The following is a 56,748-nucleotide window of genomic DNA, read 5'->3' as shown; positions in this document are numbered from 1 at the left end:
TCTTCGCAGTCGCAATCAGTGAGACAACGAACGTCATCATGATTGAGAGAATGAAAGGCATCACGATGGATGCATAACGCGCTGGCAGTTTTCTGCGGCGGGTGCCTTCAAACTGAGACATGTGTATTCCTGAATATTTTGCGGGGAACGCGCAACGAAACATCAATTCTAAGAAGCCGTTCCCGGCCAGTTTGATGCGTTGCCTAACGTAAGACGCTTACGGTCATGAAGATGACAGAAAAAACGTGTAGCTCAGCATTGTGCATCATTCAATAGGTAAGAGCGGCGATTTGTCCGTGCCATAACGCATGTGATTGCACGGTCTTTTTTGCTTTTGCGTCTTACCCGGCGCAAAACTGCTACGTACTTTTGTTGGAAATGCTCTATATGCAGCGTCATGGATAAGAAACCCTTCTGGCAAACCAAATCTCTTGAACAGATGAACCGACAAGAATGGGAAAGTCTGTGCGACGGCTGTGGTCAGTGCTGCCTGCATAAGTTGCTGGATGACGATACCGATCAGGTCTACTGGACAACGGTTGCCTGTACGCTGCTGGATGCCGATAGCTGCAAATGCAGCGACTATCCAAACCGTCGCAAGAGTGTGCCGGATTGCGTATTTCTCACGCCGGAGATTGTCTATGAGGTCAATTGGCTTCCGGCCACCTGCGCTTATCGTCTGGTTGCAGAAGGCTCAGACTTGTATTGGTGGCATCCGTTAGTCTCGGGGTCGACAGAGACCATTTACGAAGCGGGCGTGTCCGTACGTGGACGGGTGACAGCTTTCGATCACGAGCTGGCGGATGAAGACGAATATCTTGAGCACATGGTGCCACTGGATTAGGTCCCTTCTTCTGCCTGGTAACAGCTGGGTTCATATTAATTAAGTTTAATGTGGCGAGCGTGTCGGGTCAGACGTATGTGATCAATTTTGTAGTGATTTGAAAATGCTTATCTTTTTGAAAGAGATTAAAAAATCCCGCTCATTTTGTTTACCAAGCTGAATGCCATATGAACGAGAACTTGGCTTTGTGTTCATATTGGATAGACTAATTATCGGATGTCTCAGGCGCAGATCGTCTGACAAAAGTTTGAAAGGGTTTCAAGATGTCCGCAGTTTCGCTCAAGTCGTTCGTTGTCACTGCTGCAATTGGTTTTGCTGCTGTCTTCACTGTCGGTGCTTCAGCAAATGCTGCATCGCCTGTATCCGTTCCCGCGGTCAGCACTGCAGCGCATTCGCCTGTGGTCAATATTGATTATCGTGGAAACCGCCATCAGGCCCGTCCACAGCGTCGTGGCCCAGCCTGTTCGGTTGAAGGTGCAAAGATGAAGGCGCATCGCATGGGTATCCGCAATGCGCGCGTTGTATACCGCGGTAAATCGGTTCAGGTTCGTGGCTTCCGCAATGGTCGCCCAACCGGCGTCGTCTTCGCAAATGTACGCGGTTGCCCGATCATCCGCTAATCCCACTACCATTAGAACGCCGATCTGATTCAATCAGGTCGGCGTTCTAATCATTTGTTTTACCTGCATCTTATCCGAAGCCCGTTTACACGTTTCGGGATGCGCCATGAACAAAAAGCCAGCCTGATTTGATCAGGCTGGCTTTTTATTGTGCCACACAGGCAAAAAGAAAGGGGCGAATGATCGCCCCTTTTTGATGTCGTTATTCCTTGATTTCGAACACGACGTTGACCGAGATATTATAGCTGTTTTCACCGGCTGCAACTGGAACTGAATCCTCGGGTGCAGCAGCTGCCATCATCTTGGCCTGACGTGCGATTGGCATCGGCATAGGTGGGCGGCTCTGTTCGTTGATTTCAACGACGCGACCGAGACCAACGCCTGCTGCATCGGCAAGAGTCTTAGCCTTGGCAATCGCGTCTGCTACGGCGCGCTTGCGCGCTTCGTTGATTGTGGCCGCAGGATTGTCGTTGACGAAGGTAAGATCGCCGCCCTGATTGACGCCAAGCGTTACGGATTCATCAAGAACATTGCCAACCTTGGCCAGATCACGCACGCGGACAGTCACACTGTTTGAAACGCTGTAACCACTGATCTTTGGCTCTTTCAGACCGTTCTTGTCGTCCGGATAGACGTAGCGCGGCTGAATGTTGACACCGCTCGTCTGGAGATCACGCTCCTCAACGCCAGCCTTCTTCATCGCATCCAGTACTTTGGCCATCGCTTCATTGTTGGCCGTCATCGCCTCGCGTGCAGTTTCTGCATCGCGCAACACTGTGAGGTTGAGAATAGCCATGTCCGGGGCAGAGTTCATCTTGCCTTCACCGGTCACCGCAATACGCGCGGTCTGCTTCGTCATCTGATTCTCCTGCGCTGCGGCTGGCAGTGAAAGTGCGCCTGCGAGCATGATTGCCGAAAATGAGGTGGCAAGAAGGGTAGTAGCGCGGTTCTTCATAAAATCTCCTGTAGAGAATGTTGAGGTAGCTTGTGCAAAGCAGTCTCCAAGAGAGGCCATTTCTGCTTTGTCGTTAATGTATTTAAGTTCCCTCTAAAGCAAAACGCCACGCTATCTGACTTGAAACGCAGTTAAATTGCAACCTAACGCTTCAAGTTCGATGAATCGTGTCTTGAGTTGCATGCATGACAATCGAATATGTGCGCATTAGGGCAACTGGTGTAATTGACAGCTTGTGTCCCGTCTTTCTTTAGGGTAGGTGCTGTATTGCGTGGGGCCTGTAGCTCAATTGGTTAGAGCCGGCGGCTCATAACCGCTTGGTTGGGGGTTCGAGTCCCTCCGGGCCCACCATTTTACTACAAGTGCGATGTTCTGTTTGCAGCGGTTTGCTGCAATTCAGCTCATCTCACTTTTAGGTGGTTTCAGAGAAACAGTTTTCTATCTCCCCAGTCATTATTGAGTATGGCTCCAGTTTAAGTGTTGATTAACACCTATATTGGCGTGACGCATTGTATTTCCATAATTAGAAATTCCTATGTGAACTATAAAAACAGATGGGAATCACAGTGGGTTATAAAATGGGACAGCGGTCTGGCATGCGTCAGTCCGCAGGAATTATTGCGTCTGATTGCAAACAATTGAAATGAGCTTCGGTATTTACCGGTGTTGCAGGTGCTTTAGCCGTTGCTGCGGGGATTGCTGGCGTATCATTTTCCAGTGATGCTGTTGCTTATGATTACGGGCAATATGCCAGTCAGACGGTCGATAAACTAATTCATGATTATCCGGGACGATATCGCGGAACTGCCAACTTTGAAGCGGCTACCGCTTGGATGCAGGCACGGCTCGGTATTAGATATGACACATCTATCCAGAACTTTACTTGGACTGCTGGTGCACGCATCGCTGATCTGGGCAATGTCGATAAGGATTTTGGTCGTGCGCAGTTGGGTGCCCAGCTCGCCGTCACTGAACAGGTCGGTTTGTTCAGCGAAATCAACGCACGCTTTGGGCATGATGATGGAAATCAGATTGGATACGCTCTGGGTCTTCAGTTCCGGTTCTAGTGGTCTCATTCCGGCATTTGCATCCCCCGGTTACAGGCGTCTTTGATCTGATTGAACCAGAGTGACGCTCCCAGATGTATCAAGGTTGCAGCCCGTCTGGTTTAATCGCCAGGCGGGTTTTTCATGTTTTTAATTCACGTATCCGCGACCATTTTTCCTGTTCAACAAGTTTTTAGGAGTCTGTTAAGGAAATAGTAACGCAATGAAACAATTTTTTATGCCACGTGATTGGTGACATTATGGAGGTTTCAGGCAATGACTAAAAAGACAACCACTGTTGCGTTGGCGCTTGCAGGGTTGGTGGCGAGTTCTCTCGCGGCTTCGGCTAAAACAAGTCATATTGGTGAGTTCAGGGATTGGGGTGTTTACCAGAACACCCAGCTACCCGGAAACAAGTGCTATGCTTTGACTGTGCCGTCGAGTTTCCTTCCGGCAGGTGTTCAGCATGGTGATAACTTCATTATTATCTCCAAGTCTGGTGCGAGCTACAGCCCCCAGCTTGTTATGGGATATAACCTGAAAGCGGACAGCGCCGTAAAGGTCATGATTGATGGCGCGCAATTTCCGTTCTTCAGCGAGGGCAACAGAGCATGGGCGCAGAATGTCGGCGACGAGGCGCGTATCGTAAGTGCCATGCGGTCAGGCCGCACGGTGAATGTGCAGGCTACATCGGTGCGCGGTACGCAAACACGCTACACATTTTCGCTGATGGGATTGTCTGCATCACTTCAGCGCGTTGACCGCTGCTGAACGTGAGAGGCATATAAAAGAATGAAGCCCTGCTACGGAGCAGGGCTTCATTCGGCATGTCAAATTACAGCGCTTCGTTAGGAAAGCCACTTCTGGTGTTTATACCAGTCATCGATGTCGGACTTTGCGCGGTCCTTTTCGATGCCGTAGCGTTCCTGAATCTTGCCTTCCAACTGCTCGCGGCGACCATTGATCTGGTCCAGATCGTCGTCAGTGAGCTTGCCCCACTGTTCCTTGATCTTACCCTTAGTCTGCTTCCAATTGCCTTCTACGCGATTCCAGTCCATTGGATTTCCTCCGTTCTGGTTGTTGTGATTAGTTAACGCGCCGGATGCAGATTGGTTTCAGATTTTATTGAACGATTGTCAGAGCCCCAGGAATTTGAAGGGCGCTGCGTCTTTGAAATCCTTGTTCACAACACCGGAAAAAATATTGCGCTGATCCGGACCAAGGTCGAGTTTCTGCACTTTTCCCTTGTCGGCCGAGAAGTCTATCGCTTTCAGATCGACCCAGAAAATATTCGGCGTCAGAGCGGATTCAAAGAAATAGAGTTTACGCTTCTGGTCTGAAACTGTGCGCCAGCGTGTGGAGGAGATGTTTGGCTCATTCGGTGTCGTGATGCCGAATGGCACTGATGCGTTACGAATGACGCCGAAAACGCTCGCAAGAGCCTCCACAGGCTCCTCGGATTTAGGTATAGCGTTTATATAGAATGCAGCACGTGTGAAGCGGTCCGATGCCCGGTTTGTACCCGGCAACATGACGGTTCCGCCGATTTGGGACCAGTAAGAGTGAAGGGCAAGCTGCTCGTTGAATGTTGGTGAATTGGTCATAACCTGATAGTCGCGGCTATGATGAATGACCTGCTTTCCATCGATATATTCGACGATCGCACTGTCTCCCGAAGCATCCGATATGGACAGGTGCAGTGTTGCGAGCCTGGTTTCGCCCGGCACGTTGTCAGTCACGATTGTGAATGGATTTTTGCTCAGTTCTTTGACAGCTTCGTCTACAGTGGCAAAATTGTCGAGCACATATTGCGCCCAGGCTGCGATAGACAGACCGGGGCCTGTGCCGTCATATTTCGGATATTCGGATTCCACCAGCCACAGAACATTGGCAACAAGGCCAGCTTCGTTCATTCCGTCGGTCGTCGAAATATCATAGCCCGAAGAGATCACGCTGCCATATTTGGACGTCCATTTGATGGAGTTTGGCCCAGCTTCTCCGCTGCGGTCCATACCGCGCGGGAAAATCCATAGATTGGTGCCAACATCGACCTTCCAGTCCATCGACCTGGCGGTAATTACCTGATCACTGGCGCCAAGATAGACCACGCGTGTACAGGCTTCGGCGACAGGCGCGGCAAGCATGCTGACAGCGACAAGAGCGCTGGTGCATGCAGCTGCAAAGGACTTTTTCAGAATAGTCATAGGTAATCCCCTAGTTGAAACGGCCTACACATTTTCATGCATGAGCTTCATGCTGGAGCGCTTCGTTAGATGACTTCATCTGAAGCGCTTTATCCGGATTATCTTTCGCCGCCATAGCCACGGCGCTTCCATTCAGCAAATGGCATGATATCGGGCGGTCCGCCGCCCGCTTCATACCAGGAATCGACTGCCCAACGCTCACCATCCTTTGCCTCAATAACCGCTGTCCAGTGAGGATAGCGGCCATCGAAGAAGCTGCCGCGCGTGGTTTTGCGCGCTGGAGAATGATGTTTCAACCAACCGCGAGAGTCCAGATACCGGATGAAATTGTCCGTATTGGTTGATTCATCGATACAGTCCATCTGCCCCTTGATCCGTGCCTTACCAAACTGCATGCGCGGCTTGTCACGAACACCGATGGCAGCTGTACTGCGTTGTTCAAACAATGCGATTGCTGCTCTCAGGGCTTTACGTTCGGCTGCTGGCGACTGAGCGCCGTGCTGCATGAGGCTTTGAACGCGGCGCAGATCCTGAGCTGATAACGTTACCTTCGTTCGATAGTAGCACTCGTAGCCGTGGCAGACACGGAAGGTTTGAGCTTCCGCCTTTGGCATCGCTGCAAAGAGCGTCAGTGCTGTGATGGCTATCGAAAGCGGTCTAATTCGCAATATCAACTCGATTTCTGGTTTGTGAAAAGCAATGACGGTTCGAGACGCTCTATCCCCTGATAAGGATTGGCATGAATTGCAAGAATCCATAAACAGAATGCGGCTGTGATCGAATAGATTACCATGGCTTTGATAGCAGCGCTTACTCTGTCCGCATGTGTGGCTGCGATGGTGATGATCGTTAATATTGTCAGCGAAAACAGCAGATACCACTTGTACATATCAACTGATGTCGAACCCACAGACAGACGCGTATTGCGGGCGTCCTGCAATTCATCGAAGTCGTGTACGAGTTGCGATATTATCGGTGACGGGATGTCTGTCTTTGCGAGCTTGACAATCTCGCGCCTTATATTTTGCAATGCAACTTCGACGGAGTGTACAGGCAAGATATTGCTGTTTTTAAGCCATTCGTCTTCGACGACGGCAGTGCGATATTCGGAAAGCGACGTCACAAGCACGGGGGCATTCAGAATGTCCGGGCTTGCTGCACCAATAAGGCGTGAGATCGAGGATCGTTCTTCACTTGTCGCCTGATCGGCTTTTGAATTGGCAGTCCATATGTCAGCAGCAACAAATCCCAGTGAAAGTGCCCAAGCTGTCGCAATAGTGCCGATGAAGGCGCCAATTGGGATGGATAGAATGTCATGATTGGCGTGGCGGGACAGGAGGTGAAGTGCAACACGGCCGACAAAATAAATGCCTGCACCGAGGATCGCGAAAGTCACAAAAGAAAGATAGACGGATAGTTCGAATATATATGTCATCTCGCGCCAATGCCCCACCAACCGCAGCGTATGATAAAAAAATCCATCTCCGCCAATGGCTTTTTACCAAAATCATCAAGCCTGTTCAGTGAGTTGAGGCCATAACGCGCAATCTTGCAAGCTTGAAATGGCGATAGATTATTTCTTGATAAACAAACAACTACTGTTTCATCCGGGTGAACAGTCATTTTATTCCAGCAGTAAAAGCAAAAGCCGCCGGAAAACTCCAGCGGCTTAATTGGCAGTTTGTCAATCGCAGGCGTAACGAGCAAGATTAGAACTGGACGGAAAGACCGATCACCGGACCGTGCTGTGTCACGTCATATTTGAATTTCTCGACGCTATCATTGTCACGATAGTCTTGATAGAGCGCGCGATAGCCCACGCGCCATGTGGTCGGAACATCAAAGATCAAAGTACGATAGCCGAGATAGATCTGGCCATTGGCGCTGAGCTTTGTGCCTGCACCGAAGCCCCCGATGTCGGCTTCCGCGAAAATGTTCCAGCGATCATTGATGTCGTAGAAGACGCGGGTTCCAATGAATGGGTCAGTCCAATCCGCTTTCCGGGACGCACTGTATGGTCCAACGTTGACCTGTGCCTTGATCTGAGTCCAGCGCACACCGACGGTGGGCTCAATGGCGAAAACGCGTTGCCTGCCGAAAAGCGTGGTGCCTTCCAGTTGTTGCTCATAGAGGCGATAATAGACACCACCCGAAAGCGTCGTCGACTTGATGTCCATGTCGAGCTGCTCGTCGCGAATATCGGCGTCCTGACTGGTTTTGGTATACTGACCATCAAAATAAACGCCGTAAGTGCCGTTTGTGACTTCGATATTGCCCATAAAGCTCATGTCGAGATTCTCGAGAATGTCCTTGAACGGTACATCGACATTCGTGTTCAAACCGAGAAGGCCCGCTTTGCCGGTCAGGGATGCTCCCCAGACATAAGGGCTGAAGATAACACGCCAGCGCTGTTGATCCTGAATGTCTGTCTGTACAGAAGTAGGAGCGATAATGTCTGCCGCGTGAGTTGCGCCCGCCGTCGCCATTATAAAAGTAGTAGCTAATATAATATTTCTAAAAGTAGTATTCAGTAAATGTTTGCTATCGGAGCGAGAATTGTTTCTGATCACAGCGTTGTTCCCTCGAAATCTAATTTAGAAACATATAAAAGACAGGACCTTTAAAGGCATAATCAACGATTATGTTAATCATGGCAATAAATAAACGGAAAAATGAAGATAATACAGAGGTTTTGTGTGTTGACTTTGCTTGGAGGCGACCGTTCTATTCGTCTGCGATTGGATTAATAAATGTTTCTGGCTTCCGAGATGTGGCTAAGCTCCCTAAATGGCTGCATTTTATCAATCCAGACAACTGATTTTTTGATGAGGTTATCATGCATAAGAACTGGTCTATCTGGAAGTCCTCGTGTCGGGTGCTGGCTCGCAGCGCAGCAATTGCGGCACTTGCTTCGGCGCTCATCGTCCCTCAGGCGGCGCAGGCCTGCACGAGCTTTGTATTGCCTACCACGGATGGAAGCATCGTCTATGGACGCACGATGGAGTTTGCGTTCCCTATCGATTCACAAATGATCGTACTTCCACGCAATTTTGAGATTTCGGCTACTCCTGCAGATGGCAAGGCTGCCAAGACCTGGAAAGCCAAGTATGCAGCCGTCGGCATGAACGCTTTCGGTGTTACCGCCCTTGCTGATGGAATGAACGAAAAAGGTCTGACAGGTGGCGTTCTCTATTTCCCGGATTTTGCTGCTTACACCGACCCGGCAGATGCACAGGCAGACAAAAGTCTTGCGCCATGGGATTTCTTGACCTGGGCACTGACGAATTTTGCGACAGTTGCGGAAGTGAAAGATGCCATGAACGACATTTCTGTCGTGACCGTGGTTCAGAAGAACATGGGTATTGCACCGCCGCTGCATTACACGCTGCATGATGCAACTGGCGCTTCGATTGTGATTGAACCGATCGATGGCAAGCTGAAGGTTTATGATAATACGCTTGGCGTGATGACCAATTCGCCTTCATTTGATTGGCACATGACCAATCTGCGAAACTACGTCAAGCTTTCTCCGAACAATGCCAAGCCAGTGAAAATTCTGGGTGTTGAACTCAAGCCTCTGGGCGGTGGTTCGGGCATGCTCGGCATACCAGGAGATACGACACCTCCTTCCCGGTTTGTGCGGGCGAGCGCTTTGGCTTTATCAGCCAAGCCGGTTGCAAGCGGCCCCGAAAGTGTACGGCTCGCAGAGCATATCTTGAACAACTTCGATATCCCGAAAGGCTGGATCGAAGCACCGGGCGAGCCACTTGAATATACTCAGTGGAGCACTATCGGTGATCTGAAGAATCTCGTTTTTTACGTCAAAACTTATGATGACCCGGTTCTGCGCAGTATTGCTTTCAAGGATCTTGATCTTGATGCCAAAGACATGGTCACTATTCAGATGCAGCCGAAACTTGAGCCTGCCTCGCTTATCGAGAAAAAATAAGCCGCGAATTATTTGAAACAGAGGGCGACCCGAAAGGTCGCCCTTTGCACGTTTCAGGGCACGTCATCGTAGCCGACGACGCCACCTTCATTTTCCATGTTTGCGATACGCTTTGCTTCCGAGCGGTTGAATTTCAGCCGGACGCCAATTCCGCCACCATTCTCCCAGATGAACTGCGCGCCGACTTTTTCGAGCGTATCTTGTAAAAGCTTGACCTGTTCATCAGACGGGGCGCCAATCTTCCGCTCAAAATGCTCGATTGTTTCAGCATTGATGCCTGAGAGCTGGGCCAGCCGTTCCCGTGTGAATTCCACCAGTGCACGTGCAGCGCGGCATTGCGGTCCTGTTATCATCGCAGTCTACCTCTCAATCCCAGATGAGCATTTCATTCCACGCCAAGCGCTCCATAGTTTTCCGGAAACGCTCTTGTGATAACTCTATGACAACTCGTGGTAATTGCCATGTGACTTTTTGCTGAGGGCTATAGCCCCTCAATCGATCACGATATCTTGAGCCGTGCTTTTTTTCGTGAACAAAATTTGGCCACGATCTTCCTTGTTCCCGCTCTGCCCGCTTCTTACATAAGCTATTGCGCCGCAGGAATGGCGTCGTCGGGCCGACGAGTTGCCGGGCCGGTAGTTCAGCCTGCCTCATAAACATAAAAAACAGATGGTTTGTGATGACCACTTATAAGTATTTTGTTTGGCCTGCATTTTTCACGGTCATTGGACTCCTCTGCGCTCTCTGGCTTGGATATTCGACAACTGGCACGATCGGAGGCATGGTTTCGGTCTTCATCATTTGTGCCGTGTTGAGCGTGCTTGAAATCTCCCTCTCATTCGATAATGCAATCGTTAATGCCCGCATTTTGCGCGATATGACGCCGGAATGGCAGCATCGGTTTTTGACCTGGGGTATTATCATCGCCGTTTTCGGCATGCGTATCATTTTCCCACTGGCGATCGTTGCTGTTGCCATGTGGACAGATCCGATTTCTGCGCTGAAACTCGCCATATGGCAGCCGAACGAATATGCGCGAGTGATCGCTGAATCCCATACGGGTATTGCGGCATTTGGCGGCACGTTCCTGCTGATGGTGGGGATGAAATATTTCTTTGATGTCGAAAAAGACATTCATTGGGTCAAGATTATCGAGAGCCGCATGTCGAAATTCGCATCGGTTCAGGGTGTTGAGATCGGTGTTGCCATCGCGCTGATCCTGTTCTTCTCCTACCAGTTGGATGCCGAGCATTCGCACACTTTTCTGGTCGCGGCACTTTTCGGTCTGCTGACCTTTCTGGCAGTTGAAGGCCTGGGTGAGGTTTTGGACGCCTCGCAGGAGCAGGTAGATATGGTGCATCGCGGCGGTCTTGGTGCCTTCATCTATCTTGAAGTGCTGGATGCCAGCTTTTCGTTTGATGGTGTGATTGGTGCCTTTGCACTGACGACCAATCTCTTCGTCATTGCGATCGGCCTTGGTATCGGTGCGTTCTATGTACGATCACTGACCATCATGCTGGTCGAACGAAAGACACTTGGCCAATATCGTTATCTGGAACATGGCGCATTCTACGCCATTCTGGTGCTGGCCGTGATCATGTACGTTCAGACGCTGTTCCATATTCCGGAAGTCATCACCGGCTTGATCGGTGCGGTATTGATCGGTCTCTCACTGATGTCGTCCATCCGCTACAATAAGAAGAATCCGGAGTGGCAAAAGGAGGCCGATGAGGCTGCTTTGCATTGATCTTCTGTGTCAAAACATAAGAAGGGCGGCTTTGAGCCGCCTTTTTTGTTGGCTATTGACGGAATCGAAAGAGTTCGCGCGCTTTGATGCACTCATGGCGCTATCGCCGGAGCGTATCTGTTTATGCCGCGACCTCGGAAGGTTGCGGCTGCGGCTTTTTTGGAGAGGGGTCTTCCATGGTCGTTACTCGTTTGAGCAAAACCGCATTCGTTGCGGCAATCGCTTTCTTCGCGACACTCGTTTCTTTTGGCAATATCACCGATTACGGCAGCAATTTTGCATTCGTGCAGCATGTTCTGCTCATGGATACGATATTCCCAGATGCGACGATCAAATATCGCGCTATTGATAGCAATGTCCTGCATAATGCCGGTTATATTTTGATCATCGCTGCTGAGACTGTGACGGCGATCCTTTGCTGGATCGGCGCTTTCGCAATGCTTGGTCGCCTGAGTGGAGATGCAGGTAGTTTCAATCACTCCAAGAAATGGGCGATTGCCGGTCTTTCATTGGGCTTTCTCGTCTGGCAGGTTGGCTTCATGTCGATTGGTGGCGAATGGTTCGGCATGTGGATGTCATCCACATGGAACGGTATTGAATCGGCGTTCCGCTTCTTCATCACCATCATTGCCGTGTTGATCTATGTCGTCATGCCTGATGGTGAATTGCAGAAATAATCAGAGTAAATGAGCGGCAAGGGCGGGTTCGTTAGAGCGCCGTGCGCCCGCTTGGGCGCACGAAGGATGTTCTAAACTATTGAATCCACGCATCGTGCTTTCAAAAAAACGATTCCGATTTTTGGGCCGATGCTGTGATGAGTTCAACGCCCGCCTTTTGCATTTTTTCCAGCATGACATTCATCGAGCCGCCGATATCGATGCCGCGACAGGCATCAAGCCGAACACGCACCTGAAAGCCGTGTGAAACGGCGTCCAGCGCGGAGTAAGCCACGCAGAAATCTGTCGCCAAGCCCACAATGGTAAGCGATCCAATGTTGCGCTCACGCAGGTATCCGGCGAGGCCCGTGGGGGTCTGGTGGTCGTTTTCGAAAAACGATGAATAACTGTCGACGCCGATACGAAACCCTTTACGGATAACCAGCTGCGCACGGGTCCATTGCAGGTCTGGATGAAATTCTGCGCCATGTGTGCCCTGTACGCAGTGTTCCGGCCATAATGTCTGTGGGCCATACGCCATATCGATTGTGTCGAAAGGCTTCTTACCGGGATGGCTTGTTGCAAAGCTGGAATGACCTGCCGGGTGCCAGTCCTGTGTCAGAATGACGTGTTCGCTCTCGTCGATCAGCCGGTTGATTGCAGGCAAAATTTCATCGCCTTTATCGACCGCAAGTGCCCCACCGGGACAGAAATCATTCTGGATATCGACGACGAGAAGGGCATGACCGATCATAAAATGCTCCTGACTGCTTTCACGTAACTATAATTAGCAGTGCAGGCCCATACCAGCAAATATCCGCGTTCTGGTATTACATTGTCTTTGGTGCTACCGACATCGTTCTTTAGCTACAGGCAGGGATAAAAATGACTGATGAAATCACACGCGACAGTAACGGAACTGAGCTTAACGACGGCGATTCCGTTACGCTCATCAAGGATTTGAAGGTCAAAGGCACCTCAACGACACTCAAGCGCGGTACGCTGGTCAAAGGCATTCGTCTGACCGGTAATCCAGATGAGGTCGATTGCAGCACCAAGCAGGTCAAAGGCCTCGTGCTGCGAACAGAGTTTCTCAAGAAAGCTTAATTAAGCATCAATTTCGACACGACCACGCGGGCGGCTACAACACGCGAGAATGTAGCCTTCAGCGATTTCGTCATCGCGAATGCCACCATTATGCGTCATCTCGGTCTCACCGCCGATACATTTGACTTTGCAGGTGCCGCAAATGCCGAATTCACAGGCGCTGGGGATTTTCAATCCGCCATTGCGGGCTGCGAGCAGGATGGTGTCGTTTTCGGTGCATTCCACTTCGACACCGGAAAGACTGAAGACAACGCTTGCAGGGGCCACCGCGGGTGCAATCGGGGCGGTTGGCGCGCTGGTTGGTGCTGCGAGTGACGATGGCACCGGAACTGCGGAAATTTCGGTCGCAGGCTGAAAGCTCTCCTGATGATAGTTGGACATATCGAAGCCGGATTGCTCCAGCAGGCCGCGGACACCGTTCATGAACGGCTCCGGTCCACAGCAGAACACTTTGCGATGCAGAAAGTCAGGCGCCAGTAGTTCCAGACGTGCGCGGTCGATGCGGCCATGAAGTCCAAGCCAGACATGGCGTGCAGAAGATTGCTCCACGATAAAAGCAAGATGCATGGCTTCCATGCGGCCGGAAAGAAGTTCCAGTTCCTTCCGGAAGATGATGTCATCGGGTGTGCGCGCGCAATTAATAAAAGCGACATCCGTTGCCGGTGCACAATCGAAAAGCCAGCGCGTCATTGACACCATAGGCGTGATGCCGGAGCCAGCTGAGACGAAGAGATACTTCTCGCTTGGATGATTGGCGAGCGAAAAGTCACCATTCGGGCCATAGGCCTTGATCGTCATCGGTGGACGCAGATTATCAAGCATCCAGCGGGTGCCAATGCTGTCTTTCTGCGCCTTGACCGTGATCGAGATATGGTAGGGCCGTGAAGGTGTGGATGACAGCGTATAGGTGCGCAAAACCGGCCCAAGCCCATCAGACCGTTCGATTGGTAGTTCGAGCGTGATGAACTGTCCCGGCGTATAGCGAAACCAGTTGTCGTCTTGTGTCTTGAAGGAGAAGGTCATGACGTCCGGCGCTTCTTCGATGGCCGAGATGCATTGCAGCATCTGCAACCTGTCGTTCCACGGCAGCATCTCGTCCAGATATTTCAGAGGCTGCATGGCCTTCTCACTTCTCTATTGCAGTTTATTTACTGCATAATTCCTTAAGCTTGAATCAGTTTAAGGTAAAATTATGCAGCAAATTTAATCTGTTAGAGCGACCTTTGTGCGCCCAAGAGGGCGCACGGCGCTCTAGGCTACGCGGCTAAGCTTTGCGGCTTCGCCTTTCAGGCGAGGCGTGATGGTGTTGGTGTACCATTCGAGGAACTGCATCACGCCGCCTTCATGCTCGACCGAATAGGGGCCGGGCTGGTAAGCGGGCGATCGAATGCCGACTGCATTCTCTTCCACGATCTGACGATCCTGATCGTTGGTCTGAATCCAGACATGTGTCAGCTCATCAAGATCATAGTCGACGCCTTCAACGGCATCCTTGTGGACCAGCCATTTGGTCGTAACCATCGTTTCTTCGGCACTGATTGGCAGCACGCGGAAGGAGATGGCATGATCGACCATCAGGTGGTTCCATGTGGACGGATAGTTGAAGAGCAGCATGGCGCCGATATTGGTATTGCCTGAAACCTGATCGCTCAGAGATTTCCTGACGGCAGGTTTTCCCGACATGGTGTAGCTAACCGCATCGCGCAGCAGTGGAATGCGGGTGATGCGATAACGACCGTCTTCCGACATATTGAATTCTGCAGGCAGACCGATCGAGGCGCAATTCTTCCAGAGCTGGTTGATTTCCGGATCTTCCATCACACCTTGAACGCCTGTTGCACTGGGCGCTTCGGGATAGGTGCGGCAAAGCTCCGGGTGATTGGCAGCACAATGATAGCACTCGCGGTTGTTTTCCCAGACGAGCTTCCAATTGCCCTTCTCGATGATGGAACTCTCAAAGGCGACCTTGGCTTCCTTGATATTGTGTGGAGCGAGATAAGGCTCGACTAACGCACGGAAGCTGTCGAAATCAGGTGCTTCATCAGCAAGGCAAACATAGATGTAGCCTGCAACGGTCTCGCAATGAACGTGCTTCAGTCCATATTCGGCCGGCTTGAAATCGTGGCCAACCTGACGCGCAAAGAGAAGACGACCGTCAAGTTCATAGGTCCATTGGTGATAAGGGCAAACGAGCTTTGCAGCCGTGCCTTTTTCAGCGGAGCAAATGCGTGAGCCACGATGACGGCAGGAATTGTGGAAAGCCCGGATTCCGCCCTGTGCATCACGCACGATCAGAACAGGGTAAGCGCCAACCTGCACCGTCATGTAGGAGCCGGTCTTTGGCAGTTCGCAGTCATGGCCGACAAACAGCCAGTCGCGATAGAAGATGTTTTCCAGATCCAGCTTGTGAAAGTCAGGATCAGTGTAAAACTTCTGCTCCAGGCTGAAATTTGGGTCGCGCCCGGTCAAAAGCCCCAGCATTTCGTTGCGAACGTCCATAGAATCGAACCTTTGTGTCCGTATCAAGATCGTGCTGGCGCTGTTCTCTCAGCGACGTTTGCTCGACCTACTGTTCCCACTGTCTTCCGGAAGCACGGCTTTCCCCGTTATCTCAACGGCTTGTCCGTTCATTCGCTGATGTTCAGACCAGCTTCCGTTGTCATGATTCAATCATTGAAATGTTCTAAACGCGCATTGGGATGCGACATGATTTTCGCGTAAAGACGACACGCTAAAATGACGCGCTGAGAATGATGCTGGACTTCGCAATTGTGTGAGAGTCTCTCTTGTGGGATTGCCAAGAGGTCAAAAAGGCAGTTACCAAACAGCCAAAGCATGTTGCGGTAGAGCGGGAACGGGTGTTCCGATAAAGGCATGCAAGAATAAAGATAGCTGGTTTCATTCCATGGGAGGCTCAGAGGCCATGAAACGTTCCGAAATTAACGAGATCATCCGCGAGAGCGACGCTTTCATTCGCTCCTTTGGTTATGTGATGCCGCCGTTTGCCTATTGGTCGCCGGAAGAGCTGAAAAAGCACACCTCAAGTGATGCCAAAGCGATTCTCGACGGTCGTCTTGGTTGGGACATTACTGATTACGGTCAGGGTAAATTTGCTGATCTGGGCCTGTTTCTCTTCACCACACGCAACGGCAATGCCGAAGATCTGAAGCGCGGCGGCGGCATGCTTTATGCCGAAAAAATCATGATTTCGCGCAAGAATCAGATTTCACCCATGCATCGCCATGTGGTGAAGGCAGAAGACATCATCAATCGTGGTGGTGGCACGCTGGTACTGGAACTTTTCAATTCGCGCGCTGATGGCAGTGTTGATGAAGAAACTGATGTGACTGTTGCGACAGATGGCCGTCTGGTTACGCAGAAAGCTGGCGCGCATCTTAAATTGCAGCCCGGTGAAAGCGTAACACTCCTGCCAGGCAACTGGCATGCGTTCTGGGGTGAGGGCGGTGACGTGCTGATCGGCGAGGTGTCGACGGTCAATGACGATCTGACGGACAATATTTTCCGCGAGCCAATCGGGCGCTTCTCCAATATTGAAGAAAACGAGAAGCCGGTACATCTCCTGGTGTCGGATTATGATAAGTGGCTGTAAGCTAATTTGAAGGACTGAACATATGAAACTGGCGATGATCGGAACGGGCTATGTGGGTCTGGTTTCGGGCGTGTGTTTTGCCGAATTCGGCTTTCACGTCACATGTGTCGACAAGAACCCGTCGATCATCGAACGGCTGACTGCGGGCAAAGTCACGATTTTCGAACCGGGGCTTGATGAGCTTATGGCGCGAAACATCCGTGATGGAAGGCTGGAATTCAGCACTGATCTGGTGAGCAGCGTTGCGGATGCCGATGTGATCCTGATTGCCGTCGGCACGCCCTCGCGACGCGGCGATGGTGAAGCGGATCTGCAATATATCGAAGCGGCTGCCGATGAAATTGCTGCGGCTATGAAGCCGGGTGCAGTGGTTGTTATCAAGTCGACCGTCGTTGTCGGCACCAATGCGCGTATTCGTGATCGTATTGCTCTCGCGCGTCCAGATGTTGAATTTTCAATGGTCTCGAACCCTGAATTCCTGCGGGAAGGTTCAGCAATTGAAGACTTCATGCGTCCCGATCGCGTTGTCGTGGGCGTTGATGACGAGCGTGGCAAGGCTGCCATGCAGCGGCTTTATCGTCCGCTCTACTTGCGTGAAACACCAATGGTGATCACATCGTTGGAAAATGCAGAAATCATCAAATATGCTGCAAACGCATTTCTTGCGATGAAAGTGACCTTTATCAATCAGGTTGCCGATCTTTGTGAGAAAACCGGCGGCAATGTGCAGGAAGTCGCTCGCGCAATTGGCATGGACAACCGCATCGGTTCAAAGTTCCTCCATGCTGGCCCGGGGTTCGGTGGTTCCTGCTTCCCGAAAGATACACGGGCTTTCGCCGCAACCGGCAAAAAGTACGATGCGCCGCAGTCGTTGATCGAGGAAGTGATCTCGGTCAATGAATTACGCAAGCAAGCAATGGCAGAGCGCATCGTTGCAGCGGCTCATGAGAGCGGCACCAAAACCGTTGCCGTGCTAGGTGTCGCTTTCAAGCCGAACACAGATGATATTCGTGAATCTCCGTCGCTTGATATAATTGCCGTTATTCAGAAGGCAGGGATTTCGGTTCGCGCCCATGATCCAGAGGCGATGGAAGCTGCAAAGTCTGTTTTGCCGGACGTGACATGGTGCAGCTCGGCCTATGAAGCAGCCAAGGGTGCAGGCGTCGTTGCACTCCTCACCGAGTGGAATGCCTATCGTGCACTTGATCTCAAGCGCGTTGCAGGCGTGATGGATGGCAATGTGCTGATTGATCTGCGCAATGTCTATAAGGCCGATGATATGGCCGGTACCGGGCTCGATTATCGTTCGGTTGGACGCACACTTATAGTTCAGTAATTACAAACAAAAACGCCGATCTGAAATCATCAGATCGGCGTTTTGATTTTGACTTGCCGGAATGATTTAGTCAGCCGCAGTAACCTGCTTCTTCTCGTTGGCTATGAGCCAGAGATTGCGGACATAGACGATCAGACCCAAGGCCTGACCAGCGATAAACACTGGATCTTTGCGCTGAATAGCATAGATCAGAAGAAGAGCACCGCCGAAGAGTGAAAAGAACCAGAACGCTACCGGCATAACGCTCTTCTTGGCTTTTTCTGATGCCAGCCATTGCACGACAAAGCGCATGGTGAAGCAGGCCTGTGCAATAAAGCCCAGAATGATCCAGCCATCCCATTGCGCTACAAAAACATCGTGCAGCCATTGAGTGAAGCTGTTCAGAATGTCAGTCATGGGTAATCTCCGTCACGCGCGGAACAACTTTACGACGCTTGCGCAACCACCATACGCCGTAAAGGTCCAGAATGCCGCGTAGGCCGCGGTCGAGAATGCCATAATTGGATTTGCCGTGGCGGCGCTCGCGGTCGGTGACATCGATATGCACGACATCAAAACCTTCGCGGAGAGCCAAAGCTGGCAGGTAGCGGTGCCAGCCGTCAAAGAACGGCAGCTGGCGGAAAAGATCCGTGTGAAGCGCCTTCAAACCGCAACCGGAATCGCGTGTCTTATCTTTCAGGATTGAGCCACGCAGGTTGTTTGCAAAGCGCGAGGAAAGCTGCTTTAGCTTTGTATCGGTACGCTTGAGGCGCTGACCGGCGGCTATGCCAAAGTCAGGTCCTGCATTGATGAGAGCGTCAGCGAGCGCTGGCAAATAGGCTGGATTATTCTGACCGTCGCCATCCATCGTAACAACGATCTGTCCGCGAGCTGCAAAAACGCCTGAACGCAGAGCGGCACTCTGTCCTGCCGAACGATCATGGCGGATATGGCGCAATGGTTTGCCTGTATGGATGCGGCCAGCCAGAACATCACTTGTGGAATCTGTCGAACCATCATCGACGACGATGACTTCATATGCGCGACCAAGCATGGCGCTGTCGACTTCATCAAGCAGAAAAGCGAGATTGTCGGCCTCATTGCGGCAGGGGATGACCACAGAAATCGTTGGTGTTGCCAAGCGGAGCTTCCTTCATTCCTTGCGCATTTGCAGTAAAACCGGTGTGCTTAATGTTTATGTACAGATGCCCTGTAGCGCGCAAGGCGGGCTCCATAACATTGATTGCGAGGCAAACCAAGATGTTTCAAGAAATCGTGAGTTTGATCCAGCATTTGAATATGTGCAGGTTCTAGCCGGAGATGCGGCCAGACGGAAGGGCCTCAGCGAGCCAATCCAGAAAATTCTGCGTTACTTCATCCCGGTTGATCTCATTCAGGCTTTCGTGGCGTGTGCCGGGATAGATGGTACACGTGACGTTGCTAAAGCCCATTGCCTGCATTCTGGCAGCCAATTTGCGGGTGGCCTTTGCTTTGTCGGTGGCCGGATCTTCCGTCCCACCAACAAGATTGAAAGGTAGCTTCTTACGGATACCAGCAAAACTGCTGTCGGTAGCACCATTCTTCATCATGCGGAAAACATCGATCCAGAGCGCAACACTTGCATCGAAGCCACAGAGGGGATCATTCACATAAGCTTCCACCTCTGCCGGATCACGTGAGAGCCAGTCAAAAGGCGTGCGATGCCCCGGAATTGAACGCCCCCAAGTACGGAAGGTGAGTTTGGGCAGGATTGCGCTTGGGACGTCTGAGCCTTTGAGCATTCGCTCGGCATAAAGAAGTGCCATTGCAGCACGGTTTTCGATGCCACCATTGAAATTGGCATTCCAGACAGCAACGGCATCAACCGTGTCGGAATGCACGAGCGCGTAGTTGAGCGCGATAAGTCCGCCCATCGAATGGCCGAATAATACCACAGGTAAGCCGGGGTGCGTTGCATGAATATGGCGGTTTAAGGCCAGAACATCGCCAATAGCCACTCTATCGCCGTCTTTTGGTGCGAACATCCCTTTTGGTGCATGTGGACTGATATTGGCGCCATGTCCGCGATGATCGTGCGCGTAAGCATGGTATCCAGCCCCATTCAGTGCTGCAGCGAAACGGGCATAACGTGCCGAGTGTTCGGCAAGTCCGTGACAGATATGCACAACAGCTTTTGGAGCAACAGCGAGCGACTGCCGATAGGGCAGTTCGGTTCCGTCCGAAAGAGGCAGGCGATGGATGGTTTCAAACGTCATAAGACCATCAGAATTTATGCCGCGCAAATAGTCAAATTCTCTTTTGGTAGCGTCGCAAAAAAAGGCATCTGAGGGTTGAATGAGTTAATTTTAGGCATTTGCATTTTTTGAGCAAATTCCGCTTGAAAACCGCGAAATCCTAGGCAAATCTATCTCTGTAAGGGGATTTGGACGGAGTTTTGAAGAGAATTCAGAGACCAGAGTTTGTTGCATAGACATGTTAAACAACGTTGCGCTTTGGTCGTTAAGGCATAACTAGCAGGCCATTCGGTGAAAGGGAGGTACTTTCCCGAGTGGTGGCCAGAGGGGAAACCGGGTGACGGAAATATCCGCGCCCGGTTTCATTTTATTTGAGCTTATTTCGAACCCGACATAGGCCAATTATCGGGTGCCGTGAATAATCGGGTGGTGCCAGTTAAGGCTGAATTGTTGGAACCGCATCTCACTATTTATCTTTACGCATTATCCAGCGCAAAACTGCTTCGCACTTTTGGTTGAGATGCTTCAAAATGCCAGCGCCACCTGCGTGATGATATTTGCTTCCGCGCTCTATTTCGCCTACATACCCAGCAGCAATTTCCCTGCGGTTCGGCTTTCTGGCCGTTCGCGCTCTTTAACTTGTGGAGACGACGGGCTTTATGGCACGCCAATTCATCTATCATATGTCCGGGCTGAACAAGGCCTACGGTACTAAAAAGGTTATCGAAAACCTTCATCTATCATTCTATCCTGATGCGAAGATTGGTATTCTCGGACCAAACGGCGCCGGTAAATCGACAATTCTCAAGATCATGGCCGGAATGGACAAGGATTTCACCGGCGAAGCTTGGCTCGCAGACGGTGCGACTTGTGGTTATCTCGCTCAGGAACCGCATCTCGATCCTGAAAAGAACGTGCTCGGCAATGTAATGGAAGGTGTAGCCAAGAAAACGGCTATTCTCGACCGTTATAACGAACTGATGATGAACTATTCTGATGAAACTGCTGACGAAGGTGCGGCACTTCAGGATCTCATCGATAGCCAGAACCTCTGGGATCTGGACAGCCAGGTCGAAATGGCGATGGAAGCACTGCGCTGCCCGCCTGCTGATGCCGATGTCACCACTCTTTCGGGTGGTGAGCGTCGCCGCGTGGCACTTTGCAAGCTGCTGCTGTCGAAGCCTGATCTGCTGCTGCTCGACGAACCGACCAACCACCTTGACGCTGAAACCACTGCATGGCTCGAAAAGCATTTGCGCGAATATCAGGGCGCTGTCCTGCTCATCACGCATGATCGCTACTTCCTCGACAATGTAACGGGCTGGATTCTCGAGCTCGACCGTGGTCGCGGTATTCCTTATGAAGGCAATTACTCGGCCTATCTCGAAGCCAAGTCCAAGCGTATGATTCAGGAAGGCCGTGAAGACGATTCACGCCAGAAAGCCCTTGAGCGCGAACGCGAATGGATTTCGGCGAGCCCGAAGGCTCGTCAGTCCAAGTCGAAGGCTCGTATCAAGGCCTATGACCAGTTGGTCGAAGCTGCCAACAATCAACGCCCGGGCGATGCCCAGATTCTGATCCCGGCTGGCGAGCGTCTTGGTCAAGTGGTTATTGAAGCTGAAGGTCTGACCAAGTCATTTGGCGATCGCATGCTGATCGAAAACCTGACGTTCAAGCTGCCTCCTGGTGGCATCGTTGGTGTTATTGGTCCAAACGGCGCGGGTAAGTCGACGCTGTTCAAGATGATCACTGGTCAGGAAAAGCCGGATTCGGGCTCTATTCGTATTGGTGATACCGTTCATCTTGGTTATGTCGATCAGAGTCGCGATCACCTCGACCCGAACAAAAATGTCTGGGAAGAAATTTCCGGCGGCAACGACATCATCAAGCTCGGCAAGTTTGAAATGAACAGCCGCGCTTATTGCGGTGCGTTCAACTTCAAGGGCGGTGATCAGCAGGCCAAGGTTGGTAATCTGTCCGGCGGTCAGCGTAATCGCGTGCATCTTGCCAAGATGTTGCAGGCAGGCGGCAACGTTCTGCTCCTCGACGAACCGACCAACGATCTTGATACCGAAACGCTGGCAGCGCTCGAAGATGCGCTCGAAAAATATGCTGGCTGCGCCGTTATCATCTCCCACGATCGTATGTTCCTCGACCGTTTGGCGACGCATATTCTGGCATTCGAAGGCGATAGCCACGTTGAGTGGTTCGAAGGAAACTTCGAGGATTATGAAGCGGATAAGGTCCGTCGTCTCGGACCAGATAGCGTTAATCCGAAGCGGGTCACTTACAAGCCGCTGACGCGATAAAGAAAATGAGGCCGGTGCATTGCACCGGCCTTTTTGTTTGGAAGGAGTGAACAATGAAAGACTGGTCTGCAAAGCAATATCTGAAGTTTGAAGATGAGCGCAGTCGCCCGGCGGCTGACCTTCTGGCGCAGATAAAGATCGATAAGCCGCGCAAGGTTGTCGATATTGGCTGCGGCCCGGGAAACTCCACCGAGCTTCTGGTTGAACGCTGGCCGGATGCACAGGTTTCGGGGTTTGATACGTCACCCGATATGATCGAAAAGGCAAAGACGCGTTTGCCTCAGGTCAGCTTTGATTTGGGAGATGTGACGAAATTTGAACCGGATGCCGAAACCGACGTGCTGTTCTCAAATGCCGTTTTTCAATGGCTTCCCGATCATACGGAGCAGATGACAAGGCTCTTGTCGTTCCTTAAACCGGGCGCATGTCTTGCGGTGCAAATGCCGGATAATATGGGCGAGCCGACCCACAAGCTAATGCGCGAAGTTGCTAAAACGGAACCTTTCGCAGCAAAGATTGGCGATAAGGGCAGGGGGCCTCTGGCACCTGTGGCCGATTATTATAACGCCTTGGTCGGGCAGGCCTCGCGGATCGACATCTGGCACACAATCTACAATCACCCGCTTGCAGATGTGGATGCGATTATCGAGTGGGTGAAGTCGACAGGTTTGCGTCCGTTTCTTGATCCGCTGGATGATCGGGAACAGCACGAGTTTCTGAAAGCCTATAAATCAAGGCTCGAAGAATATTATCCGAAACTGAAGGATGGCCGTGTGATGTTACGGTTTCCACGAATTTTCATCGTGGCCAGCAAATAGGCTGAGGTGTTTGTCTCACAAAGATTTTACCGGGAGGTTTCAGGGCGCTTCCCGGTATAATCCTTTAAATACAATATTTTTGTCGCACCCTCTATATCTCCATCATGAATAATAGCTCTTCATAATAGATTGCATACAAACGATATTGATCCTATGATTTTGATATATCGGAGGTAATTCCGTGCATCTTTTGAGCATTGCAGGGATCACTTAATTGGGAGCGTTGATGTCTGATTTTGCAAAGATGTCACGTTGAGGTAGCTTAAGTCAGGAGCCCCACTTTCGGGCGAACTGATGCGATTTCATGTTTAACGACTGAAGCCTGACTGCCTGCCGAATATATTATTTATGAGGTCAACGATTGCTGGCTTTGCGCTCTCCCATGCAAAGCGAGTGATCACGTGGGCGCTTCCCCTTGTGGCAGTTCCCGCTTTCGGGAGTTTCAGAATGAGCAATGCAGAAATGCAGAATGATGCCAATGGCGAGATCGCAGAGAAACACGACGCTCACGATACGCGCCGCCGCATTTATGCGATTGTTGCCAGTGCGTCTGGCAATCTGGTGGAATGGTACGATTTTTATGTCTATTCCTTCGGGGCGCTTTACTTCGCCTCGCAATTTTTCCCCTCAGAGGATCAGACAAGCCAGCTGCTGAATGCAGCTGCAATTTTCGCCGCTGGTTTTCTTATGCGCCCCATCGGTGGGTGGGTGTTTGGCCGTGTGGCCGATAAGCTCGGCCGTCGCACCTCCATGCTGATTTCGGTCAGCATGATGTGTCTGGGGTCTTTTGCGATTGCGATTTTGCCGACCTATGAAACAATTGGTCTTTGGGCGCCGTTCTTGTTGTTGGTGGTGCGCCTGCTGCAGGGCTTGTCGGTCGGTGGCGAATACGGCACGACCGCAACCTATATGAGTGAAGTCGCTCTGGCTGGCCGCCGCGGCTTCTTCTCGTCGTTCCAGTATGTGACTTTGATTGGCGGTCAGCTTCTGGCGGTGCTGGTCCTGGTCATCCTGCAGTTTTTTCTGACATCAGAGCAGCTGCATGAATGGGGCTGGCGTATTCCGTTTGCCATTGGTGGTTTGGCCGCAATCGTAGCCCTCTTTCTCCGCCGCACACTGCACGAAACGTCGACTGAGGAATCCCGCGCCAGTAAGGCTGCGGGTAGTTTCGCCAACATCTGGCAGAACCATCGCAAGGCATTTCTGGTTGTCGTTGGATTTACAGCGGGTGGGTCGCTGACCTTTTACACATTCACGACCTACATGCAGAAATATCTGGTCAACACGGCGGGCATGAACAAGGAAACGGCAAGCGAGGTCATGACCGTTGCCCTGTTTGCCTTCATGCTTATGCAGCCACTGTTTGGGTATATCTCCGATAAGGTGGGCCGCAAGCCGATGATGATCGCATTTGGTGGCGTATCGGTTTTGACAACTATTCCGTTGCTCACGCTGCTTGGGTCTGTGCAAAGTCCGACAATGGCGTTTGTGTATATCGCCATCGCCTCGGCCATTGTGAGCATGTACACGTCAATCGGCGGGATCGTGAAATCAGAACTGTTTCCGGCTGAAGTACGCGCTCTGGGCGTTGGCTTCTCTTATGCGATTGCCAACGCGATCTTTGGCGGTACCGCCGAATATGTCGCGCTGTGGTTCAAGAAGATCGGCTTTGAAAGCGGGTTCTTCTGGTACGTGACTATCATGATGGTGATTGTCTTTATCGTGGGACTTGTGATGCCAGACCCCCGCAAGCACGGCTATCTGCAGGGGCATGACACCCACTGAAACCGGAATGTATGGTTCTGAAGGCGGCGGTTACATTACCGCCGCTTCATCCTCATCTGCTGTGACAAGGCGTGTCGCACGCCATTCCGTCAGTTTGGAATTGATGGCGTCCATCACAAAGAAACGTGCTGAATCCTTGTCGTAGCCATCATCGCGCAGCGCGTCATAGTCGGTATGCATGTGACGCACATGGGCCACTGTTGCCAGCCATACGGCAATTGATGGCGGAAGCATTTTCATATGCGGCGCAAGCGCTGCCGCGCGAATTGGTTCTGAATCTGAATAGGGGACCGCAGGAAGCAAAAGCGTGAGAGATTTTGCGATTGCCTTCTGGCGCACAGTGCCTGCACTCATAGCCGTCTTCCTTTCACGCTGTAGTATTTGCCCAAAAACCAGAATCGATACCGGAAAGGGCGATGCATAGATTCAATACGTTAGGGCGCTCGAAGCAAGATTCGCAATAATCATAACCTTGTTGTTATCCAGCTCAAACGCCTTCCTTAATCGGGGGCATAGCTTTGCTGTGTATCGCAGTACGAAAATCGCTTGCGCGTAATCGCCACTTCATATAAACATATCTTTATATCTTTAGAAGTGTATGGAGATTGCGAATTGCGCTTGCAGCTCGATCAGATGGTGGATGTGTTAAAAGCAGTGGCAGAACCAAGCCGCTTGCGCATCCTTGCGCTTCTTTCCAAGGGTGATCTCACGGTGTCGGACCTGACCACAATTCTGGGTCAGTCGCAGCCGCGTGTGTCGCGTCATCTCAAGCTGTTGGGCGAAGCTGATCTCATTGATCGCTATCAGGAAGGCGCCTGGGCCTATTTCCGGCTGTCTGACAATGCGCTTTGCAGTGAAGTTGCACGCAATTTGCTGTTGCGGCTCGATGCATCTGATCCCCTGATTGAACGCGATATGGAGCGGCTCTCGCAGGTTAAATCCAGCCGTCAGGAAAAGGCGGCAGCTTATTTCAGTGCCAATGCTGGTAGCTGGGATGAAATTCGTAAGCTGCATGTTTCCGAAAATGCAGTGGAAATAGCGCTTAAAAACATCATCGGCGACAGGCAGTTTCAGGCCATGCTTGATGTCGGTACGGGCACAGGTCGGTTGTTGGAGCTTTTCTCACCGCTTTATGTGCGCGGATTGGGCATCGATATCAATCGCGACATGCTTTCGGTGGCACGTGCCAATCTCGATCTCGCATCGGTAGGCAATGCACAGGTGCGGCAGGGCGACGTCTATGCGTTACCCGTCGAACGCGAGAGTTTTGATCTGGTCACGATCCATCAGGTCTTGCATTTTCTTGATGATCCGCTCGCAGCAATTCGTGAGGCGGCGCGTGCGCTTCGTCCGGGTGGACGCTTGCTGATCGTTGATTTTGCGCCGCACAAACTTGAGTTCCTACGCGAGGAACATGCGCATCTCAGGCTCGGCTTCAGCGATGAGCAAATGCTGGGATGGATGAAAGATGCAGGGCTTGAACCTGCCAAGACGACAGAATTGGGGCCAAAGGCTGCAAATGGCGACGATGGACTGACGGTCAAGCTTTGGCTTGCCAATGACCCACGCTTGCTGATTGCCGATCCAGCGCCGCAACGTGTAAGCATAACGGAGACAGTCTAATGGGCTTTTACGGTCTTTCCCGCCGATCGGATATCGGCCAGACCACCCGCGTATCGTTCGAGTTCTTTCCGCCCAAGACGGAAGAAATGGAACAGCGCCTGTGGGAAACCGTGACGCGCCTTGCGCCATTGAAGCCAAAATTCGTGTCTGTGACCTATGGCGCGGGCGGTTCCACGCGTGAACGCACGACCCGCACAGTGGCACGCATTCTGAAAGAGACTGATGTCGATGCGGCTGCGCATCTCACATGCGTGGATGCGACGAAGGAAGAAGTCGACGAGGTTGTGCGTGAATTTGCAGCCCTTGGCGTGAAACGCTTTGTGGCGTTACGTGGGGACCCTGCCTCGGGCATCGGCGAGAAATATGTCTCGACGCCGGGCGGCTATCAGAGCAGCGCTGAACTGGTAGCAGGGCTGCGCCAGATCGATGATTTCGATATTTCCGTTTCTGCCTATCCGGAAAAGCATCCGGAAAGCCCGGATTTTGCAACCGATATCGATATGCTCAAGCGCAAGGTTGATAATGGTGCGACCCGCGCCATTACACAGTTTTTCTTCGATAATGAATTATTCGAGCGTTATGTCGAGCGCGTGCGCCGTGCTGGTATTTATATTCCAATCGTGCCGGGCGTTTTGCCAATCCATAATTTCAAGCAGGTGAAAAACTTCTGCGCAAGGTCGGCCACGCATATTCCGGCATGGCTTGCTGAACGCTTTGAGGGGTTGGAGAACGATCCGCAAACCCATCAGCTTGTTGCTGCTGCCATTGCTGCGGAACAGGTGATGGACCTGATCGAGCGTGGCGTACAGGATTTCCATTTCTATACGATGAACCGTGCCGATCTGCCGTTCGCTATCTGCCATATGATTGGCATAAGGCCCAATACGGAAACGGCTCTCCAGGTCGCCTGAAATGTAAAAAGCCCGGTTTGAAAACCGGGCTTTTCTTTAGAATTTTTTCTAAAACGGATCAGTCTATCCTCAAGAACCGATGCCGCCTTAATGGCTTGGCTATCCCAATTCAGGGAATAACGCCTGCTATCAACGCTGCAACAAATGCGAATGCTGCACAGATCATGAGGACATTCAGAGATCGCGTAAGTCCCATTGGTCTGTCTCCTTATATGCACCCGACGAGGCCGGGTACGCGCTGGTAGAGAACCGGAATCTAAGCGCAAATTGGTCTAAACAAAAGAACATTTCGTACTGCAATAAGCGGTGATAGGGAAAAAAACCTTTTGTTTACCAGCTAAGTCATTGAAATTTTTGACTGTAAAAATTTGTTCACATTTCATGAAAATGCCACGAAAGCGCCAATTTTGGCCCGGCTTGAACCGAAGAATTGGCTTTTTGCCTCTTCGTTTAGCGAATTAAAGCGAGGAATCCTGACAGGGTGAACACCGATAGAACTGTCGAATAGAGGATGACATTGGACGTAATGGCGGCTTCGCGACGGTAATGTTCTGCAAGCATGAAGGGACCTGTGCCTGCGGGGAGTGCTGCAAGCAGTGTCGCGCTCTGCGCCAGATGTGGCGGTAGCCCAAAGACGTAGATCGCGAGCAACCACGTTGCCAATGGCATGATGATCAGTTTGACTGATACGAGGAAAGCGATTGCATTGACGCTGTCACGCTCGATCTCGCGCGGTTGTGCGAGAAAAAGGCCAAGCGCCACAAGTGCACAAGGCGACGCTGCGCCACCAAGCATTTTCAGAAAGGTTTCTGCAGGTGCAGGGATGGTCAAGCCAGAGAATGACACAAGTGTTCCCAGTGCAGGCGCAAAGAGCAGCGGATTGCGGATCAGGGATCGTGCGACTTTCCAGACAAGACGCAGCGGCTTCTTTTCGGTCTGCATGCCGATTTCGATCAGGATGATCGCAAAGGCAAAGGTCACGCAGACGGTAATGATGATGGAAATTGTCGTTGCAGCGAGAACGCCTGAGCCAAAAGCGATCATAGAAAGCGGAATGCCCATATAGCCCGTATTGGGGTAGGCAGCGTTTAGTCCATCAAGTGCATTGTCAGCCAGAGATAATTTACCACGCAGACGGATGATAAAGGGCAGGGCGAAGGCTATGGCGCTGCTCAGCAGAAAGACGCTGATAAATCCGGGCTGCCACAAATCACTGCCATGGGTATTGGCCATGATATCGAAGAGCAGGGCCGGCAAGGCCAGATAGACCACGAAGCGATTAAGCTCAGTGATTGCGTGCGGTCCTAATATCTTCAGCTTGAATGCACCCCAACCGGAAAAGATGAGGGCGAAGACGGGCAGAACGATAATGAGGGTAGAGATCATGGCGCTTGAATAACTTGCAAAAGTTGAAAGGCGCGGAGGGTGGTCCGCGCCTTTGATCGATTCTATCTAAAGCGTTCGCGTTTCATAGTATTCATGCGATGCGCTTTAGCTATTGGTTTTTAAGCCTGTCTTGATCCCAAAACGAGTTTCCGTTTTTGGGAGACATGTTCTGGTAGTCTTATTCCGACATTTGCATCGCTCGGTCACAGGCGTGGGACAGATGTCAAATTCAATCCACTAGAGCTTTTCAAGCAGTTCAGGCGTTGGCCATGAATCGGCAGGGATTCCGAGACGCAACTGTTCGGTGCGAACGGCATCGCGTGTCAGCACGCCGAATACGCCGTCGATCTTGCCCATCTCGTAGCCGCGAGCCTGAAGCTTGGTCTGCAGTTCCTTCATCTGTTCCTGCGTCAAACCCTGATCAGGATTGCCGGGATTGAAGGCTGGAGCACCAGCAAGGCGGGTGGAGAAATAGGCGGCCGTCGTCGCGTATACGATCGACTTGTTCCATTCCACGAAAATATCGAAATTCGGATAGGACAGGAAAGCAGGACCTTTGCGACCCAGTGGCAGCAGAAGCGATGCGTCGCCGTCATCCGGACCCAGTGGGCCCTTAAGCCCGACCACACCTTGCTCAGCCCACCATGAATGTGGCTTGCGATTGGTGCGGATGGATTCTTCCCAAGGCAAATCCTTGGTGACGCGTACTTCTTCGAGCCACGGCTCGCCACGCTTCCAGCCAAGTTCGGAAATCATACGGCCAGCGGTCATCATTGCATCGGGAACACTGTTCTTCAGATCGACCTTGCCGTCGCCGTCTCCGTCGACGCCGCGCTCCAGATAATCTTTGGGCAGAAGCTGCATCATGCCGATTTCGCCAGCCCATGCGCCCGTTGTGGCAGCATCGACAACACCGGTATCGAAAAGCTTGAGAAGAGCGATCAGCTGCGGACGGAAAAGATCCGGACGGCGACAGTCATAAGAAAGCGTCACGAGTGCATTGAGCGTGTCAAAATCACCCTGAATAGCGCCGTAGTCGGTTTCTAAACCCCAAAAAGCGGCAAGTACCGGGCCCGGTACGCCATAGGTGTCTTCGACTTTCTTGAAGACATCGGCATATTTGACCAGATTGCTCTGACCATTCTTCAGGCGCGCTTCCGAGATGAGGCGCCTGGAAAACTCAGTGAAGGTCAGATTGAAGACGGTCTGCTTGCGGTCGCGATCAAGAACTCTCTGTTCGAGCGACGCCTTATGCAGCTCAGCAATTCCCTTTTCGCCAACACCTGCTTCGCGGGATTCCTTGGTCAGATTGTCCATCCACTGACCATAGTCAGTTTCACATTCTGGCTTCGGCAAGTTGATGGTACTGTCGGCGCTGGCTGCCAGTGCGGGAGAACCGGAGGCCTTTGCGTCAGATTGGGCACCAGATATTACAGTCGATGCCAGCAAGGCAGTAGCCATCACTGAAGCTATAATTTTCATCGAAAAACTCACAATTCAGAGGGGGAGGTCTCCCCGTCGGGTTTTTTTAGCTATTGCCTCATCACGCACCGGAAATGAAGCAAAACTTGGTGTGAGCACCCAATTAACGAAGAGTTAACGGACCTTGTTGCTTTCCAGCCACTTTTTCCAAGCGCCCGCGCTACCGGCAAAGACATTTATATCTGCGTCACCCTTAATACCTGGAATGGTGCCCGTTCCGGTATATTGCCAGAACGTCCAGGGATGCGGACCATATTTTTCCGTCGGATGCCCCGCAGTCGAGCGCAACCAGAATGGATATTCGCGCAGCTGGTTCAGATCATTTTCGTCGAAGAAATCGACTGTTGTGTAAATAATCGGACGCTTGCCGTAATGTCTTTCAATCGCATCGAGGAAAATCTTCATTTCCTTGCGGACGATGACAGCATTTGGTCTCAGCTTGCAGCTCGGCGACTGGGCGTTCCATTCCATGTCGAGAACGGGCGGCAATGCGCCCGGATCACGTGGCACATTCTGGATGTACCAGCGTGCCTGCTCAATGGCCGGACGACAGAAATAATAGAAGTGATAGGCACTGCGTGGAATGCCGGCTTGTTTCGCGCCGTTCCAGTGTTCTGTGAAGCGGTCGTCGAAGCGATCGCCGCCCTCGGTTGCCTTGATGAAGACGAATGAAATGCCACTCCGTCGCACTGCGCTCCAGTCTACATCGACCTGATATTTGGAGACATCCGTGCCGTGGATTGGATAATGCCAAGGCGTTCTGCCGGTCCACTCAAACGGCTTGCGGTCACCGAAACGTGGCGCGTTGACAGCACCGGATGGCCGCGCCATCTGCTGCATCGAGTTGCCGGACTTTTTCACATCGGAGAAGTCGTAATCCACTGTCGTACAAGCAGACAGAAGGAAAACGCCAAGGGCAAGAATGCTGCGGTTGGCCAGACGGTTCATACAGTGGTCCCGGTGTCGCGAATCAATCTTAACAACGGTTACGCGATCCGGATGCCAACGTCATCAGTTATGCTGGCAAAACTTTGCCGACAATAGATTGTGTCGCACCGGTTTGAATGTTGTTTTCGGCCTCGAAGGCTTTGGTTGCCGCATGGTCACGTGAAGGTAAGCTTCAATCTACCCGGCATTTTCGGCACGAATGACGGCTATCCAGGCAAAGCCGCGATGCAGAGTTTTTCGCTCGACAGTGGCACTTTGTTCTGACGCCTGCCTCTCTGCGACATTGAAGAGATCATCGCGCGGCGTGACATGAAACCATTCAAGCCATTTGAAAAGTGCTTTTTTGAAGACGTATGGCAGTCTCTTCTGATCGCCAAAGTCGACTATATGCAACTCGCCGCCGGGTTTTAAATGACGGATGCTTTCCTGAATAACCGACTGCCATTGCGGTATCATCGAAACCGCATACGAAATGAAGATACGGTCAAAGCTGCTTTGGCCAAAGAGGGCAGCAGGATCAAAATGTGTGGCGTCGGCCCGTTCAAGTCTGGTGCGGTCTGCAATGCCAGCACGCTTTGCTGCCTGATGCGCGGTTTCCAGCATTTCGGCTGAAATATCGATGCCGAAAAGTAACGAGTCCGGATAGCTCTCTGCGGCTTTGACGAGATTGCGCCCTGTACCACAGCCGATTTCGAGCACATTGCCGCCTGCCGGTACATTTAATCCCGCAATCATCGGATCGCGGCCCAAAAGATAATACTTGCGTGTGGCATCGTAGAAATGGCGCTGCCGCCGATAGACCCTGTCCATCAGGCTGGCGTGGTCGATACCTTGAGCCTGGCCCGGGAATCGTCGGGGATTGGCAGACATGTCACGCCCCTTTCAAAACGTAGAGGTGAAAGCCGCCATAGATGGAAGAGCGGTCGCGATCATGCAGCAGACGGGATTCTTCCTCGCGATAGTGCCAGTGTTCAAGGATCGATGGATCTATCCGGCCAGGTAGCAGGCTCGGTTCCGCAGCAGTCCGGAAGATGACACGTGCGCCCGGAGCAGCAGTTCGGCTAATTTCGCTCCAGAGTGCATTAAGCTGTGCGTCATTCATCCAGTCTTGTGCGTCAAGCAGGACGAAGCGGTCCACCGACCCGGCTGGCTTCTGACTGAGGAATTCCGTGTAATTGGCATTACGCACAGTCATGCGATCAACGCGGGCGCGAACGGTGTCGAAGTTTGACCTTGAGAGGTAAGGCGGCAAGGGGCCAGCCTCTTCATCGCCGCTATAACCGCGGCCGAAAGCCTGCCAGGCAAAATAGTTCTCAGTGAGAGGAAATGCACAGGCAAGTTTCTCAAGCCGGGCGCGCAGGACGAACGCCATGTCGCCGTTTCCGGCGGTTGCCAGCGCATCATATTGCTGAGGTGGAATGCCGAGGCCAAACAGAGATGATTTGCGCGCTGTTGCCCAGCGCACCATACGCTTTTCGAAAAGCGGGGCGAGGGCGGTGTCGAAGTAAGTGCGCTGTTCTTCCATCGTCCTGGACTTGAGGATGTCACGCGGGTCGATACCATAGAGACGAGCCACGCGATGGCCCATGCCGATGAAGACGCCTAAAAGTCCGTGACGATAAAGATCACGCGAGAAAATCGAGATGCGCTGGCGACCGCTCCATTTGCGCTTTTCCCAGTAGGCCCGACTTTCGCCATCAAGATGCGGACGGATAAAGCGCTGATAAGCAGCCAGGTTGGCCTTGTCGTCGGCTTTGCCATAAAAGCGATAGAAGCTGGCGTAATCGGGAAGATGCTTCAGAGCACCAAGTTTGAGGCGGTTGAAGGCAACGTGGGCGCTGTTGAGATCGACAGCCTCAACAGAAGCTGGGTCAGCCGTAAGATAAGAGAGAGCGTTGCAGCCGCCTGAAGCAATAGTCACGATGCGATCACCGGGCTTAATCGCAAGCGCGGTCATATCCACTTCGGGGTCTTCCCATATTTGCGGGTAGACTAATCCCTTGAAGAGCCACGCGAACAGTCTTTCGGAAATGCCATCGCGCGAAAGCATATGGTTTTGTGTGACAGCGCGCTTGAGGATCGTGCCATTGGCATCTTGTCCTGTCATTCCCTGCTCCCCGTATTTTTGAGCGCATCCGAAAATCTGAACGATTTTGAGCAAGATGCGCGACGCTTGGAAGGCGAATCCAATCTTGTTTGACTAAGTTAAGCATTCGCCGGTGACAGGGGCGTGACGGGTCTATTGCCGGGAAAATATAGTTACCACTTTGTTATTATGGCGTTTTGTTACGGGCCGTAAGACTATTTGAGAGAACCTTTCCGCATCCTCGCCGTTTTCTGATGTGACGTTGGCGTCGTCGAAAAGCATCGCCGGGGACTAAGAGCGATGTGACGATTGTCTTCGTAAGGTGATTGACCGGATAAATCGGTCAGGCACGGAAACCAAAACAGCGTTGGCTATATCCCCGCAGCGCTGAATTCTAGGGAAGGAGAGCCATCATGAAGAAGTTTTTGATTACTTCGGTTGCTGCCGTATCGTTTTTGGGGCTTGCAGCTTGCAGCGACAATTCAAACGATGCCAGCAAGGCACCGGCGTCGCCCTCGCCTGAAGCGCCAGCTGCACCAGCAGCGCCTTCTAACAACGATACAACCACGCCAGCGCCACCAGCTGCCCCTGCGACGCCGGGCACGACTGGTACACCACCTGCAAACTAAATTGCAGTTAGCGTGACTTTAATGCCAGTGGTCGCACTGGTTAAAGAATGGCGGTCCGGTCAGCGGGCCGCCATTTGCCCCGAAAGGAGCAAAGCAAATGGATAATTATGCAGTGATTGTCGATAAAGACAACAAAACTGCGTTTTCCATGTTCAAACGCAGGCTTTCTTCAGTTATGTCTTTCATTATGAGCCGTCATTTTCTGTTTCTGATTTCCGCTATTGTTCTTGTTGCCCTTGCTGCTTGTGGCAGAGGAGAGGATGAGCAGGCTGCTGCGCCAGCTCAGCCAGAGCAAACCACTGCCGCACCGGACACAGATAAGCCGGCAGGGCCCGATCTGATCAAGGCTTTGCAGGACAATTCCGGCGTTATGACAGCTGAAGAGCAGAAAGCAGCTATCGAACGGGCACGCAGCAATGCAGAAGCCGCGGCAAAGTCCGTTGGTCAAAGTGCTGAACAGGTTCAGGCAGCAGGCGAAGCGGCGGTAGCTGCCGCACAGCGTTCATTTGAGGCGCGCCAGGCCGCGCAATAATTATCTCTGCGAAGCGCATATTCTTCTAAATTATTGTTTTTTCGTCGATTGCAACGGGTTGTTGTTTCCAGCCTTTACGGAATTATATAGAAACGATTCATGTCGATCTGGGTCCGCATTGGTGAATTTGTCACCTCCGTCACGCTGAGCGCTATTTCAAGCGTTATCGAGGCTGTGCGAACGGTTTTTGAAGGCGACGCGGATACACGCAGGCGCGTTGCATTCTCGATTGCGATGATCGCACTTTCAGCCAAGATGGCTAAAGCGGACGGTGTGGTTACGCAGGATGAGTTTCGGGCGTTCCAGAGCATTTTCTCAGTGCCGCCGGAAGAGAACGCTCATGTGGTGCGCTTGTATAATCTGGCTCAACAGGATGTGGCGGGTTACGAGAGCTATGCTCGTCAGCTTGCAGGTCTCTGCCGAGAAGGTGATGAGAACTGTCATCTGCTTGAAGATATTCTGGACGGCCTCTTTCATATCGCGACCGCCGACGGCTATGTGCACGACAAGGAAATGGCTTTTCTGTCGAGCGTTGCCGAGATTTTCGGATTTGACGAGGAAAGCTTTGAACGCATCGCGTTGCGACACGTCAATCGCGGTGAGGCCGATCCTTATGCCATTCTCGGGCTGGTACGCGGCGTTTCTTTTGAGGACGCCCGTAAACGCTATCGTTCATTGGTGAAAGAGCACCATCCGGACAGGCTTTTTGCGGAAGGTCTTCCGCTGGAATTTATCAATATCGCTAACGCGCGTCTTGCTGCAATCAATGCCGCATGGGCGAGTGTCGAAAAACAATTGGAGACCGCATGAGCAACGCAGACTCAATGCAGGAAAAGCTCATAGTGGAATTGTCGCTGGAAACGCCTGACTATCCGACTGCGTCGCTTGATGCGTCACCGAATTTTGGTCCGCGCCGTGATGGCAAGACGCCGACCTTCCTGATTTTGCATTATACCGGGCTGGCAACAGCTGAAGAAGCTTTGGACGTGCTCAAGTCTCCAGAGCGGGAAGTGTCTGCGCACTATCTCGTTCACGAAGATGGCCGTGTCGTTCAGATGGTGTCTGAAAAGGCACGGGCATGGCATGCGGGCCAAAGCTACTGGAAGGGCGAGACCGATATCAATTCGGCTTCGATCGGCATCGAGATTGTAAACCCGGGTGATCTCGGAAATTATCCGCTTTTCGCAGACGAGCAGATCAAATCCGTGATCGAGCTGTGCCGCAGCATATGCGGACGTTATGAAATCCGGCCGGAGAACGTTCTTGCGCATTCCGACATTGCGCCAGAGCGCAAGACCGATCCGGGGCACAACTTCCCATGGAAAAGATTGCATGAAGCAGGCATTGGCCATTACATCGAACCGACGCCGATCCGGGGTGGCCGCTTTCTTGCACGTGGTGAACAGGGCCAGCCAGTAGAGGCTTTGCAGTCCATGCTCGCCCTTTACGGCTATAAAATCGAGATCAATGGCGTGTTCGATGAGGCCACACAAACCGTGATTAAGGCGTTTCAGCGACATTTTCGGCCACACAATGTGGACGGTGTAGCGGATGTGTCTACTATAGATACCCTCTACAGGCTGATTTTTTCATTGCAAAACGTTACCGCTTGAGTGCGCATGGTGGTTGGCACATAAGCATATCTGCGCATTCATATTTCTGTAGTAATTTCATTAAATTAAAGCAATCGCAGCTTTAGATGGTAGCGCTCTTCCACCGTGGCTCGCATCACGGAATGTGACAGCCTTTATTACAACCTGTAAGACTATTTTACTTCCCTAACCAATCTTCGGCTGCATTTCCCCAGCAAATGATCTGCCATTCCCAGCGGTGACGGGCGGGCAAAATGCTTGTCGAGCGGGATCATAAATAAACGGCGATGCTGCCCCCAAGACCAGCAAAGCCCCATAAAAACGATCCAAGACGGTAGGTTATGAAAGTAAAATTTGTTGTTGTATGCGCCCTCATTGGCGCAATGAGTTCTTTTGGCCTGAATTCTGCGATGAGTGCTCCAGTTAATGAGCCAACCAATCTCGCAGCTCTTTTCAAAGCACGGGCACAGAGTAAGGCTGCTGAAACCAACAAGTCTGATAAGGCATCTCGCGCAGCACAGGCAGAACAGAGGCAGACACCCAGGAAGGTTTCGGTCATCACCAGTCGTGCTGCACCAACCGCTAAAAGTGCAAAGCGTTCCAAGGCTCAAGGCGAGACTTCAAAGTCCGCTCAGGGTGGCAAAGGTTATTCCCCAATCATCAATCGTTATGCGGCAACTTACGGCGTATCTTCTTCGCTGGCCCATGCGGTTGTTCGTCACGAAAGCAATTTCCAGCCAAACGTTCGCGGCAAGGCCGGTGAAATTGGCTTGATGCAGATCAAGCTCTCGACTGCTCGCGGTCTGGGTTACACCGGTTCGGCCAAAGGCCTCTATGAACCTTCGACAAACATCCAGTTCGGCATGAAGTATCTTGCCATGGCACAGAAGCTTGGCGGCGGCAGCACCTGCGGCACGATCCTCAAGTACAATGCCGGCCACGGTGCCAAGCGCATGAACCCGACCTCTGCGAAGTATTGCAGCTCGGTTAAGTCCTATATGGCCGGACTTTAAATATCGGTTCTAATGCACATCCTGTTCCGAAACCCGGTTCCTGGTTTCGGAATGTGCTCCAGATTTACGTTGTCGGTTGCGTAGAGTTCCAAGCCGATGATGTGAACGAAAAGCCGGTAGCGGTTTCGCTGCCGGCTTTTCTGTTGTGTATAGTTTTTTTCAAAACCCGGTTCCCACTTTCCACGATCATGCTATACACGCGCCGTCAGTCGGTCGGGCAGCCGCGCTTGTCATATGCCGAAAGGCGGCAGGTGAGGAAAGTCCGGGCTCCATGGAAATACGGTGCCGGGTAACGCCCGGCGGGGGTGACCCCAGGGATAGTGCCACAGAAAGTAGACCGCCCCGTCTTCCGTACCGCTTTTTTGAGGCGGCAGGGATGACGGGGTAAGGGTGAAAGGGTGGGGTAAGAGCCCACCGCGCCGGTGGCAACACAGGCGGCACGGTAAACCCCACTGGGAGCAAAACCGAATAGGGACGGCGCATCAGTCCGTAAGGACTGGTAATCAGTTTCCGGATCAGCCGTCCGGGTGGGTTGCAAGAGGCGGGTGGCGACATCCGTCCCAGATGAATGGCTGCCACGTTGGACGCAAGTCCGGCCATACAGAACCCGGCTTACAGACCGACTGACACTTCTTTTTCTACATGTGCACTTCTACATGGGCACGTCTACATCGGCATGCCCATGAAGAAGTCGTAGATGAGTTTCATGTTCAAAACGACGATGATTGCGGCGGTAACTGCTGCGAGAATTGTCACCCAGCGCGGCGCAACCAGAGCGCCCATCTTCTTTTTTTCTGCAGTGAACATCACCAATGGTATGATTGCAAAAGGAAGCTGCAGGCTGAGGACGACCTGTGACAGGATCAAAAGTTCTGTGGTCCCCTGCGAGCCATACATAATCGTGACGATAGCAGCAGGCACAATCGCTACGAAACGCGTAATGGCGCGGCGAAGCCAGGGCTTCAACTTAATATCGATAAAGCCTTCCATCACAATCTGACCGGCCATCGTCGCGGTGATCGTCGAATTGAGACCGCAGCACAGAAGCGCGATTGCAAAGAGAGTAGGCGCCAATGCCGAGCCAAGCAGGGGATTGAGCAAAGCATGAGCTTTGTCGAGATCTTCGACACCGGTATTGCCAGTTGCGTGAAAACTTGCTGCGGCAAGGATCAGAATTGAGGCATTAACCAGCAGCGCGAAAGTGAGGGCGATCGTGGAATCGAGCGTCGCAAAGCGGATCGCTTCACGCTTCTCCGGTAAGGTGTGACCATAATCGCGAGTTTGGATGATGCCTGAATGCAGGTAGAGATTATGCGGCATCACCGTCGCGCCGATAATACCGAGCGCTATATAGAGCATGTCCGGATTTCGGATGATCTCGGTGGTCGGTGCAAAACCACGGATCACTTCGCCCCATTTGGGTTCGGCCATCAAAATCTGGATGAGAAAGCAGAGTGCAATCACCGCCAACAGCGTGATGATAAGCGCTTCGACGCGTCGAAAGCCTTTATTCTGCAAATAAAGAACAAGAAGCACATCGGCAGCTGTCAGAATAACACCGATTTCCAGTGGAATTCCGAACAGAAGATTGAGGCCAATAGCCGTGCCGATGACTTCTGCCAGGTCTGTTGCGCAAATGGCGAGTTCTGCCAGCAGCCACAAAGGCCAGGCCAGGAAACGGGGATAGGCATCGCGGCAGGCCTGTGCTAGATCGCGGCCTGTGGCGACTGCAAGGCGGGTGCAAAGTGCCTGTAAAAGGACAGCCATGAGATTGGAAATGAGCACAACCGACAGCAACATATAGCCGAAGCGTGAGCCGCCAGCCAGAGATGTCGCCCAGTTGCCGGGGTCCATGTAACCTACCGCAACGAGATAACCGGGGCCAAAGAACGCCATCGCGCGACGAAACTTTGAGCCGGATCGGTTGACTCTGATCGAGCGGTGGACGTCAGACATGGACGCTTCGCCGCGATCACGACGCCAGCCTTCAAATGTGACATCATGCTGTGCAGGGGGCGTACTTCCCCTGGGGGCCATCTTAAATGCCATTATGCGTACTTTCAAAATGCAATTGCGAATTATTTGCAATTAATAACTTCATGACGGCTTGCCGTCAACGGCAGCAATTGGGGGCTTTTCTCATAATTATGTGATCGCTTTATAGGGATATCGGAGGACCTGGCTGTCGTTCAGGTGCTCTGTTTACCGCCGTCTTGTTCCGCAAAAATGTGCTGGAAAAACTTTTGTATAACAGCGTGTTTTGTAATTGGGGGGAGCAAAGGATAACGGTTCATTAAGCTTAATATCCGATAACTGTTTGAACGAATCCGCCAAGCTGGGGCTTGTCTACAATTGGCCGGAATTCATGCAGACAAAGACAGTTTAGCGGGATGTGACCCCGAGAAAGGATCGGAATGATGGCTAGCCTCGGCGGAGACACATCTCAAGCTGAAGGGGCTAAGGACCGTCACGTTCCGGTGCTTATTTCCGAAGTAATTGAAGCCTTGAAGCCCGAAGCCGGCAAGGTAATCGTTGATGGCACGTTTGGTGCAGGCGGTTATACGCGTCGTATTCTGGAGCAGGGTGCAGACGTCATTGCTATTGATCGCGATCCGACCGCGATTGCGGCCGGGCAGACGATGGAAAAGCATTTCTCGGGCAGGCTCAATCTGGTCGAGAACCGGTTTTCGGCATTGGATCAGGCTGTAGAAAAGGTATTGGGCGAAGACCGCAAAGTGGACGGCGTCGTGCTCGATATCGGTGTCTCGTCGATGCAGATCGATGAAGCCGAGCGTGGCTTTTCCTTCCAGAAGGACGGGCCACTCGACATGCGCATGTCCAATAGCGGACCGACAGCTGCGGATGTGGTGAATCGCCTGAAGATGGGTGATCTCGCTCGCATCTTCAATTTTCTCGGCGAAGAACGCAACGCAGGCCGTATTGCCCGCATGATCGAAAAGCGCCGCGAAGTACAGCCTTTCACGCGTACGCTTGATCTGGCGAATGCCATTGAATCGCTGGTCGGTCGTAATCCGAAAGTGCCCATTCATCCTGCTACGCGGGTGTTTCAGGCACTGCGTATCTATGTGAATGACGAGCTGGGTGAGTTGGCGCGAGCATTGCTTGCAGCCGAACGGGTTCTCAAGCCGGGCGGACGACTGGTTGTTGTGACGTTCCATTCTCTGGAAGACCGTATGGTCAAGCGCTTCTTTGCTGACCGTGCAGGTGGAAGTGCCGGTTCACGGCACCTGCCAGAGACACATGTGCGTCACCCGAGTTTTACACCTGCGGTGAAAGGTGCCGTTGGCCCAACCGCAGCAGAAGAAGAGCGCAATCCACGTGCCCGTTCCGCAAAATTGCGTGCTGGTCTGAGGACCGAAAATCCGCCTCTTGAAGATGATCTCACGCTTTTCGGGCTGCCTAAATTGCCTGAAACGCACGAACTGGCCCGGAGTTGAACGAGTGCTGCGTACTTTTGAACTCATCATGATAGCGGCGATGCTGGTTGCAGCAACGATCACCTATACCATCAAATATGATGCGGAGAGGCAGATCGCTGTTATTTCCAAGCTTAAGCGCCAGATCGATTCCGAAAAAGACACGATTACGCTTTTGCGTGCCGATTGGGCCTTGATGACTCAGCCGGGTCGTTTGCAGAGCCTCGTGGGCGTTTACTCTGAAGAACTGAAGCTTCAGCCGATTGAAGCAGAACAGCTTGCAATGGGCGTGGCAGACATTCCGGAACGCCAGCTGGACGATATTCAGAAACTTATTTCAGGCAGTGACGAACTGGTGGCAAGCGGTGTTCTCGTACCCGATGCAACGACCACTGGTAGCATCAAGAAGAATGGAGCGAGGCACTGATCATGCGGCTGAAGCTCGGATTTTCCAAAAAGAACAAGCAGAACCTCGATGAGGGCCAAAATCTGAATAACGGCAATGCGCCGGTCGGCAATGAAAAGCTGGCCGGCAATATGGCGTTTGTTGGCTCTCGTAAGAAGCATGGCAATCGTGCACGCAATCGTCTTTGGATGGCAATTGCGTGTTTTGTCGGCATTTATGGCGTGATTGGCGGAAAACTCGTCTATTTCGGTATGATCGGCGGCGAGAACGACGATTCTAACGGCCCAGCCGTACATCAGCTGGCTTCGCGCCCGGACATCCTTGACCGGAACGGCGAAATTCTTGCGACAGATATCAAAACTTCTTCGCTCTTTGCCGAGCCGCGCAAGATTGTTGATCCCGATGAAACCATTGAACTGCTTTCGACGGTTATTCCCGATCTCGACTGGGAAGCAACCTATCGTCGTCTCAAGAGCGGTGCGGGCTTCGTCTGGATCAAGCGCGGTCTGACGCCGCGCCAGCAGAGCCAGATCATGGCACTTGGTGTGCCGGGCATTGGTTTCCGTACTGAAAAGCGTCGTTTTTATCCCGGCGGTCCAACGGCCTCCCATGTTCTCGGTCTCGTAAATGTCGACAATCAGGGTATTGCCGGCATGGAGAAGTACATCGACAGCCAGGGGCTTAGCGATCTGCGTGCCGTGGGTATGGCGACCGGACAGTCGCTGGAGCCGATCCGGCTTTCGATTGATATTCGCGTTCAGCACATCATGCGTGACGTGCTGGTGAAGGCGGTTGATCGTTATCGCGCAATTGCAGCGGGTGCCGTGGTGCTGAATGTGAAGACCGGCGAAGTGATTGCCATGGCTTCTGTTCCAGATTTTGATCCAAACAATCCAGTACATGCGCTCGACAAGGACCGCCTGAACCGTATGTCTGCGGGCACCTATGAAATGGGCTCAACGATCAAGAGTTTCACCACTGCGATGGCGCTTGATTCAGGTAAGTTCAATCTCAATTCCAGGATCGATGCATCGCGTCCGCTGGTCATTGGTCGCCAGACCATCCGAGATTTCCACGGCAAAGGTCGTGTGTTGACGCTGCCGGAAGTGTTCATCTTCTCGTCCAATATTGGCTCAGGCCATGAGGCGAATGTTGTCGGCATCGAAGGACATCGCGCGTTTCTCAAGAAGATCGGCCTGCTTGATCGCATGCAGACAGAGTTGCCGGAAGTTGCACGTCCTGTCGAACCACGCGTCTGGAAGAAAGTTCACTCCATGACCATTTCGTTCGGTCACGGCATGATGACAACCCCGCTGCAAACGGCTGTGGGTGCTGCGGCTTTGATGAATGGTGGCAAGCTGATCGAGCCCACATTCCTGACACGCACACAGGCTCAGGCCAATGAGGTAGCGAAGCAGGTCATCCATCCGCAGGTTTCTGCCGATATGCGTTATCTTTATCGCCTGAACTCGACTGCTCAGGGCGGTTCGGGTAAGCGCGCTACGGTCCAGGGCTATCGCGTAGGCGGTAAAACCGGTACGGCGGAAAAGGTTGTACACGGTCGTTACTCGAAAGATGTGCGCTTCAATGCCTTCCTCGCATCCTTCCCGATGGACGATCCGACTTATGTCGTTTTGACGATCATTGATGAGCCGAAGCCTGAAGAAGGTAAGTACAGTGCAACCGCTGGTCTTAATGCGGCCCCGATGGTTGCAGACATTATTCGCCGCTCAGCCACCTTTTTGGGGGTAAAGCCCGATTTTAAACAGGAATTTGCGCCAGCAGAGGCAGAGATCGCTTCCGTTGATTCGATAAACGACTGACCCGTGCAGTTTCGCTATTGGGAGCGGACACTGCACCACTGAACCTGGATTTGGTATGACCATGAAGCTGAAGGAAATTACACTCTTTAAAGAATTGGCCTCCGGTGCTGCGGGCGAAGTGGAAATCACTGGCGTCACGTCAGACTCTCGTAAAGTCGAGCCCGGCTTCCTTTTTGCGGCCCTCAAAGGTGTAAAGGCTGATGGATCCGCCTATGCTGCCGATGCGGTCAAGCGTGGCGCAGTGGCGATTATCGCTGGCAAGAACGCGGTTGTTGATAAGCCCGGCGTGTCAGTGCTGCATGTCGATGATCCGCGTCACGCATTGGCCGTTGCTGCCGCCCAATTTTACGGCAAGCAACCTGAAGTCATGGTTGCTGTTACTGGTACAAGCGGCAAAACCTCCGTCGCCTCTTTTACACGACAGATCTGGGCTTATGCGGGTTTTCCTGCGGCGAATATCGGAACGACTGGTGTCTTCTCGCCAACACGCAGCGATTATAATTCCCTGACCACGCCTGATCCTGTTGAGCTGCATCGCGTTCTTGCTGAACTTGCCGATGAAGGCGTTACGCATGCTGCGATGGAAGCCTCGTCGCACGGGCTTGATCAGCGTCGCCTTGATGGTGTGAAACTTGCTGCAGGTGCTTTCACAAATCTCGGTCGTGATCACATGGATTATCATGCGACGATCGAAGAGTATCTGAACGCCAAGATGCGTTTGTTCGATACGCTTCTGCCAAAAGGATCACCTGCGATCATTTTTGCGGATGACCAGTTTTCCGCTCAGGCAATTGAAGCAGCAAAGGCTGCTGGTTGCGATGTTAAGACTGTCGGTCGCAAGGGCGATTTCATCACCATCAAGCGCGTCGAGCATGAGCGTTTTCGTCAGCATGTCGAGGTCCGTATTGCGGATGAAATCTTTGAAATCGCGTTGCCGCTGGCGGGCGATTTTCAGGTGGCCAATGCTCTCGTATCGGCGGGTCTGGCCATTGTGACAGGTGTGCCTGCAGCGGCTGCTATGCGTGCGCTTGAGCGTCTTAAAGGTGCGCCTGGCCGTCTTGATCTGGTTGGCGCGACGGAAGAGGGCGCTCCCGCTTATGTCGATTATGCGCATAAGCCGGAAGCACTCGAAAATGTTCTGACTTCCGTTCGTCCGTTTACAACAGGCCGTGTCATCGTGGTGTTTGGCTGCGGCGGTGATCGTGACAAGGGTAAGCGCCCGATCATGGGCGAAATTGCTGCACGCCTGGCCGATGTAGCGATTGTAACCGATGATAATCCGCGTTCGGAAGTGCCAGCACAAATTCGTTCGGAGATCATGGTCGCAGCACCGGGAGCCACTGAAATTGGAGACCGTCGCGAAGCGATTTTTACCGCTGTATCGATGATGATGCCGGGTGACACACTTGTTGTTGCCGGTAAAGGGCATGAAGAAGGCCAGATCGTTGGCGATATCACGCTGCCGTTCTCGGATCATACGGAAGTGGCAGCAGCACTGGCTGCACGCCTTGAGGAGCATAAGGAATGAGTGACTGGCTTTGGACATCTGCCGATATGGTGGAGGCCATGGAAGGCCGGCCTTTCGGTACGTTGCCCGCGGGTATTACCGGTATTTCCATCGACAGCCGCACGTTGAAGGGCGGCGAAGCCTTTTTTGCGATCAAGGGTGACCTGTTTGATGGCCATGATTTTGCAACTGCTGCCATGGCCGCTGGTGCAGGTCTTCTGGTTGTCAATGAATCGCGTCTTCCTGCACTCGGTAATCTTAAAGTTCCGATGATCGTGGTCGAAGATGTGCTTGAAGCCCTTACCAAGCTTGGTATTGCTTCGCGTGAACGCTCTACGGCTCAGATCATTGCGGTCACAGGTTCTGTCGGTAAAACCACAACCAAGGAAGCGCTGCGTCACGTGCTGGCCGATTCTGGCAAGGTTCACGCATCCGTCGCTTCGTTCAATAATCATTGGGGCGTGCCATTGACGCTCGCCCGTATGCCTGCCGACACGGATTACGGCGTCTTTGAAATCGGTATGAACCATCATGACGAAATCCGTCCGCTGGTGAAGATGGTGCGACCGCATGTGGCTATGATCACACTGATTGCGCCTGCCCATCTGGGTCATTTTGCCAATCTCGAAGAAATTGCCGTCGCGAAAGCCGAGATTTTTGAGGGCGTTGTGCCGGGTGGCTATGCGCTTCTCAATCGTGATGACAAGCGTTTTAAGCAGCTTGAAGAACTGGCTGAAAAGGCTGGTGTCGAGCACATCGTAACCTTTGGTGAGAACGCACGTTCTGACTACCGTTTGCGCGAAGTGAAAATGCATCCAACCTGCTCATGCATGACGGTCAGGATCGGCAGCGAAGAGGCAGTTGTGAAAGTCGGTGTGCCTGGACGCCATATTGTACAGAATATGCTGGCGGTTCTGGGTGCTGCTCATCTTGTCGGCGCGGATATGGCAAAAGTTGCTATCGCCATGGTGACACTGACAGCCGAAGGTGGACGTGGTGCACGTCACGTGCTGGAGCACCCGGATGGTGGTTCCTTCACGCTGATCGATGAAAGCTATAATGCGAACCCGACTTCCATGCGCGCTTCGCTTTCGCTTCTTCAGGCAACTCCGCCAGAAGGTCCACGCGGTCGCCGGATCGCCATTCTGGGAGATATGCTGGAGCTTGGACGCCAGTCTGGAAAACTCCATGCCGATCTTGCGCGCCCCATCGTCGATGCAGAAGTGAACGTACTTTATATCGGTGGACGTGAAATGTCGGTGCTCAAAAACGCCTTGCCGGTTGAAATTCACGTCGAATACAGGCAGAGCACCGATGAATTACTGCCGCTGGTGATGAAAGCGGTCCGCCCCGGCGATGTTGTTATGGTGAAATCCTCCAAGGGGATCGGTTTCTCCAGGATCGTCAAGGCGCTGACAAACCAATTTCCGCCGGTGGTGCCTGCTGAATAGGCGATTTTGAGGGATTTTTCTCCGCATGTTGATGCTTCTTACAGTTTTTGCCGAGCATGTGACACCGTTCAATGTGTTCCGCTACATCACGTTCCGCACCGGCGGCGCGATGATTACCTCGGCATTGATCGTTTTCCTTTTCGGGCCGACGATCATCAATTCGCTGCGCATGCGGCAGGGAAAAGGTCAGCCGATCCGTGCTGACGGCCCGCAGACTCATTTCAAGAAGGCCGGAACGCCGACCATGGGCGGTCTGATGATCATGACGGGTATTCTCGTTTCATGTTTCTTCTGGGCCAATCTTGCCAGCGTTTACGTTTGGGTCGTGCTGATGGTCACCGTTGGATTTGGTGCCATTGGTTTTTACGACGATTATCTCAAGGTCACGAAGCAGTCCGATAAGGGCTTTTCGGGTAAGTCGCGCCTCGCTATCGAGTTCCTGATTGCAGCCATTGCGGCTTTCATCATCATGCGCGCCGGTCAGGAGCCTTTTTCGTCGTCGCTGACATTCCCGTTCATGAAGCAGTTCGTCATGAACCTTGGCTGGTTCTTCATTCCTTTTGCAGCCTTCGTGATGGTTGGCGCAGGCAATGCTGTGAACCTGACTGACGGCCTTGACGGCCTTGCGATCGTTCCAGTGATGGTTGCTGCGGCGTCCTTCGGCTTTATCGCCTACCTTTCGGGTAACGCGATTTTTGCTGATTATCTGCAAATCCATTTTGTTCCGGGAACAGGTGAGCTGGCAGTGGTGCTTGGTGCTGTGATTGGTGCAGGCCTTGGCTTCCTCTGGTTCAATGCACCGCCTGCCGCTATCTTCATGGGTGATACCGGCTCGCTGGCATTGGGTGGTATGCTGGGCACGGTTGCCGTTGCGACCAAGCATGAGATCGTTCTTGCGATCATTGGCGGTCTGTTCGTGGTCGAAGCGCTTTCGGTCATCATTCAGGTTGGCTCGTTCAAGCTCACCGGCAAACGCGTGTTCCTGATGGCGCCAATTCATCATCATTTTGAAAAGAAGGGCTGGACGGAGAGCCAGGTCGTGATTCGTTTCTGGATCGTGGCAATTATCCTCGCCATGATCGGCCTTTCCACCTTGAAGCTTAGATAACAGGCACGAAGAATGATCCCGATCACCGCCCTTAAAGACAAGACTGTAGCCCTTTTCGGATTGGGTGGGTCGGGCATCGCCACCGCCAGGGCCATTGTCGCTGGTGGAGCGAAGATCATCGCCTGGGATGATAATCCCGACAGTGTTGCCCGCGCTCAGAGCGCTGGGTTGGCAACAGGTGATTTAAGGCAGGCGGACTGGTCGCAATTCGCCGCCTTTGTGCTTTCGCCCGGTGTGCCGCTCACTCATCCGAAGCCGCATTGGACGGTCGATCTGGCGCGTGCTGCAGGCGTTGAAATCATAGGTGACGTCGAACTCTTTGCGCGTGAGCGCAATCATATAGCGCCCGATTGCCCGTTCATCGCCATCACCGGAACCAACGGTAAATCCACGACGACTGCGCTGATTGCGCATATCATCAAGGCGTCTGGTCGTGACATGCAGCTTGGTGGTAATATCGGCACAGCAATCCTGACGTTGCAGCCGCCTGCGCCGAACCGCTTTTACGTGGTTGAATGCTCGTCTTACCAGATCGATCTGGCACCTTCGCTTAATCCGACTGCCGGCATTCTTCTGAACCTTACGCCTGATCATCTTGACCGCCATGGCTCCATGGAAAACTATGCCGCCATCAAAGAGCGGCTTGTTGAGAAAAGCGGTGTGGCAATCATTGGTGTGGATGATGAATATTGCGCGGACATTGCGTCGCGTCTTGAGAGTAAGAGTGTGAATGTCGTGCGTGTTTCCAAGGACAAGCACCTCGAGAACGGCAACTTTGCCGATGGCCCAAAGCTTTATTCTGCCCATGGCGGTCAGGTCGAGGAACTGGCTTCGCTCGAGGGTATAGGCTCGCTGCGCGGCGCGCATAATGCGCAGAACGCGTTGGCGGCCATCGTCGCCTGTCTCTCTGTAGGGCTTTCAATCGAAGAAATCCGTGCCGGTCTTAAAAGCTTTCCCGGTCTTGCGCACCGCATGGAGCAGGTGGGGCATCGCGGCAAGGTTCTCTTTGTAAACGATTCCAAGGCGACCAATGCGGAAGCTACTGCACCTGCACTGTCCTCGTTTGCCGATCATATTTATTGGATCGCTGGAGGCGTTCCCAAGGCTGGCGGTATTGCATCGCTGTCGAGCTTCTTTCCGCGCATCACCAAAGCCTATCTTATCGGTGAGGCCGCGGCACAGTTTGCGGCAACCCTGGGCGATGAGGTGTCGTTCGAGATTTCCGACACTTTGGCAGTTGCCGTCGAACATGCTGCACGTGATGCAGGTAATGATGCAGCCAGCGAGCCTGTTGTGCTGCTTTCGCCTGCTTGCGCGAGCTTTGACCAGTTTCAGAATTTTGAAAAGCGTGGCGATGCATTCCGCAACGCCGTTCTTGCGCTCCCGGGTGTTGAGCCGATTAGAGGGGAAAGCTGATGGTAAGTCGTGTTGACCGCGGTCCTGTCGCCAATTGGTGGTGGACAATCGACCGTTACTTTCTCGCTGCATGTCTGGCCCTGATGGGTCTTGGTGTGTTGCTGTCCTTTGCAGCAAGCCCTGCGGTTGCGCAGCGTATTGGCCTCGACAGTTTCCATTTCGTGGAGCGTCAGACTATCTTCATGATCCCGGCTGTGGGTGTGATGATTGGCGTTTCGTTTCTGTCACCTCGCCAGATCAGGCGCTTTGCACTGATCCTGCTGTGTGCCTCGCTGTTTCTGATGGCGGCGGCGCTTTTCGTCGGCATCGAGATCAAGGGCGCCCGGCGCTGGGTCAGCCTCGCTGGCATTTCCATTCAGCCTTCCGAGTTCATGAAACCCGCTTTCGTGGTGATTTGCGCATGGCTTTTTTCCGAGCGTGAACGCGGTGGCTATATGCCTGGCTATTTTCTGGCCATGATGCTGTTTTGTGTGACTGCTGGATTGTTGATGCTGCAACCTGACTTTGGTCAGACGATGCTCACCACCGGCACATGGGGCGCGATGTTCTTCCTTGCTGGTCTGCCGATGTTCTGGATTTTGGTCCTTGGCGGTATCGCAGTTGTTGGTGCTTTCGGCGCTTACATGACACTTGATCACGTTGCGGGACGCGTTAACCGCTTTATGACGGGCGAGGGTGACACGTTCCAGGTAGATGCTGGCCGCGAAGCCATTCTGCGTGGTGGCTGGTTCGGACAAGGCCCGGGTGAAGGCACAGTCAAGCGCATTATCCCTGACAGCCACACCGACTTCATCTTCTCGGTTGCGGCAGAAGAATATGGGATCATCCTGTGCATGATCATCATGGCACTTTTTGCATTCATCGTAATTCGCGGACTGTCGATTGCGCTTCGCGAACGCGATGCATTCACGCGATTGGCTGTATCCGGCATTGTGATCCTGTTTGGTTTCCAGTCGATCATCAACATGGCAGTTAATCTGCATCTGATGCCTGCCAAGGGCATGACGCTTCCATTTATCTCCTATGGTGGTTCATCGCTGGTTGCTATTGCGATTACCATGGGCATTCTGCTGGCGTTGACGCGCCGTCGTCCAGAAGCACGCATGACGCATACGGTCAGCATGGGCGAGCGCATTCCGGCTTTGTGAGGGGAATATGGGAAAAGGCGTAATCGTATTGGCCGCCGGGGGAACTGGCGGTCATCTGTTTCCGGCGGAAGCGCTGGCTCACGAATTGAAGACACGTGGTTGGGATGTGCATCTGGCGACTGATGCGCGTGCTCAGCGTTTTGCCGGTGCATTCGCTGAAGACCATGTGCATGTGATCCGTTCAGCCACTATTTCAGGCCGCAACCCAATCGCACTCATCAAGACCTTCTGGTCGTTGTGGCAGGGCAATCTCGATTCGCGCAGGCTGTTTCGTCGATTGAAGCCAAAACTGGTTGCAGGCTTTGGTGGCTATCCAACGCTGCCTCCGCTTTATGCTGCAAGCAATTTGGGGATCCCAACCCTCGTACATGAACAGAACGCCGTCATGGGTCGCGCTAATAAGGGCCTTGCGGGACGGGTGAAGGCAATTGCCGGTGGTTTTCTCCCTGAGACGAGCGGTGCACACGCCGACAAGATTATTGCGACCGGTAATCCGGTTCGTCCACCTGTGCTTGCTGCGGCCAGTATGGCCTATAAGCCTGCAAAAGAAGGTCAGCGTTTTCGTCTGCTGGTGTTTGGTGGAAGTCAGGGAGCGCAGTTCTTCTCAAATGCTATCCCTGAAGCGATTGCGCTTTTGCCTGATAGCGAACGTGGAAGGCTGCTGATTACGCAGCAGGCACGTAAAGAGGATGAAGCCGGCGTTCGTGCGGCTTATCAGAAGCTGAAAATCCCAGCCGATGTTGCGCCGTTCTTCAACGATATGCCCGCGCGCATTGCGGACGCGCATTTTGTGATCTCACGTTCGGGCGCTTCGACGGTTTCGGAAATAGCAGCGATTGGCCGACCAGCCATGCTGGTGCCTTTTCCGCATGCACTTGATCATGATCAAGCGGCCAATGCTGCGGCCCTCGCAGCAGCTGGTGGTGGGCAGGTCGTTCGCCAGTCTGAACTTACTCCGCAGCGGCTGGCTGAAATCATCAGTTCAGCAATGAACGAGCCGGAAAGGCTTGAACAACAGGCAAAAGCCGCAAAAAGCGTTGGTAAGCCGGATGCTGCACAGTTGCTTGCCGATCTGGCAGAGGCTATTGCAGCAGGTAAATCAGTACAGGAATTGAAAAAAGGAAACCGGCCATGAAAATGCCGCTGAACATCGGGCTTGTCCATTTTATCGGGATAGGCGGCATCGGCATGAGCGGCATTGCGGAAGTGCTGCATAATCTCGGTTATAAGGTTCAGGGATCGGATCAGTCAGACAGCGCCAATGTGCAGCGTCTGCGCGAGAAGGGCATTGAGGTTTTTGTCGGCCACAAGGCCGAAAACCTTGGCGATGCTGAAGTGATTGTCGTCTCCACCGCAATCAAGAAAACCAACCCTGAGCTTGCAGCGGCCCGCGAAAAGCTTTTGCCCATTGTTCGCCGCGCTGAAATGCTGGCTGAGCTGATGCGCTTCCGTCGTGCTGTTGCCATTGGCGGCACACACGGCAAAACCACCACAACCTCGATGGTTGCGGCTCTGCTTGATGCCGGCCATCTTGACCCGACTGTCATCAATGGCGGCATCATCAATGCCTACGGTACCAATGCCCGTATGGGTGATGGCGACTGGATGGTCGTTGAAGCCGATGAAAGCGATGGCACGTTCCTGAAGCTTCCGGCCGATATTGCAGTCGTGACCAATATCGATCCTGAACATCTCGACCACTACGGAAATTTCGACAATGTGCGTGCGGCTTTCGCGCAGTTCGTCGAGAATGTGCCCTTCTATGGCTTCGGCGTGATGTGCCTTGATCACCCGGAAGTGCAGGCTCTGGTGAGTCGCATTGAGGATCGTCGTATTGTGACCTACGGGCAAAACCCGCAGGCTGATGTGCGTTTCCTCAATCATGGCATGGAAGGTGCAGTCAGTCTGTTCGACGTGCTGATCCGTTCGCGCAAGGGTGAGACGACTGAGATTAAAGACCTGCGCCTGCCAATGCCGGGTCTGCACAATGTGTCCAATGCCACAGCTGCGATTGCAGTTGCGCATGAATTGGGTATTTCAGCCGAAGATATCCGTCGTGGTCTCGGTGCGTTTGGCGGTGTGAAGCGCCGCTTTACCCATACGGGTTCGTGGAATGGCGTCGAGATATTCGACGATTATGGTCACCACCCCGTGGAAATCCGCGCAGTGCTGAAAGCTGCGCGTGACGCAACCAAAGGTCGTGTCGTTGGAATCGTACAGCCGCATCGCTATACGCGCCTCCACAGCCTTTTTGATGAATTCGCTGCGTGTTTCAATGATGCCGATACGGTTATTGTGACGCCGGTTTATACTGCTGGTGAAGAGCCGATTGAGGGCGTTGATTCGGAAACACTGGTTTCGCGTATCAAGACGGCAGGTCATCGCGACGCGCGTTATGCCAGCGGACCGGAAGCACTGGCGCCACTGGTGGCATCTATCGCTGAGCCCGGTGATTTTGTGGTTTGTCTGGGCGCGGGCAACATCACGCAATGGGCTTATGCTCTTCCAAAAGAACTGGCTGAACAGGGTAAGAAGTAATGGAAAGCGGCGAGACGCTTCTCAAGAAGCTCGACGGCAAGCTGTCGGGTCTGCGCGGCAAGCTTATGCCGGATACCGGCATGGACAAGATCACCTGGTTCCGGGCCGGTGGTCCTGCACAGGTTGTGTTTCAGCCAGCCGACGAAGAAGACTTGTCCGAATTCCTGAAAGCTGTGCCGGAAGAGATTCCGCTTCTGGTTGTGGGTATCGGCTCCAATCTGCTGGTGCGCGATGGCGGTATCCCTGGCTTTGTGGTGCGCTTGTCAGCGAAGGGCTTCGGTGAGGTGCAGCAGGTTTCTGAAACCCAGCTCAGGGCAGGGACGGCAACGCCAGACAAGCGTGTAGCGGCTGCTGCCCTTGAAGCGGGTCTTGGTGGCTTTCATTTCTATCACGGCATTCCCGGTGGCATTGGCGGCGCTTTGCGCATGAATGCGGGCGCCAATGGTGTTGAAACGCGTGAGCGTGTGGTGGAAGTCCGCGCGCTTGATCGCAAGGGCGAGCTGCATATCCTCTCCAATGCTGACATGGGCTACGCCTATCGGCACTCATCGGCTTCACCAGATTTGATTTTCACCTCAGCACTGTTTGAGGGTGTTCCGGGCGACCGGGAAGAAATCAAAAAGGCTATGGACGAGGTGCAGAATCACCGCGAGACAGTACAGCCTGTGCGGGAAAAGACGGGCGGTTCAACCTTCAAGAACCCCGAAGGCACATCCGCTTGGAAAGAAATTGACAAGGCAGGCTGTCGTGGCTTGCGTGTCGGCGGCGCTCAGATGTCTGAGATGCATTGCAATTTCATGATCAATACCGGCAATGCGACCGGATATGACCTTGAAACTCTGGGCGAGACAGTTCGCGCTAAAGTTTATGAAAATTCCGGTATTCGCCTTCATTGGGAGATCAAGCGGCTCGGCTTGTTCCGCGAAGGTGAAGAAGTGAAAGAATTCTTACAAAAAGTCTAATTTTAAGAAGCCCGGATTTCCCACTGAAATACCGGGCTTTTTTGCGCTTGTTGAGGCATGCGCAAGTTGCTCCTCTTTTGATAGGGGCTTGCCACGGAATCAACTCTCTGATTCTTTATGGTTAACCGTACAGTGATTTGATTCGTCAGGGTTTTCCTGACTTGGGTGTCTGCGGCTTGTGTCGCCGGGCTATCCTGATTCTATTTTTGATTCGAGCGCAGGGAATGCGCAGAGGGGATGACTAACGTGGCTGGACAGAAGGCTGGAAAGCATGTTGCCGTTTTGATGGGCGGTTTCTCTTCAGAGCGTCCCGTCAGTCTGTCCTCCGGCGCGGCCTGTGCGACGGCGCTTGAAGAGTGCGGGTACCGCGTCACACGTATCGATGTTGATCGTAATGTTGCCAGCGTTCTTGCAGAACTGAAGCCTGATGTGGCGTTCAACGCGTTGCATGGCCCGTTTGGCGAAGATGGCACCATTCAGGGTATCCTTGAATACCTCCAGATCCCTTACACGCATTCCGGTGTGCTTGCTTCGGCTCTTGCCATGGATAAGGGTCGCGCCAAGACGGTTGCGGCTGCTGCGGGTGTGGCTGTTGCGCCGTCGCGTCTGATGGACCGTTTTGAAATCGGTAATGAACATCCAATGAAGCCGCCTTACGTGGTCAAGCCCGTGCGTGAAGGTTCGAGCTTTGGTGTTGTCATAGTTCAGGAAGATCAGGCGCATCCGCCGCAAATCATTGGCTCGGCTGAGTGGAATTATGGTGCGGATGTTCTGGTTGAGAAATACATCGCCGGTCGCGAATTGACCTGTGCTGTGATCGGTGATCGCGCGATGGACGTGTGCGAGATCATTCCGGTGGGTCATCAGTTCTACGATTTTGATTCAAAATATGTGCCTGGCGCATCAACTCACGTATGTCCGGCAAAAATTTTACCAAATATTTACCAAAAAATACAAACAATGGCCCTTACGGCGCATCGGGCAATCGGGTGTCGGGGCGTAAGCAGATCAGACTTCCGTTTCGATGATCGTTTTTCCGAAGAAGGCGAAGTTATTTGGCTGGAAGTTAACACCCAGCCAGGAATGACTCCTACATCGCTCGTACCTGATATCGCGCAGGCGGCAGGTATCTCTTTTGGTGAATTGTTGAGTTGGATGGTGGAGGACGCGTCTTGTTTGCGGTAAACGGCAGATCTCATGAATACAGGCGTTCGGGCGCGATGCGGGATGCATCGGGTGCAGCCTTTGTTCTGCCGCGCTTTTTGCGGAAGCCTTTCCGCTTTGCTGTCCGTATGTTTCAGGGCAATATCAACGTTCCGCGCTATGCAGGAACGATTGGCATGCTCGGCTTTCTTGGTGCAACTGGTATTTATGGCATGGTCCTGGGTGGCCATTCCGAGAATATGGTCAAGGCAACTGCTTCGACATTCGGTTTTGCGATTGAAGACGTTAAGGTCGTTGGCAACAGCGAAACGTCTGACATCGATATTCTGGGTCAGCTTGAGCTGGACGGCGAAACGTCGCTGGTCGGTCTGAGTGCCGAACAGGCGCGTCAGGCTATCGCCAAGCTGCCTTGGGTTGAAAGCGCTGAAGTGCGCAAGGTTTATCCCGGTACGCTGCTGGTTTCTCTCGAAGAGCGCAAGGCATTTGCCGTCTGGCAGAATGGTCAGGAACTTTCGCTGATTGATTCTGCTGGCGATACCATCGTTCCATTCCGTCCGGGTCGTTACAACGCTCTCCCGCTTGTTGTGGGTGAGGGTGCTGAAAAGCGCGTTAAGGGCTTCGTAGACGAGGTTGCAGCCTATCCAGGGTTGGCTGGCAAGGCTCGCGCCTATATCCGCGTTGCTGACCGTCGCTGGGACATTCTGCTTGAAAACGGTGTTCGCATCATGCTGCCGGAAGATGAGCCGATGAAGGCTCTCGCCGAAGTTGAACGTCTCGATAACGAAAATCATCTTCTGTCGCGTGATATCGCATCTGTCGATCTTCGTCTGGATGATCGCGTTACGGTTCAGCTGACAGCGAGCGGTATGGAGCAACGCCAGAAGTTTTTGGCGGAGCGTAAAAAAGAATTATCCCGCACGGGGAAGCGCGTATGAGTATTCTTGGCGGAAAAGGTTCATCACAGGTCGGAACGTCAGGGCGCAAGGTGCGCCTGCTAACGGTTCTGGATGTTGGTTCAAGCAAGGTTTCCTGTGTGATTGCACGCTTGCGCCCACATGAAAGCGGCGCGCTGCTGCCGGGTCGCACGCATCGCATGGAAGTTCTGGGTATCGGCCATCAGCGTTCCCGCGGTGTGAAGTCCGGCGTCATTATCGATCTCGATGCGGCTGAGCAGTCTATTCGTCTCGCAGTCGATGCTGCCGAGCGCATGGCTGGTCTGACTGTTGACAGCCTGATCGTCAATATTTCTGCCGGGCGCCTTAAGAGCGAAAACTTTACAGCGAGCGTTAATCTCGGCGGACATGAAGTCGAACAGACGGATATTCGCCGTGTGCTGGCCGCTGGCGCCAAGCAGGCACTTGCAGCGGAACGTCACCTCGTTCACTCGCTGCCGATTGGTTATACGCTCGACGGTGAACGCGGCATTCGCGATCCGCTTGGTATGCTGGGCGATAGCCTCGGCGTCGACATGCACGTGCTGACCGCTGACGCGGCACCTCTGCGCAATCTCGAGCTTTGCATCAATCGTTGCCATCTTTCGGTTGAGGCAATCGTTGCAACGCCTTATGCGAGTGGCCTTGCGGCACTCGTTGGCGACGAAGCTGAAATGGGTGCTGCCTGCATCGATATGGGCGGCGGCACGACCACGATTTCGGTTTTCTCCGAAGGCAAGTTCATTCACGCTGATGCTGTTGCCATCGGCGGCAATCACGTCACGATGGACGTGGCGCGTGGCTTCTCCACACGTATGGAAGACGCTGAGCGCCTCAAGGTTATGTACGGTTCGGCGCTCCCAAGCGCTGCCGATGACCGTGACCTCATCTCCGTTCCGCCAATCGGCGACGATGAACGTGATGTACCCAATCAATATCCGCGTTCAGTGTTGACGCGGATCATCCGTGCAAGAGTTGAAGAGACACTGGAACTGGTTCGCGACAGGCTGAACCAGTCGGGTCTCGGACATATCGTCGGCAAGCGCGTGGTCCTGACGGGTGGCGCAAGCCAGCTGCCGGGAATGCCTGAAGCTGCTCGGCGGATTCTTGCAAGAAATGTACGTATCGGGCGTCCGCTAGGAATAGCGGGATTGCCAGAGGCGGCTAAGGGTGCGGCTTTCTCCGCGACCGTTGGACTTCTGATTTACCCTCAGGTGGCAGGTATTGAAGAACGGTCAGTGAAGGCAGCCTCCTCCGGTCTTATGACTGGTACGGGCGGGCGAATTCAACGTGTCGGCCAATGGCTGAGAGAGAGTTTTTGAGTACACATTGAGTGATTTGATTGCGTGATGTGGGCGTAACCATCAGCGTAATAACCAATTAGCACCGCGGCGGCGAAGCGGTGAGAGGCTTAAGAGGAACGAGAACCATGACCATTAATCTGCAAAAGCCGGA

Annotated in this window: 56 protein-coding genes, 1 tRNA gene, 1 other RNA gene and 1 pseudogene (2 of these 59 only partly in view); 37 read left to right on the top strand and 22 right to left on the bottom strand. The window is 52.8% G+C overall.

Going from position 1 to position 56,748, the window contains the following annotated elements; translation table 11 throughout:
* On the bottom strand, nt 1–121 hold the 5' end (the start) of the coding sequence (locus CEV32_RS13825) for a DUF2798 domain-containing protein (protein WP_094577689.1). Its footprint begins 140 nt before the window's first position; only the first 121 of its 261 coding nucleotides appear in the window; its start codon is at nt 119–121; its stop codon lies beyond the left edge, outside the window.
* 276 nt (nt 122–397) lie between these two features.
* On the opposite strand from CEV32_RS13825, the gene CEV32_RS13820 reads away from it, so the two are divergent.
* Nucleotides 398–844 (top strand): YcgN family cysteine cluster protein, encoded by a 447-nt coding sequence (locus CEV32_RS13820; RefSeq protein ID WP_094577688.1) that lies wholly within the window; start codon nt 398–400, stop codon nt 842–844.
* 263 nt (nt 845–1,107) lie between these two features.
* Entirely contained in the window at nt 1,108–1,464 is a 357-nt protein-coding gene (locus tag CEV32_RS13815; protein WP_094577687.1) for an antifreeze protein, read from the top strand.
* 202 nt (nt 1,465–1,666) lie between these two features.
* Here CEV32_RS13815 and CEV32_RS13810 read toward each other — a convergent pair whose 3' ends face one another.
* Nucleotides 1,667–2,419, bottom strand: coding sequence for an SIMPL domain-containing protein (locus CEV32_RS13810; protein WP_094577686.1), 753 nt, complete (start codon nt 2,417–2,419; stop codon nt 1,667–1,669).
* Nucleotides 2,420–2,693: 274 nt separating this feature from the next.
* Here CEV32_RS13810 and CEV32_RS13805 point away from each other — a divergent pair.
* The 3 genes from CEV32_RS13805 (at nt 2,694) to CEV32_RS13795 (ending at nt 4,236) form a co-directional block, all read left to right on the top strand.
* Nucleotides 2,694–2,770: transfer RNA gene (locus CEV32_RS13805), tRNA-Ile, on the top strand.
* Between the two features lie 482 nt (nt 2,771–3,252).
* On the top strand, nt 3,253–3,486 hold the full coding sequence (locus CEV32_RS23835) for a hypothetical protein (RefSeq protein ID WP_094577685.1): 234 nt from the start codon (nt 3,253–3,255) through the stop codon (nt 3,484–3,486).
* A gap of 255 nt (nt 3,487–3,741) precedes the next feature.
* A complete protein-coding gene (locus tag CEV32_RS13795; RefSeq protein ID WP_094577684.1) occupies nt 3,742–4,236 on the top strand; it encodes an invasion associated locus B family protein in 495 nt (164 codons plus the stop codon).
* A gap of 77 nt (nt 4,237–4,313) precedes the next feature.
* Here CEV32_RS13795 and CEV32_RS13790 read toward each other — a convergent pair whose 3' ends face one another.
* The 6 genes from CEV32_RS13790 to CEV32_RS13770 form a co-directional block, all read right to left on the bottom strand.
* Entirely contained in the window at nt 4,314–4,523 is a 210-nt protein-coding gene (locus CEV32_RS13790) for a CsbD family protein (protein WP_094577683.1), read from the bottom strand.
* Nucleotides 4,524–4,601: 78 nt separating this feature from the next.
* Complete coding sequence (locus CEV32_RS13785; RefSeq protein WP_094577682.1) at nt 4,602–5,669, bottom strand: linear amide C-N hydrolase; 1,068 nt, start codon at nt 5,667–5,669, stop codon at nt 4,602–4,604.
* Nucleotides 5,670–5,767: 98 nt separating this feature from the next.
* Nucleotides 5,768–6,337 (bottom strand): hypothetical protein, encoded by a 570-nt coding sequence (locus CEV32_RS13780; RefSeq protein WP_235818821.1) that lies wholly within the window; start codon nt 6,335–6,337, stop codon nt 5,768–5,770.
* Nucleotides 6,338–6,339: 2 nt separating this feature from the next.
* Nucleotides 6,340–7,104, bottom strand: a complete 765-nt coding sequence (locus CEV32_RS13775) for a bestrophin-like domain (RefSeq protein WP_094577878.1) — start codon at nt 7,102–7,104, stop codon at nt 6,340–6,342.
* Entirely contained in the window at nt 7,101–7,376 is a 276-nt protein-coding gene (locus CEV32_RS23450; protein ID WP_143128829.1) for a hypothetical protein, read from the bottom strand. The genes CEV32_RS13775 and CEV32_RS23450 overlap by 4 nt, the downstream gene beginning before the upstream one ends.
* Nucleotides 7,377–7,378: 2 nt before the next feature.
* Nucleotides 7,379–8,239, bottom strand: a complete 861-nt coding sequence (locus CEV32_RS13770; protein WP_094577681.1) for a hypothetical protein — start codon at nt 8,237–8,239, stop codon at nt 7,379–7,381.
* A 266-nt stretch (nt 8,240–8,505) separates the two neighbouring features.
* On the opposite strand from CEV32_RS13770, the gene CEV32_RS13765 reads away from it, so the two are divergent.
* Nucleotides 8,506–9,618 (top strand): linear amide C-N hydrolase, encoded by a 1,113-nt coding sequence (locus CEV32_RS13765; protein WP_094577680.1) that lies wholly within the window; start codon nt 8,506–8,508, stop codon nt 9,616–9,618.
* 53 nt (nt 9,619–9,671) lie between these two features.
* Here CEV32_RS13765 and CEV32_RS13760 read toward each other — a convergent pair whose 3' ends face one another.
* Nucleotides 9,672–9,971, bottom strand: coding sequence for a helix-turn-helix domain-containing protein (locus CEV32_RS13760; RefSeq protein WP_094577679.1), 300 nt, complete (start codon nt 9,969–9,971; stop codon nt 9,672–9,674).
* A 326-nt stretch (nt 9,972–10,297) separates the two neighbouring features.
* Between CEV32_RS13760 and CEV32_RS13755 the strand changes: the two genes are divergently transcribed.
* Together CEV32_RS13755 and CEV32_RS13750 are read left to right on the top strand one after the other, a co-directional pair.
* Nucleotides 10,298–11,365 carry a DUF475 domain-containing protein gene (locus CEV32_RS13755; RefSeq protein ID WP_094577678.1) on the top strand — a complete coding sequence of 356 codons (1,068 nt, stop codon included), beginning with the start codon at nt 10,298–10,300 and terminating at the stop codon, nt 11,363–11,365.
* Nucleotides 11,366–11,541: 176 nt separating this feature from the next.
* Nucleotides 11,542–12,042 (top strand): DUF2165 family protein, encoded by a 501-nt coding sequence (locus tag CEV32_RS13750; protein ID WP_094577677.1) that lies wholly within the window; start codon nt 11,542–11,544, stop codon nt 12,040–12,042.
* 100 nt (nt 12,043–12,142) lie between these two features.
* On the opposite strand, the gene pncA is transcribed toward CEV32_RS13750, so the two are convergent.
* On the bottom strand, nt 12,143–12,775 hold the full coding sequence (gene pncA / locus CEV32_RS13745) for a bifunctional nicotinamidase/pyrazinamidase (protein WP_094577676.1): 633 nt from the start codon (nt 12,773–12,775) through the stop codon (nt 12,143–12,145).
* Between the two features lie 131 nt (nt 12,776–12,906).
* Between pncA and CEV32_RS13740 the strand changes: the two genes are divergently transcribed.
* Nucleotides 12,907–13,128: an alkylphosphonate utilization protein gene (locus CEV32_RS13740; protein WP_094577675.1), complete on the top strand. Its 222-nt coding sequence runs from the start codon at nt 12,907–12,909 to the stop codon at nt 13,126–13,128.
* Here the strand turns inward: CEV32_RS13740 and CEV32_RS13735 are convergent, their stop codons facing one another.
* Entirely contained in the window at nt 13,129–14,247 is a 1,119-nt protein-coding gene (locus tag CEV32_RS13735) for a hybrid-cluster NAD(P)-dependent oxidoreductase (protein ID WP_094577674.1), read from the bottom strand.
* Nucleotides 14,248–14,379: 132 nt separating this feature from the next.
* A complete protein-coding gene (locus CEV32_RS13730) occupies nt 14,380–15,627 on the bottom strand; it encodes an aromatic ring-hydroxylating oxygenase subunit alpha (RefSeq protein WP_094577673.1) in 1,248 nt (415 codons plus the stop codon).
* Between the two features lie 424 nt (nt 15,628–16,051).
* Here CEV32_RS13730 and CEV32_RS13725 point away from each other — a divergent pair, with 424 nt between their 5' ends.
* Nucleotides 16,052–16,738 (top strand): D-lyxose/D-mannose family sugar isomerase, encoded by a 687-nt coding sequence (locus CEV32_RS13725; protein WP_094577672.1) that lies wholly within the window; start codon nt 16,052–16,054, stop codon nt 16,736–16,738.
* Nucleotides 16,739–16,760: 22 nt separating this feature from the next.
* Entirely contained in the window at nt 16,761–18,074 is a 1,314-nt protein-coding gene (locus CEV32_RS13720; RefSeq protein ID WP_094577671.1) for a UDP-glucose dehydrogenase family protein, read from the top strand.
* A 66-nt stretch (nt 18,075–18,140) separates the two neighbouring features.
* Here the strand turns inward: CEV32_RS13720 and CEV32_RS13715 are convergent, their stop codons facing one another.
* The 3 genes from CEV32_RS13715 to CEV32_RS13705 form a co-directional block, all read right to left on the bottom strand.
* Nucleotides 18,141–18,470 (bottom strand): lipid-A-disaccharide synthase N-terminal domain-containing protein, encoded by a 330-nt coding sequence (locus CEV32_RS13715; protein ID WP_094577670.1) that lies wholly within the window; start codon nt 18,468–18,470, stop codon nt 18,141–18,143.
* Nucleotides 18,463–19,194 (bottom strand): glycosyltransferase family 2 protein, encoded by a 732-nt coding sequence (locus CEV32_RS13710; RefSeq protein ID WP_094577669.1) that lies wholly within the window; start codon nt 19,192–19,194, stop codon nt 18,463–18,465. Before CEV32_RS13710 ends, CEV32_RS13715 begins: the two co-directional genes overlap by 8 nt.
* A gap of 169 nt (nt 19,195–19,363) precedes the next feature.
* Nucleotides 19,364–20,308: an alpha/beta hydrolase gene (locus tag CEV32_RS13705; protein ID WP_094577877.1), complete on the bottom strand. Its 945-nt coding sequence runs from the start codon at nt 20,306–20,308 to the stop codon at nt 19,364–19,366.
* A 638-nt stretch (nt 20,309–20,946) separates the two neighbouring features.
* On the opposite strand from CEV32_RS13705, the gene ettA reads away from it, so the two are divergent.
* The 3 genes from ettA (at nt 20,947) to CEV32_RS13690 (ending at nt 25,199) form a co-directional block, all read left to right on the top strand.
* Nucleotides 20,947–22,596: an energy-dependent translational throttle protein EttA gene (gene ettA, locus CEV32_RS13700; protein ID WP_094577668.1), complete on the top strand. Its 1,650-nt coding sequence runs from the start codon at nt 20,947–20,949 to the stop codon at nt 22,594–22,596.
* Between the two features lie 53 nt (nt 22,597–22,649).
* Entirely contained in the window at nt 22,650–23,414 is a 765-nt protein-coding gene (tam, locus tag CEV32_RS13695) for a trans-aconitate 2-methyltransferase (protein WP_094577667.1), read from the top strand.
* Between the two features lie 447 nt (nt 23,415–23,861).
* A complete protein-coding gene (locus CEV32_RS13690; RefSeq protein WP_094577666.1) occupies nt 23,862–25,199 on the top strand; it encodes an MFS family transporter in 1,338 nt (445 codons plus the stop codon).
* A gap of 30 nt (nt 25,200–25,229) precedes the next feature.
* On the opposite strand, the gene CEV32_RS13685 is transcribed toward CEV32_RS13690, so the two are convergent.
* Nucleotides 25,230–25,553 carry a DUF2293 domain-containing protein gene (locus CEV32_RS13685; RefSeq protein ID WP_094577665.1) on the bottom strand — a complete coding sequence of 108 codons (324 nt, stop codon included), beginning with the start codon at nt 25,551–25,553 and terminating at the stop codon, nt 25,230–25,232.
* A 279-nt stretch (nt 25,554–25,832) separates the two neighbouring features.
* Here CEV32_RS13685 and CEV32_RS13680 point away from each other — a divergent pair, with 279 nt between their 5' ends.
* Together CEV32_RS13680 and metF are read left to right on the top strand one after the other, a co-directional pair.
* Entirely contained in the window at nt 25,833–26,822 is a 990-nt protein-coding gene (locus CEV32_RS13680; RefSeq protein WP_094577876.1) for an ArsR/SmtB family transcription factor, read from the top strand.
* Nucleotides 26,822–27,733 carry a methylenetetrahydrofolate reductase [NAD(P)H] gene (metF, locus tag CEV32_RS13675; RefSeq protein WP_094577664.1) on the top strand — a complete coding sequence of 304 codons (912 nt, stop codon included), beginning with the start codon at nt 26,822–26,824 and terminating at the stop codon, nt 27,731–27,733. Before CEV32_RS13680 ends, metF begins: the two co-directional genes overlap by 1 nt.
* 450 nt (nt 27,734–28,183) lie before the next feature.
* Here metF and CEV32_RS13670 read toward each other — a convergent pair whose 3' ends face one another.
* From CEV32_RS13670 to CEV32_RS13650, 5 genes are all read right to left on the bottom strand, one after another.
* Nucleotides 28,184–29,119: an AEC family transporter gene (locus tag CEV32_RS13670; RefSeq protein WP_094577663.1), complete on the bottom strand. Its 936-nt coding sequence runs from the start codon at nt 29,117–29,119 to the stop codon at nt 28,184–28,186.
* A 237-nt stretch (nt 29,120–29,356) separates the two neighbouring features.
* Nucleotides 29,357–30,601 (bottom strand): lytic murein transglycosylase, encoded by a 1,245-nt coding sequence (locus CEV32_RS13665; RefSeq protein ID WP_094577662.1) that lies wholly within the window; start codon nt 30,599–30,601, stop codon nt 29,357–29,359.
* A gap of 114 nt (nt 30,602–30,715) precedes the next feature.
* On the bottom strand, nt 30,716–31,549 hold the full coding sequence (locus CEV32_RS13660; protein ID WP_094577661.1) for a glycoside hydrolase family 25 protein: 834 nt from the start codon (nt 31,547–31,549) through the stop codon (nt 30,716–30,718).
* A 177-nt stretch (nt 31,550–31,726) separates the two neighbouring features.
* On the bottom strand, nt 31,727–32,419 hold the full coding sequence (locus CEV32_RS13655) for a class I SAM-dependent methyltransferase (RefSeq protein WP_094577660.1): 693 nt from the start codon (nt 32,417–32,419) through the stop codon (nt 31,727–31,729).
* A 1-nt stretch (nt 32,420) separates the two neighbouring features.
* The gene (locus CEV32_RS13650; protein WP_094577659.1) at nt 32,421–33,656 is read right to left on the bottom strand and encodes a DUF3419 family protein; all 1,236 of its coding nucleotides are present in this window, start codon (nt 33,654–33,656) and stop codon (nt 32,421–32,423) included.
* Between the two features lie 392 nt (nt 33,657–34,048).
* Between CEV32_RS13650 and CEV32_RS13645 the strand changes: the two genes are divergently transcribed.
* From CEV32_RS13645 to rnpB, 6 genes and pseudogenes are all read left to right on the top strand, one after another.
* On the top strand, nt 34,049–34,264 hold the full coding sequence (locus CEV32_RS13645) for a hypothetical protein (RefSeq protein WP_094577658.1): 216 nt from the start codon (nt 34,049–34,051) through the stop codon (nt 34,262–34,264).
* A 137-nt stretch (nt 34,265–34,401) separates the two neighbouring features.
* Nucleotides 34,402–34,796 (top strand): annotated as a pseudogene (locus CEV32_RS13640) (hypothetical protein).
* Between the two features lie 99 nt (nt 34,797–34,895).
* Nucleotides 34,896–35,606, top strand: coding sequence for a J domain-containing protein (locus CEV32_RS13635; protein WP_094577657.1), 711 nt, complete (start codon nt 34,896–34,898; stop codon nt 35,604–35,606).
* Nucleotides 35,603–36,409 carry an N-acetylmuramoyl-L-alanine amidase gene (locus CEV32_RS13630; RefSeq protein WP_094577656.1) on the top strand — a complete coding sequence of 269 codons (807 nt, stop codon included), beginning with the start codon at nt 35,603–35,605 and terminating at the stop codon, nt 36,407–36,409. The genes CEV32_RS13635 and CEV32_RS13630 overlap by 4 nt, the downstream gene beginning before the upstream one ends.
* Before the next feature lie 320 nt (nt 36,410–36,729).
* Nucleotides 36,730–37,401: a lytic transglycosylase domain-containing protein gene (locus CEV32_RS13625; RefSeq protein WP_094577655.1), complete on the top strand. Its 672-nt coding sequence runs from the start codon at nt 36,730–36,732 to the stop codon at nt 37,399–37,401.
* A 205-nt stretch (nt 37,402–37,606) separates the two neighbouring features.
* Nucleotides 37,607–38,032: RNase P RNA component class A (gene rnpB / locus CEV32_RS13620), an RNA gene on the top strand.
* A gap of 35 nt (nt 38,033–38,067) precedes the next feature.
* Here the strand turns inward: rnpB and CEV32_RS13615 are convergent.
* Nucleotides 38,068–39,357 carry an Nramp family divalent metal transporter gene (locus tag CEV32_RS13615; RefSeq protein WP_235818831.1) on the bottom strand — a complete coding sequence of 430 codons (1,290 nt, stop codon included), beginning with the start codon at nt 39,355–39,357 and terminating at the stop codon, nt 38,068–38,070.
* 458 nt (nt 39,358–39,815) lie between these two features.
* On the opposite strand from CEV32_RS13615, the gene rsmH reads away from it, so the two are divergent.
* From rsmH to ftsZ, 15 genes are all read left to right on the top strand, one after another.
* The gene (gene rsmH / locus CEV32_RS13610) at nt 39,816–40,859 is read left to right on the top strand and encodes a 16S rRNA (cytosine(1402)-N(4))-methyltransferase RsmH (RefSeq protein ID WP_208620851.1); all 1,044 of its coding nucleotides are present in this window, start codon (nt 39,816–39,818) and stop codon (nt 40,857–40,859) included.
* A 4-nt stretch (nt 40,860–40,863) separates the two neighbouring features.
* On the top strand, nt 40,864–41,265 hold the full coding sequence (ftsL, locus tag CEV32_RS13605) for a cell division protein FtsL (protein ID WP_094577654.1): 402 nt from the start codon (nt 40,864–40,866) through the stop codon (nt 41,263–41,265).
* Between the two features lie 2 nt (nt 41,266–41,267).
* Nucleotides 41,268–43,067: a peptidoglycan D,D-transpeptidase FtsI family protein gene (locus CEV32_RS13600; RefSeq protein ID WP_094577653.1), complete on the top strand. Its 1,800-nt coding sequence runs from the start codon at nt 41,268–41,270 to the stop codon at nt 43,065–43,067.
* A gap of 55 nt (nt 43,068–43,122) precedes the next feature.
* Nucleotides 43,123–44,595 (top strand): UDP-N-acetylmuramoyl-L-alanyl-D-glutamate--2,6-diaminopimelate ligase, encoded by a 1,473-nt coding sequence (locus tag CEV32_RS13595; RefSeq protein ID WP_094577652.1) that lies wholly within the window; start codon nt 43,123–43,125, stop codon nt 44,593–44,595.
* Nucleotides 44,592–46,025 (top strand): UDP-N-acetylmuramoylalanyl-D-glutamyl-2,6-diaminopimelate--D-alanyl-D-alanine ligase, encoded by a 1,434-nt coding sequence (locus CEV32_RS13590; RefSeq protein ID WP_094577651.1) that lies wholly within the window; start codon nt 44,592–44,594, stop codon nt 46,023–46,025. Before CEV32_RS13595 ends, CEV32_RS13590 begins: the two co-directional genes overlap by 4 nt.
* Nucleotides 46,026–46,050: 25 nt before the next feature.
* Nucleotides 46,051–47,133, top strand: a complete 1,083-nt coding sequence (gene mraY / locus CEV32_RS13585; RefSeq protein ID WP_094577650.1) for a phospho-N-acetylmuramoyl-pentapeptide-transferase — start codon at nt 46,051–46,053, stop codon at nt 47,131–47,133.
* A gap of 12 nt (nt 47,134–47,145) precedes the next feature.
* Entirely contained in the window at nt 47,146–48,549 is a 1,404-nt protein-coding gene (gene murD, locus CEV32_RS13580; protein ID WP_094577649.1) for a UDP-N-acetylmuramoyl-L-alanine--D-glutamate ligase, read from the top strand.
* Nucleotides 48,549–49,697, top strand: a complete 1,149-nt coding sequence (ftsW, locus tag CEV32_RS13575; protein ID WP_094577648.1) for a putative lipid II flippase FtsW — start codon at nt 48,549–48,551, stop codon at nt 49,695–49,697. The genes murD and ftsW overlap by 1 nt, the downstream gene beginning before the upstream one ends.
* Before the next feature lie 7 nt (nt 49,698–49,704).
* Nucleotides 49,705–50,832, top strand: coding sequence for an undecaprenyldiphospho-muramoylpentapeptide beta-N-acetylglucosaminyltransferase (gene murG / locus CEV32_RS13570; protein ID WP_094577647.1), 1,128 nt, complete (start codon nt 49,705–49,707; stop codon nt 50,830–50,832).
* Entirely contained in the window at nt 50,829–52,235 is a 1,407-nt protein-coding gene (gene murC / locus CEV32_RS13565; RefSeq protein ID WP_094577646.1) for a UDP-N-acetylmuramate--L-alanine ligase, read from the top strand. The genes murG and murC overlap by 4 nt, the downstream gene beginning before the upstream one ends.
* A complete protein-coding gene (murB, locus tag CEV32_RS13560; protein ID WP_094577645.1) occupies nt 52,235–53,197 on the top strand; it encodes a UDP-N-acetylmuramate dehydrogenase in 963 nt (320 codons plus the stop codon). Before murC ends, murB begins: the two co-directional genes overlap by 1 nt.
* A gap of 285 nt (nt 53,198–53,482) precedes the next feature.
* Complete coding sequence (locus CEV32_RS13555) at nt 53,483–54,382, top strand: D-alanine--D-alanine ligase (RefSeq protein WP_235818830.1); 900 nt, start codon at nt 53,483–53,485, stop codon at nt 54,380–54,382.
* Nucleotides 54,370–55,296 (top strand): cell division protein FtsQ/DivIB, encoded by a 927-nt coding sequence (locus CEV32_RS13550; RefSeq protein ID WP_094577643.1) that lies wholly within the window; start codon nt 54,370–54,372, stop codon nt 55,294–55,296. The genes CEV32_RS13555 and CEV32_RS13550 overlap by 13 nt, the downstream gene beginning before the upstream one ends.
* A complete protein-coding gene (ftsA, locus tag CEV32_RS13545; RefSeq protein WP_094577642.1) occupies nt 55,293–56,615 on the top strand; it encodes a cell division protein FtsA in 1,323 nt (440 codons plus the stop codon). Before CEV32_RS13550 ends, ftsA begins: the two co-directional genes overlap by 4 nt.
* Before the next feature lie 107 nt (nt 56,616–56,722).
* A protein-coding gene (ftsZ, locus tag CEV32_RS13540; protein WP_094577641.1) for a cell division protein FtsZ crosses the window boundary here: on the top strand, nt 56,723–56,748 show its 5' end (the start). The gene runs 1,699 nt beyond the window's last position; 26 of the gene's 1,725 nt are visible here — the first part of the coding sequence; the start codon lies at nt 56,723–56,725; the stop codon falls past the right edge of the window.

This window comes from Brucella rhizosphaerae, assembly GCF_002252475.1.
GTDB lineage: Bacteria > Pseudomonadota > Alphaproteobacteria > Rhizobiales > Rhizobiaceae > Brucella > Brucella rhizosphaerae.
This window is presented reverse-complemented; position numbering and strand designations above follow the sequence as displayed.

Coding starts and splice junctions, on each gene's coding strand:
- CEV32_RS13820 (WP_094577688.1), top strand. CDS start 398: ATGGATAAGAAACCCTTCTGGCAAACCAAATCTCTTGAACAGATGAAC.
- CEV32_RS13815 (WP_094577687.1), top strand. CDS start 1,108: ATGTCCGCAGTTTCGCTCAAGTCGTTCGTTGTCACTGCTGCAATTGGT.
- CEV32_RS13810 (WP_094577686.1), bottom strand. CDS start 2,419: ATGAAGAACCGCGCTACTACCCTTCTTGCCACCTCATTTTCGGCAATC.
- CEV32_RS23835 (WP_094577685.1), top strand. CDS start 3,253: ATGCAGGCACGGCTCGGTATTAGATATGACACATCTATCCAGAACTTT.
- CEV32_RS13795 (WP_094577684.1), top strand. CDS start 3,742: ATGACTAAAAAGACAACCACTGTTGCGTTGGCGCTTGCAGGGTTGGTG.
- CEV32_RS13790 (WP_094577683.1), bottom strand. CDS start 4,523: ATGGACTGGAATCGCGTAGAAGGCAATTGGAAGCAGACTAAGGGTAAG.
- CEV32_RS13785 (WP_094577682.1), bottom strand. CDS start 5,669: ATGACTATTCTGAAAAAGTCCTTTGCAGCTGCATGCACCAGCGCTCTT.
- CEV32_RS13775 (WP_094577878.1), bottom strand. CDS start 7,104: ATGACATATATATTCGAACTATCCGTCTATCTTTCTTTTGTGACTTTC.
- CEV32_RS13765 (WP_094577680.1), top strand. CDS start 8,506: ATGCATAAGAACTGGTCTATCTGGAAGTCCTCGTGTCGGGTGCTGGCT.
- CEV32_RS13760 (WP_094577679.1), bottom strand. CDS start 9,971: ATGATAACAGGACCGCAATGCCGCGCTGCACGTGCACTGGTGGAATTC.
- CEV32_RS13755 (WP_094577678.1), top strand. CDS start 10,298: ATGACCACTTATAAGTATTTTGTTTGGCCTGCATTTTTCACGGTCATT.
- CEV32_RS13750 (WP_094577677.1), top strand. CDS start 11,542: ATGGTCGTTACTCGTTTGAGCAAAACCGCATTCGTTGCGGCAATCGCT.
- pncA (WP_094577676.1), bottom strand. CDS start 12,775: ATGATCGGTCATGCCCTTCTCGTCGTCGATATCCAGAATGATTTCTGT.
- CEV32_RS13740 (WP_094577675.1), top strand. CDS start 12,907: ATGACTGATGAAATCACACGCGACAGTAACGGAACTGAGCTTAACGAC.
- CEV32_RS13735 (WP_094577674.1), bottom strand. CDS start 14,247: ATGCAGCCTCTGAAATATCTGGACGAGATGCTGCCGTGGAACGACAGG.
- CEV32_RS13730 (WP_094577673.1), bottom strand. CDS start 15,627: ATGGACGTTCGCAACGAAATGCTGGGGCTTTTGACCGGGCGCGACCCA.
- CEV32_RS13725 (WP_094577672.1), top strand. CDS start 16,052: ATGAAACGTTCCGAAATTAACGAGATCATCCGCGAGAGCGACGCTTTC.
- CEV32_RS13720 (WP_094577671.1), top strand. CDS start 16,761: ATGAAACTGGCGATGATCGGAACGGGCTATGTGGGTCTGGTTTCGGGC.
- CEV32_RS13715 (WP_094577670.1), bottom strand. CDS start 18,470: ATGACTGACATTCTGAACAGCTTCACTCAATGGCTGCACGATGTTTTT.
- CEV32_RS13705 (WP_094577877.1), bottom strand. CDS start 20,308: ATGACGTTTGAAACCATCCATCGCCTGCCTCTTTCGGACGGAACCGAA.
- ettA (WP_094577668.1), top strand. CDS start 20,947: ATGGCACGCCAATTCATCTATCATATGTCCGGGCTGAACAAGGCCTAC.
- tam (WP_094577667.1), top strand. CDS start 22,650: ATGAAAGACTGGTCTGCAAAGCAATATCTGAAGTTTGAAGATGAGCGC.
- CEV32_RS13690 (WP_094577666.1), top strand. CDS start 23,862: ATGAGCAATGCAGAAATGCAGAATGATGCCAATGGCGAGATCGCAGAG.
- CEV32_RS13685 (WP_094577665.1), bottom strand. CDS start 25,553: ATGAGTGCAGGCACTGTGCGCCAGAAGGCAATCGCAAAATCTCTCACG.
- CEV32_RS13680 (WP_094577876.1), top strand. CDS start 25,833: ATGGTGGATGTGTTAAAAGCAGTGGCAGAACCAAGCCGCTTGCGCATC.
- metF (WP_094577664.1), top strand. CDS start 26,822: ATGGGCTTTTACGGTCTTTCCCGCCGATCGGATATCGGCCAGACCACC.
- CEV32_RS13670 (WP_094577663.1), bottom strand. CDS start 29,119: ATGATCTCTACCCTCATTATCGTTCTGCCCGTCTTCGCCCTCATCTTT.
- CEV32_RS13665 (WP_094577662.1), bottom strand. CDS start 30,601: ATGAAAATTATAGCTTCAGTGATGGCTACTGCCTTGCTGGCATCGACT.
- CEV32_RS13660 (WP_094577661.1), bottom strand. CDS start 31,549: ATGAACCGTCTGGCCAACCGCAGCATTCTTGCCCTTGGCGTTTTCCTT.
- CEV32_RS13655 (WP_094577660.1), bottom strand. CDS start 32,419: ATGTCTGCCAATCCCCGACGATTCCCGGGCCAGGCTCAAGGTATCGAC.
- CEV32_RS13650 (WP_094577659.1), bottom strand. CDS start 33,656: ATGACAGGACAAGATGCCAATGGCACGATCCTCAAGCGCGCTGTCACA.
- CEV32_RS13645 (WP_094577658.1), top strand. CDS start 34,049: ATGAAGAAGTTTTTGATTACTTCGGTTGCTGCCGTATCGTTTTTGGGG.
- CEV32_RS13635 (WP_094577657.1), top strand. CDS start 34,896: ATGTCGATCTGGGTCCGCATTGGTGAATTTGTCACCTCCGTCACGCTG.
- CEV32_RS13630 (WP_094577656.1), top strand. CDS start 35,603: ATGAGCAACGCAGACTCAATGCAGGAAAAGCTCATAGTGGAATTGTCG.
- CEV32_RS13625 (WP_094577655.1), top strand. CDS start 36,730: ATGAAAGTAAAATTTGTTGTTGTATGCGCCCTCATTGGCGCAATGAGT.
- CEV32_RS13615 (WP_235818831.1), bottom strand. CDS start 39,357: ATGTCTGACGTCCACCGCTCGATCAGAGTCAACCGATCCGGCTCAAAG.
- rsmH (WP_208620851.1), top strand. CDS start 39,816: ATGATGGCTAGCCTCGGCGGAGACACATCTCAAGCTGAAGGGGCTAAG.
- CEV32_RS13600 (WP_094577653.1), top strand. CDS start 41,268: ATGCGGCTGAAGCTCGGATTTTCCAAAAAGAACAAGCAGAACCTCGAT.
- CEV32_RS13595 (WP_094577652.1), top strand. CDS start 43,123: ATGACCATGAAGCTGAAGGAAATTACACTCTTTAAAGAATTGGCCTCC.
- CEV32_RS13590 (WP_094577651.1), top strand. CDS start 44,592: ATGAGTGACTGGCTTTGGACATCTGCCGATATGGTGGAGGCCATGGAA.
- mraY (WP_094577650.1), top strand. CDS start 46,051: ATGTTGATGCTTCTTACAGTTTTTGCCGAGCATGTGACACCGTTCAAT.
- murD (WP_094577649.1), top strand. CDS start 47,146: ATGATCCCGATCACCGCCCTTAAAGACAAGACTGTAGCCCTTTTCGGA.
- ftsW (WP_094577648.1), top strand. CDS start 48,549: ATGGTAAGTCGTGTTGACCGCGGTCCTGTCGCCAATTGGTGGTGGACA.
- murG (WP_094577647.1), top strand. CDS start 49,705: ATGGGAAAAGGCGTAATCGTATTGGCCGCCGGGGGAACTGGCGGTCAT.
- murC (WP_094577646.1), top strand. CDS start 50,829: ATGAAAATGCCGCTGAACATCGGGCTTGTCCATTTTATCGGGATAGGC.
- murB (WP_094577645.1), top strand. CDS start 52,235: ATGGAAAGCGGCGAGACGCTTCTCAAGAAGCTCGACGGCAAGCTGTCG.
- CEV32_RS13555 (WP_235818830.1), top strand. CDS start 53,483: ATGGGCGGTTTCTCTTCAGAGCGTCCCGTCAGTCTGTCCTCCGGCGCG.
- ftsA (WP_094577642.1), top strand. CDS start 55,293: ATGAGTATTCTTGGCGGAAAAGGTTCATCACAGGTCGGAACGTCAGGG.